This is a genomic window from Pseudomonas sp. RC10-4-2, from assembly GCF_050433085.1.
GTDB classification, from domain to species: domain Bacteria; phylum Pseudomonadota; class Gammaproteobacteria; order Pseudomonadales; family Pseudomonadaceae; genus Pseudomonas; species Pseudomonas aeruginosa.
Genome location: NZ_JBNPXX010000011.1, coordinates 1 through 54,133 on the forward strand (window position 1 = coordinate 1; position 54,133 = coordinate 54,133).

Sequence of the window (54,133 nt, forward strand, 5' to 3'; positions counted from 1 at the left end):
GACTTCGTGCTCGGGGCCTGGGGAGCTCTTCACCCCCCGGCTACCGCCCGTCGGCTGGATGTCCACCTGCCGCTGCGGCAGGTGCAGGCGCAGCGCGCCGCCATGCTCGGGCAACCAGGCATCGTTGAGGTAGAGAACCGCGGAGACGGTGCGTGCGTCGTCGTCGCGGAAACGATCGACATGCTTCTGGTAATAGGCGCCCGGCGGGTACAGCGCGAAGTGGCACTCGAAATCCTCGAGGCCGAGGAACAGCGAGGCGTTGAGCGCCTGGCGCAAGCTGTCCATCACCCCCAGGTATTCGTCGCAGGCCACGGATTCTCCGGGCTCCAGCCATTGCGTGAGGTCGCCGCGGATGCCTTCGCGGATCACCTGGCCGTCGCCGCGGCCGATCGCCGCCGGGGTCAGGTCGCCCGCGACCGCACGGATGCGGCACTCTTCGGCCAGTCTGGTGGTCAGACGCTCAGGCATGAAGATGCTCTGGTGCGACCAGCCCTGGTCGACCAGTTCATCGACGATGCGATGCAGGAGTGGATGATTGACGTTGATGTGCATTGTCCATTGTAGCGTGCCGCCCCGGTGTCTCGACAAGCGGTCCGCCGCATGTCGACAATAGCGCCCCATGGACGGCACCACCCGAACGACGAGGCTTTCGCCGCCAAAGGAGTATCAATGCGCGCTTTGCTCGCCTTCGCTTTACTGCTGGTTGGTCTGCCCGCCCTGGCCGACCCTTATCAACGCCTGTACCAGGCCGCTGGCTGGCCCGACCAGCGCGCGCATTTCAGCGATGCCCTGGACGCGGCGCAGAAGCGCTACCAGGACAAGCTGCCACCCGCGCTCTACCAGACCCTGGTGGACAACAGCAATCGCCGCTTCGCCCCGGCCGAAGTCGACCAGCGCGCCCTCAACGGCCTGCGCGAGAACCTGCCGGACAGCGCCAGCCCGCTGAATTTCTTCGAGTCGCCGCTGGGACGCAAGGTGGTCGCCGCCGAGGTGCTCGCCACCCGCCGCGACCAGTTGCTCCAGCACAGCAACGGCCTGCCGCGGCAGACCGCCAGCGAGCCACGCCGGGCCCTGGTCAAGCGCCTGGCCCAGGTCCTTCCGGCCCGAGAGGCCGGTGCGGAAGTCAGCCTGGCCCTGGCCGGGGTCGCCGCCGACAGCCTCAGCCAGATGCTTCCGGGCCTCCCCGGCCTGCTTGGCGGCGGACAGACCGGCCAGTTGCTGGAAGGCCAGCGCCAGCGCCTGGTACAGCAGATCGGCGCGGACCTGGAGAACACCCTGCTGTATGTCTACCGCGATCTCTCCGACGCGGAACTCACCCAGTACGTGAACTTCGCCGAGTCGCCGGCCGGCCGCAGCTACTACCAGGCGGCCCTGGCCGCGCTGAAAGCCGGCCTGGCGGTGGACCAGGCGGTCGCCCCCTGATCGCCGCGGGGCCTGGAATTCAGGCCCCCAGCGCGTCGCTCAGGAAATCGAAATAGCGCCGCCGCAGCCCCTCGCTTTCGTTCGCCAGGTGATGGCGCGCCTCTTCCAGCAACAGTATCCGCGGCTCGTCGAATTTCTCCCGCAGCACCTTAAGGCCATGGCGCCAGTCCACCGTCTCGTCGGACTCGCCCTGCACCACCAGGGGGCTCAGGGCACGCCGAGGCGCCCGCTCGATGCGCGGCACCCAGCGGGTCAGCGCGCCGACCCAGGCGGTCGGCAGGGTGCGTGGCTGCAACGGATCGTGCTCGCGGAGGAAGTCGAGGAACTGCGGATCGCTGGAGTTCTCCGAGAAGCGCCGCGGGATCGAGTCGACGAAGGGGCTCAGCAGGCGGTAGCTGAGCTTCGACCAGCCCCAGGCGCGCGGGCGCACCAGCGGCGCCAGGAGAATCGTCTCGCCCAGCTCGGGACGTTCGCCGCCGTGCAGCAGGTAGTCCAGCAGGATCGCCCCACCGGTGCTTTGTCCGCAGAGGTGCCAGGGCGCCGCCAGGTCGAGTTCGGCAGCCTGGCCCAGCAGGCCCTTGAACACCGCCTGGTATTCGGCGAAGTCGCGGATGCTGGCCCGCTCGCCTTCGGACAGGCCATGCCCCGGCAGGTCGCAGGCGAGCACCGAGAAGCCCATGCCCAGCGCCCAGTCGACCACGTGCCGATACAGTCCCATGTGGTCGTAATAGCCATGCATCAGCAACAGGCTGCCGCGCGCTTCCGGCAGCAGCCAGGCCTGCACCGCCAGGCGGCGCCCATCGACCGCCATGCTGCCGAGCCGCGCTTGCAGGCGCGGATGGCGGGAGCGCAGGTCCAGGCCGTAGTAGGCCTGGTAGGCGAGGACGGCGGCGTCCGCCTCGGCCGCGGCCAAGGGTCGCAGGTGCTGGCGCAGGTAATCGGGGTTGAAGGCTTCTGACATCGGCGGTTCCGGGCTGCAATCGATTCGTGGCCGGGCCACGGGCGAAACCCAGGGATATTCAGCTGCGCGCGAACACATGGCAAGCTTGGCACCCGTTTTCCGTGTGAATGCCATGACTCCCCGCCGCAAGACGCTCCTCGTCAGCCTGGTCGGCCTGCTCTGGGCCGGCGGCCTGCTCGCCGCCTACTGGTGGTTCGAGATCCGCTACATCCGCCCGTTCAGCGAGCAGACCACCCTGTTCTCCGGCGACAGCCTGCGCCTGCCGGCCGAGCTGGCCGGGCCGGGGCCGATCCGCCTGGTGCATTTCTGGGACCCGGCCTGCCCCTGCAACGTCGGCAACCAGCAGCACCTCGGCGAGCTGATCGAACGCTTCGCCGGCAAGGGCGTGGAGTTCCATGTCCTGCAGAAGCCTGGCAGCCAGGGCCGCCTGCCGGACAACCTGGCCGCCCTGCGCCCCCTCGCCGGTCTGCCCGGTTCCGAGCAGTTGCCGGCCAGCCCGGCCGTGGCGATCTGGGACCGCGACGGCCGCCTGGCCTACTTCGGCCCCTATAGCGAGGGCGCGGTATGCACCTCCAGCAACAGCTTCATCGAACCGATCCTCGAAGCGCTGCTGCAGGGACGTCCGGTGGATGCCACCCATACCCTCGCCGTGGGTTGCTACTGCCCCTGGACCCCGGAAAAAGGCTGACCTGGCTCAACACCGGGCCTTCCGGAGGGGGCGCCGGACGGCGTAGCGGCTACACTGCCCGGGTCGGCCCACGAGGGGCCGTTGCCGAACCAAGGAGTCGCTGCATGTCCCTACGTCCCACCCTCGCCCTGCTCGCCCTCGTCAGCCTGCCGCTGATGGCCGCCCAGAACGACCCTCAGCCCAGCAGCAAGGAACTGATGAAGGAGCACCAGGCGCAGATCCAGAACGACCTGGCCGACGTCGACTACAAGCGCAAGCGCATCGTCGAGGCCAACATGAACCTCACCGACCAGGAAGGCGAGAAGTTCTGGCCGATCTACAACACCTACCGCACCGAGTCGGACAAGCTCAGCAAGGAAACCCTCAAGCTCCTGCTCGACTACGCCCAGGCCTACAACAGCGGCAACGTCAGCGACGACCAGGCGAGCACGCTGATCGAGCGTGTCGACGACCTCCAGGAGGACCGTCTGGAACTGCGCGACAAGTACGTCAAGCGCATCGCCAAGAACGTCTCGCCCAAGCGCGCCATGCGCTTCCTGCAGATCGAGATCCAGCTCGACGCCATCGCCACCCTGGAGATCGGCCGTCAGGTACCGCTGGTCGAGTAACCCTCTTCCCGCTTCGCCAGCCGCGCCCTGTATTGCTCCGGGGGCGCGGCGTGCCAGCGGCGAAAGGCCCGGTAGAACGGCGACAGCTCGGCGAACCCGCAAGCCTTGGCCACCTCGCGGATGGCGCGACCGGCCAACAGCATCTCGCTCGCCCGCTGCCGGCGAACCTCATCGCGAACCTGCCGGAAACTCGCTCCGCCAGCGGCCAGCGCACGCTGCAAGGCGCCGCTGCCAAGGCCCAGCTCCGCCGCGCACTGGCGCAAGCCATAGCCCTCCCCGAGGCGCAGCTCGATCAGGTAGCGCACGCGATTGAGCAAGCGGTTCTCGCTGAGTTCGCGGGTCTGTTCTTCCGCGTGGCGGGTCAGCACGCCATGCATGTCCGGATTGGCGTTGCGCGAAGGACGCCGCAGCAAGGCGGCGGAAAACACCAGGGCATCGTGCGGCCGCGAGAACAGCGGCAGCCTGCCGAACAACCGGCGGTGTTCGCCCAGCCGCGGCGGGGCTCGGTGGCGGAACTCGATGCGCTCGGCGACGAACTCGTCGTCGCTGATCAGCGCCAGCAGCTTGAGGAACAGCAGCATCAGGCATTCGATCTGCTGGCGCAGCGAGGCATAGCCCAGGTAGTTGATGTCGAGGATCAGCCTTGCCGTTTCCCCTTCGACCTCGAGGCGCGCGGCGAAACCGCCGGAGAGAATGTGCTGGAAACGCACGAAGCTGCGCAGCGCCTCCTCCAGGTCGCGCGCGGACAGCAGCAGGTAGCCGACCACATCGAGCAGGCGCGGCTTCATTGCCTCGCCCAGGTGCAGGCCGATGTCGGCATCGCCGGTCACCGCCGCCAGCTCGCTCCAGAACAACGGGGCGTTGTCATGCACCAGGCGGCCGCCCAGGGTCGGCGGCGGCAGCGGGATACGCCGGTAGACGCTGCGGTAGACGCGGGTGGGGTCGAGCCCGAGGGCGTCCAGGGCTTCATACAACAGACGCCGCAACGTGGCGGAATGGGTCAGGGGGCTGGTAGACGGGTCGTCCTGCATGGCGGCTCCTCGCGATTGACCAAAGATTTCCAGGGTCCGAGCCTTCGGTCAATGCCGCGGGCCGGCGGCATCCGCAGAATGCTCGGCACTACAACAAGGAGAAAGGATCGATGAAACGCACCCTGACCGTGATCGCCGTGGCGGTCGCCGCCGCGGCTGCCGGCGGCGCCTGGTACCTCCATGCCAAGCAGCCGCTCCGCAACGGCTCGCTCGCCCTGGCCCACCTGCAGGCGCCGGTCGACGTGCGCTACGACGAGCGCGGGGTTCCGCACCTGTACGCGCAGAACCAGACCGACCTCTACCGCGCCCTCGGCTACGTGCACGCCCAGGACCGCCTGTTCCAGATGGAAATGCTGCGGCGCCTGGCGCGCGGCGAGCTGGCCGAAGTGCTCGGACCCAAGCTGGTGGATACCGACCGTCTGTTCCGCACCCTGCGCATCCGCGACCACGCCGCCGAATACAGCGCCCGCCAGGACAAGCAGTCGCAGCCCTGGAAGGTGCTGGAGGCCTACCTGGACGGGGTCAACCAGTTCCAGGAAAACAACCCGGCGCCGCTCGAATTCGACCTGCTGGGCATACCCAGGCGTCCCTTCACCCCCGAAGACACCCTGAGCATCGCCGGCTACATGGCCTACAGCTTCGCCGCCGCCTTCCGCACCGAGCCGGTGCTGACCTACATCCGCGACGAACTGGGCAGCGACTACCTGCGCATCTTCGATCTCGACTGGCATCCGCAGGGCGTGCTGACGCCCTCCGGCGCACTGGGCGCCGGCGACTGGAAGGACCTTGGCGCCCTCGCCCGTCTCAGCCAGCAGGCCCTGGAGGACGCCGGCCTGCCGCAGTTCGAGGGCAGCAACGCCTGGGTCGTCGCCGGCAGCCGCACCGCCAGCGGCAAGCCCCTGCTGGCCGGCGACCCGCATATCCGCTTCGCCGCGCCGGCGGTATGGTACGAGGCCCAGCTGAGCGCGCCCGGCTTCGAACTCTATGGCCACCACCAGGCGCTCAACCCCTTCGCCTCGCTGGGCCACAACCGCGCGTTCGGCTGGAGCCTGACGATGTTCCAGAACGACGACCTCGACCTGGTCGCCGAGAAGGTCAACCCGGACAACCCCAACCAGGTCTGGTACCAGGGCAAATGGGTCGACCTGCAGAGCGAGGAGCAGGAAATCGCGGTCAAGGGCGCCGCCCCAGTGAAGCTCACCCTGCGCCGCTCGCCCCACGGTCCGATCGTCAACGACGCGCTCGGCGCCAGCTCCGGCAAGACCCCGATCGCCATGTGGTGGGCTTTCCTCGAGACCGAGAACCCGGTGCTCGACGCCTTCTACCAGCTGAATCGCGCCGATACCCTGGCCAAGGCCCGCGCGGCGGCCTCGAAGATCCATTCGCCAGGACTCAACCTGGTCTGGGCCAATGCCGCCGGCGATATCGGCTGGTGGGCCTCGGCGGCCCTGCCGAAGCGGCCGGAGGGAGTGAACCCGAGCTTCATCCTCGACGGCAGCAAGGGCGAGGCGGACAAGTCCGGCTTCTATCCGTTCGCCGACAACCCGCAGGAGGAAAACCCGGCGCGCGGCTACATCGTCTCCGCCAACTTCCAGCCGGTCCCGGCCAATGGCCGGCCGATTCCCGGCTACTACAACCTGGCGGACCGCGGCCAGTGGCTGGATACCCAACTGGCCGACCGCGGCACCAAATGGAACCTGGACAACAGCCGCGCGCTGCAACTCGGCAATCGCACCGGCTACGCGCCGCGCCTGCTCGCACCCTTGCTGCCGGTCCTGCGCGAGGTGGTCGACGACGCCGAAGGCAAGCGCCTGGTCGAGCAACTGGCGGCCTGGAAGGGCGACTACCCGGTCGACTCGACCGCCGCCACGCTGTTCAACCAGTTGCTGTTCCAGATTGCCGAGGGCGCCTTGCACGACGAACTGGGCGATGCCTTCTTCGACAGCCTGATCGCCACCCGCGCCATCGACAGCGCGCTGCCTCGGCTGGCTGCCGACGCCGACTCGCCCTGGTGGGACGACCGCCGCACAGAGCGCCGGGAAACCCGCGCGGATATCGTCAGGACCGCCTGGAACGCCTCCCTCGCGCATCTGCGCGGCACCCTCGGCAACGACCCGTCCGGCTGGCTGTGGGGCAAGGCGCATACCCTGACCCACGAGCACGCCCTGGGCCAGCAAGCGCTGCTCAAGCGCCTTCTCAACGTCGGTCCGTTCGCCGCCCCCGGCACCCACGAGGTACCGAACAATCTGTCGGCGAAGATCGGCCCGGCCCCCTGGGCGGTCACCTACGGTCCATCGACCCGGCGCCTGGTGGACTTCGCCGACCCGACCCACAGCCTCGGCATCAACCCGGTCGGGCAGAGCGGCGTGCCCTTCGACGGCCACTACGACGACCAGGCCGAGGCCTACATCGAGGGCCACTACCTGCCGCAGCACTACGAGGAAAACGAGGTGAAGGCGAACAGCAAGGGCGTGCTGGTGCTGGAACCGAAGCGCTGAGCCGGCCGGCGTGGGGTCGGGCGAGTAGCCGCATGGTGGTTGTCCGCCGGATACAACGGGGTATCGGCGGATAACGCCTCGGGCGTCGCCCTACGGAGCGTAGCCAGGCATTTCCCGCCACCGACGCGCCAATGAAAAAGGCCACCCGCAGGTGGCCTTTTCTTTTCGGCGGAGGGCTCAGGCCGGGGTCGGCGAGCCTTTCTGCCAGTCGGTCGCGGTCTCTTCCATCGCCTGCTGGATCGCCCGGCGACGCCGCTCCTCGGCCTGGCGGGTGAAGTACCAGGCGAAGAAGGTGAACAGCGAAACGCTCAGCAGGATCAGGCTGGCCACCGCGTTGATCTCCGGCTTCACGCCCAGGCGTACCGCCGAGAACACTTCCATCGGCAAGGTGGTCGAGCCGGGTCCGGAGACGAAGCTGGCCAGTACCAGGTCGTCCAGCGACAGGGCGAAGGACATCATGCCGCCCGCCGCCAGCGAGGGCGCGATCATCGGGATGGTGATCAGCAGGAACACCTTCCAGGGCTTGGCGCCCAGGTCCATCGCCGCTTCCTCGATCGACAGGTCGAGTTCACGCAGGCGCGCCGACACCACCACCGCCACGTAGGACGAGCAGAAGCTGGTGTGGGCGATCCAGATGGTCACGATACCCCGCTCCTGCGGCCAGCCGATCAGTTGCGCCATGGCCACGAACAACAGCAGCAGCGACAGGCCGGTGATCACTTCCGGCATCACCAGCGGCGCGGTGACCATGCCGCCGAACAGCGTACGACCGCGGAAGCGCGGGATGCGGGTGAGGACGAAGGCCGCCAGGGTGCCGAGGAGCACCGAGGAGAACGCCGTATAGAAGGCGATCTCCAGGGAGCGTCCGACCGAACTGACCAGTTGGGTGTTGTCCAGCAGGCCGACGTACCACTTCACCGACCAGCCGCCCCACACCGTCACCAGCTTGGAGGCGTTGAACGAATAGATCACCAGGATCAGCATCGGCAGGTAGATGAAGAGCAGGCCGACGATCAGCATGACGTTGGAGAAATTCCAGCGCTTCATACCTTGCCCTCCAGTTCTTTGGCCACGCTTCTGGATGGAGAGCCTGTTGAACGGGATACGGAGCGGGATACGCTGTGCTGGCTCATACCTTGCCCTCCAGTTCTTTGGCCTGGTTCTTGTTGAACAGGATGATCGGGATGATCAGGATCGCCAGCATCACCACCGCCAGGGCGGACGCCACCGGCCAGTCGCGGTTGTTGAAGAACTCCTGCCAGAGCACCTTGCCGATCATCAGGGTCTCGGGGCCGCCGAGCAGTTCCGGGATGACGAACTCGCCCACCGCCGGGATGAACACCAGCATGCAGCCGGCGATGATGCCGTTCTTCGACAGCGGCACGGTGATCTTCCAGAAGCTGGTGAAGTTACGCGCGCCCAGGTCGGAAGCGGCCTCCAGCAGGCTCGGGTCGTGCTTCACCAGGTTGGCGTAGAGCGGCAGGATCATGAACGGCAGGTAGGAATAGACGATGCCGATGTACACCGCGATGTTGGTATTGAGGATGGTCAGCGGCTCGCTGATGAGCCCCAGCCCCATCAGTACGCTGTTGAGCAGGCCGTTGTTGGAAAGGATGCCCATCCAGGCATAGACCCGGATCAGGATCGCCGTCCAGGTCGGCATCATGATCAGCAGCAGCAGGACGGTCTGCGAGGACTGGCTGGAGCGGGCGATGGCGTAGGCCATCGGGTAGCCCACCAGCAGGCAGATCAGGGTACTGATGAAGGCCATCTTCAGCGAGCCGAGGTAGGCATCGATGTAGAGCGGGTCATCGGTCAGCATCAGGTAGTTGCCGAGGTTGAGGAGCACCTGCAACTGCTGGTCCGCGTAGGCGAAGATCTCGGTGTAGGGCGGGATGGCCACGTCCGCTTCCGCCAGGCTGATCTTCAGCACGATGGCGAAGGGCAGCAGGAAGAACAGGAAGAGCCACAGGAACGGCACCCCGATGACCGCATGCCGCCCGGTGGGCATGCGCTTTTTCAGGCTGTTGGCGAATTTCATGACTGCAGTACCACGCCGCTGTCGTCGTACCAGCTGATGTACACCGACTGGTCCCAGGTCGGCCGGGCGACGTGGCGCTCGGCGTTGGCCATGAAGGCCTGGACGATCATCCCGGAGGCCAGCTTGATGTAGTACACCGAGTGGCCGCCAAGGTAGGCGATGTCGTAGACGGTGCCCTGGGCCCAGTTGTGCCCGGCGTGTTCCAGGTTGTCCGGCTTCTGCGCGCTGATCATCACCTTCTCCGGCCGCAGCGCGTAGGTGATGCGCTTGTCCTCGGCGCGGGTGCTGATGCCGTGGCCGATGTAGATCGGGTTCTCCAGCTGCGAGCAGGCGATCACCGCATGGTCCTGCACGTCCTCCACCAGCACGCCGTCGAACAGGTTGACGTTGCCGATGAACTCACAGACCAGGCGGCTCGCCGGGGTCTCGTAGATGTCCATCGGGCTGCCGATCTGCTCGATGCAGCCCAGGTGCATGATGGCGATGCGCTGGGCCATGGTCATGGCCTCTTCCTGGTCGTGGGTCACCATCACGCAGGTCACGCCGACGCGCTCGATGATCTCCACCAGTTCCAGTTGCATCTGCGAGCGCAGCTTCTTGTCCAGCGCGCCCATCGGCTCGTCGAGCAGCAGCAGCTTCGGCCGCTTGGCCAGCGAACGGGCCAGGGCCACCCGCTGGCGCTGGCCGCCGGAGAGCTGGTGCGGCTTGCGCTTGGCGTACTGGGTCATGTGCACCAGCTTGAGCATCTCGGCCACGCGCTCGTCGATCTCGGCCTTGGGCAGGCCGTCCTGCTTGAGGCCGAAGGCGATGTTCTGCGCCACGCTCATGTGCGGGAACAGCGCATAGGACTGGAACATCATGTTGATCGGTCGCTCGTAGGGCGGCAGGTCGGTGATGTCCTGGCCATCGAGGAAGATCCGCCCCTCGGTGGGCCGCTCGAAACCGGCGAGCATGCGCAACAGGGTGGATTTACCCGAGCCGGAGCCGCCGAGCAGGGCGAAGATCTCGCCCTTGTTGATGGTCAGGGACACGGTGTCCACCGCCAGCGTCTCGTCGAACTGCTTGGTTACCCGGTCGATCTTTACCAGCACCTCTTTCGGCTGCTGGTTGCCCTCTAGGGCTTTCTTGTAGGCACCGGAGGCTATCGCCATTACCACAACTCCCAAGTCGTTGAGCCCGGTCACGCTACCGGGCGGAATTTGAACTTATTTGCCGGTCTTGATCCGGGTCCAGGTACGGGTCTGCAGGCGCAGCACCTTGGCCGGCAACACGGCGGAAACGTAGAGCTTGTCGAGCACGGCCTGCGGCGGATACACCTCCTCGCTGTCGCTGACGCTCTTGTCCATCAGCGGGCGGGCCCCCGGTATCGCGTTGGCGTAGCCGACGTAGTCGCTGACCTTGGCGATCACCTCCGGACGCAGCAGGTAGTCGATGAACGCATAGGCGTTATCGGCGGCCTTGGCATCGGCGGGAATCGCCATCAGGTCGAACCACAGGTTGGCGCCTTCCTTGGGAATCACGTACTGGATGTCGATGCCCTTGCCGGCCTCTTCGGCGCGGGCAGCGGCCTGGAAGACGTCCCCGGAATAGCCGAAGGCGACGCAGATGTTGCCGTTGGCCAGGTCGGAGATGTACTTGGAGGAGTGGAAGTAGCTGACGTAGGGGCGAACCTTGGTCAGGACTTCCTCGGCCTTCTTGTAGTCCTTCGGGTCGTGGGTGTTGGGGTCCAGCCCCAGGTAGTTGAGGGCGGCGGGCAGCATCTCGTCGCCGCTGTCCATGAAGGCCACGCCGCACTTGGCGAGCTTCTTCATGTTCTCCGGCTCGAAGAGGATGGCCCAGGAGTCGATCGGCTGGTCGCCGAGGACTTCCTTGACCTTGGCCACGTTGTAGCCGATGCCGTTGGTGCCCCACAGGTAGGGAACTGCGTACTGGTTGCCCGGGTCGCTGACCTCCAGTTGCTTGAGCAGCGCCGGATCGAGGTTCTTCCAGTTCGGCAGCTTGCTCTTGTCCAGCTTCTGGAAGGCACCGGCCTGGATCTGCTTGCCGAGGAAGTTGTTCGACGGCACCACGATGTCGTAACCGGAGTGGCCGGAGACCAGCTTGCCCTCGAGGGTCTCGTTGGAGTCGAAGACGTCGTAGCTGACGTCGATCCCGCTCTCCTTGGTGAAGTCCTTGAGGGTGGTGGGAGCGATGTAATCGGTCCAGTTATAGATGTGCAGGCTCTTCTTCTCCGCCTGCACGGGGCCCGCGATCGCCGTAGCCAGAGCGGCTACCAGCAGTGTCTTGCCAATGGAATGTTGCATGTCCGACTCCTGTTCCGGGCCTTTTCACGGCAGCACCCTGCCTGTTCGACCCGTGTTCTTCAAGTGCCGATGTAAGCCCAGATCACTCGGGTTTCATGACAACCCGACGATTCCGCCGGGAAACATGAGTGAGCTGGGTTCCCTACCGGCGTGTTGGTTTCAGGTTTTCCGGGCCCTCGGCCCCGGTGCGAGCGACACGACCGGCCCCGGCGCGGCAGATTGGCGCAGCGCCCATGGCAGCGTCTTCGTCGTCGATACTGCGTCCGGTCGTCGGGCCCCCAGGAGGAAGCGTCTGGACGAACGGGCAAAAGAGTCGAACCTCTTCGCAGGGGAGCGTGGCCGGAGGAAACCCGGCCGCGTTCCGGTTCTCTCGTGCCGGAGCGCCGGCGGCTTCAGGCGCCGCCGGGCTCCTCGCGGATCACTTGCCGGACTTGATCTTGGTCCAGCTGCGGGTCATCGCCCGCTGGGTCTTGGCCGGCAGGTCGGGGAAGGTATACAGCTTCTTCATGACCTCTTCGCTCGGGTAGATGCCCGGGTCGTTGCGGATCGCCTCGGACACCAGCGGGGTGGCCGCCGCGTTGCCGTTGGGGAACTGAACCACGTCGGTGATCTCGGCCATGATTTCCGGCTTCATCAGGAAGTTGACGAAGGCCAGGGCGCCCTCGGTGTTCTCGGCGTCCTTGGGAATGGCGACCATGTCGAAGAAGCTGCCGGCGCCTTCCTTGGGAATGTTGTACTTGACGGTGACCTTGTTCTTCGCCTCTTCGGCGCGGGATTTGGCCTGGTAGATGTCGCCGGAGTAGCCGATGGCGACGCAGATGTTGCCGTTGGCCAGGTCGGAAATGTACTTCGACGAGTGGAAGTAGGTGACGTAGGGACGGATCTTCAGGAACAGCTCTTCGGCCGCCTTGAGTTCCTTGGGATTGTCGGTGTCCGGCTTGTAGCCGAGATAGTGCAGGGCCGCCGGGAGGATCTCGGTCGGCGAGTCGAGGAAGCTGACGCCGCACTGCTTCAGCTTCTGGATGTTCTCCGGCTTGAATACCAGGTCCCAGGAATCCACCGGCGCGTTGTCGCCGAAGGCCGCCTTGACCTTGTCCGGGTTGTAGCCGATGCCGATGGTGCCCCACATGTAGGGAATCGCATGCTCGTTGCCCGGGTCGCTGACTTCCAGGGTGTGCATCAGGTCCTTGTTCAGGTTCTTCCAGTTCGGCAGCTTGGACTTGTCGAGTTTCTGGTAGACCCCGGCCTTGATCTGCTTGGCGAGGAAGGAGTTGGACGGCACCACCACGTCGTACCCGGACTTGCCCGCCAGCAACTTGGCTTCCAGCACTTCGTTGCTGTCGTAGACGTCGTAGACGACCTTGATCCCGGTTTCCTTGGTGAACTTCTCCAGGGTGTCCGGCGCGATGTAGTCGGACCAGTTGTAGACGTGCAGTACCTTGTTGTCCGCAGCCTGCGCCATACCGGCCACAGAGCCCGCCAAGGTCAGGGCGAGCAGGGTCTTACCGAAACGTTTCATCATGCGGGGTAGCTCCATTTTTGTTGAAGTATCCGGGCGGTGGCGCAACCGATCGCGTCACCACCCGGTGAGCCTGGCCAACGCACTGGCGCAGTCTGGCAAAAGTCCGCTCAGGGACTCAAGCCAAGACGGCGGCGGCGGTCTGATCGAGGCACTTGCGCGCCAGGGTGATCAACTCATCGATCTGCGACGGATCGATCACCAGCGGCGGCGAGATAATCATAGTGTCGCCCACCGCGCGCATGATCAAACCGTTGCGGAAACAATGTTCCCGGCACAGCATCCCGACGCCCTTGTCGGTGAAACGCTCGCGGGTCTTCTTGTTCTTGACCAGCTCCAGGGCGGCGACCATGCCGACCCCGCGCGCTTCGCCCACCAACGGGTGGTCGGCCAGCTCCTGCCAGCGTTTCTGCAAATACGGTGCCGTTTCCGCCTTCACCTTCTCGATGATCTTCTCTTCGCGCAGGATGCGGATGTTCTCCAGGGCCACGGCGGCCGCCACCGGGTGACCGGAATAGGTGAAGCCGTGGTAGAACTCGCCGCCCTGGTTGAGCACTTCGACGATCTCGTCGCGCACCACCACCCCGCCCATGGGGATGTAGCCGGAGGTGAGGCCCTTGGCGATCGGCATCAGGTCCGGGGCGTTGCCGTAGTACTGGCTGCCGAACCACTCGCCGGTACGGCCGAAGCCGCAGATCACTTCGTCGGCGATGAACAGGATGTCGTACTTGGCGAGGATCTCGCGGATCTTCGGCCAGTAGGTGTCCGGCGGGACGATCACGCCGCCGGCGCCCTGGATCGGCTCGGCGATGAAGGCGGCGACGTTTTCCTCGCCCACTTCGAGAATCTTCTTCTCCAGCTGCTCGGCGGCCCAGACGCCGAATTCGTCCGGCGACATGTCGCCGCCCTCGCCGTACCAGTAGGGCTGGGCGATGTGGACGATGCCCGGGATGGGGAAATCACCCTGCTCATGCAACGCCTTCATGCCGCCCAGGCTGACGCCGGCGACGGTGGAGCCGTGGTAGCCGTTCCAGCGGCCGATCACCACTTTCTTCTGCGGCTGGCCCTTGGTCGCCCAATAGTGACGGACCATGCGCAGCACGGTGTCGTTGGCCTCGGAGCCGGAGCCGGTGAAGAACACGTGGTTCATGCCTTCCGGAGCGACGTCGGCGATCGCCTTGGCCAGCTCGACCACCGGCGGGTGGGCGGTCTGGAAGAACAGGTTGTAGAACGGCAACTCGCGCATCTGCCGGGTGGCGGCCTGGACCAGCTCCTCGCGGCCGTAGCCGACGTTGACGCACCAGAGGCCGGCCATCGCATCGAGGATCTTGTTGCCCTCGCTGTCCCAGATATAGACGCCTTCGGCCTTGGTGATGATCCGCGCGCCCTTCTCGTTCAACTGCTTGTAGTCGGTGAACGGCGGCAGATGGTGGTCGCGGCTCAACGCCTGCCACTCACGGGTCTTGGCGTTGGTGATTTGGCTGTTCATGTCACACCTCTTCTATTCAAGACTGTCCGGGAGCGGCGGACCACGCCGGCCGCCCCCGTCAGGATCAAACGGAAAGCAGGAGGAATTCCCGCTCCCAGGAGCTGATTACCCGCTTGAAATTCTCGTGCTCCGCACGCTTCACCGCGACGTAGCCGCTGATGAACTTGCTGCCGAGATACTGCTCGAGGGGCTTGCAGTTCTCCATGCGCTCCAGCGCCGCTTCGATCGTCAGCGGCAGGCGCAGGTTACGGCGTTCATAGCCGCGACCTTTGACCTGGGCGCTCGGCTTGATGCCTTCGACCATGCCGATGTAGCCGCACAGCAGGCTGGCAGCCAGCGCCAGGTAAGGGTTGGCGTCGGCGCCGGCGAGACGGTTCTCGACCCGGCGGTTCTCCGGGCTGGAATCCGGCACGCGCAGGCCGACGGTACGGTTCTCTTCGCCCCACTCGACGTTCACCGGCGCCGAGGTATCGGGCAGGAAGCGGCGGAACGAGTTCACGTTAGGCGCGAACAGCGGCAGCACTTCCGGGATGAACTTCTGCAGGCCGCCGATATGGTGCAGGAACAGCTCGCTCATGGTGCCGTCGGCATTGGAGAAGATGTTCTTGCCGGTCTTCACGTCGACGATGCTCTGGTGCAGGTGCATCGCGCTGCCCGGCTCGCCGGTCATCGGCTTGGCCATGAAGGTCGCGGCGACGTTGTGCTTGAGCGCGGCCTCGCGCATGGTGCGCTTGAACACCAGAATCTGGTCGGCCAGGTCGAGGGCGTCGCCATGACGGAAGTTGATCTCCATCTGCGCGGTGCCTTCCTCGTGGATCAGCGTATCCAGGTCAAGGCCCTGGGCCTCGCACCAGTCGTACATGTCCTCAAACAGCGGGTCGAACTCGTTGGCGGCGTCGATGGAGAACGACTGGCGCCCGGTTTCCTGGCGTCCGGAGCGGCCCACCGGGGCCTGCAGCGGATAGTCGGGGTCGTCGCTGCGCTTGGTCAGGTAGAACTCCATCTCTGGCGCCACGATCGGCCGCCAGCCCTTGTCGGCATACATCTTCAACACGCGCTTGAGGATGTTGCGCGGCGACAGCTCGATGGGATTGCCGAGCTTGTCGAAGGTGTCGTGGATCACCATCGCGGTGGGCTCGATGGCCCAGGGGACGAGGAACACGGCATTCTCGTCCGGGCGGCAGACCATATCGATGTCGGCCGGGTCGAGCAGGTCGTAGTAAATGTCGTCTTCCACGTAGTCGCCGGTGACGGTCTGCAGCAGAACGCTCTCCGGCAGGCGCATGCCCTTTTCCGCGATGAATTTGTTGGTCGGCGAGATCTTGCCGCGGGCGATGCCTGTCAGATCGGAAATCAGGCATTCCACTTCGGTGATCTTGCGTTCCTTCAGCCAGCTGGTCAGCTGGTCTAACTTGGTAGTCATAAAGACCTCAGGGTTGAGAGTCCGGCCCCAACAGCCGGACTCAACGTTGCCCCGCCCTCTTGCTGCAGGCCTTACCGAAAGCCTGGAAGATAGCGAGATAGTTGGGGTTCGTCAGAACCTGCCACTCCGGGTGCCATTGCACACCAAGAGCGAAGGCTTTTGCACCTTCTACGGAGATGGCTTCGACCAACCCGTCAGGCGCCAGTGCTTCTACTCGAAGGCCCGGCGCCAGACGATCAACGCCCTGGCCATGGATGGAATTGACCTGGAACTCGCTCGGCAAGCCGATACCGGCGAGCACTCCGCCCGGCTGCACATGCATGGCATGGCGCGGCGCGTACTGAACCTCGAGCGGCTGGTCGGCCGGCTCGCGGTGGTCCATGAAGGTTCCGACCTCGTGCACCTTCTGGTGCAGGCTGCCGCCGAAAGCCACGTTCATTTCCTGGAAACCGCGGCAGATGCCGAGGACCGGAATGCCGGCGTCGATGGCGGCGCGGACCAGCGGCAGCGTGGTGGCGTCGCGGTCGGAGTCGTGGAGGGTGCCGGGCTCGCTCGCCGGTCCACTATAATGACGGGGCTCGACGTTCGACGGCGAGCCAGTGAAGAGCAAGCCGTCGACGCTGTCCAGCAGGGCTGCCTGGTCGATCGACTCGCCCAGCGCAGGAATGATCAGCGGGAGACCGCCAGCGCCGTTGACGACGGCACGCAGATATTTGTCGCCGGCAATGTGGTAGGGATGAAGACCGATCTGCTTGGTGCAGGCGGTGACGCCGATTAACGGCAGGCGAGACATGAGACACCCGTTGTTTGTAGATGTTATGGGGTTTGACCGAGCTTAGCGTTGTTCATTTTTTTACACAATAGGCCTGTAAAAAATTGAACACGCACTCCTGAACACCCTTCGACGCGAGGTTTTTTTCGGCTTTTCGTCCGGCGAAAATGCCCTGAAAACGGCCTCAACGCCCCACAAGAGGGCGTTTTTGGCGGCTATTGACATCCCACAGGCTTTCGGATTGACTCATAGCCTACCCCCCGCATGATTGAAATTTTTAACAAAAAAGGTGTTGCATCATGTCGGTACCCCAGCGTGCCGTTCAGCTCACTGAACCGAGCGAGTTCCTCAAGGAACATCCCGAGGTCCAGTTCGTCGACCTCCTTATTGCAGACATGAATGGCGTGGTTCGCGGCAAGCGGATCGAACGCAACAGTCTGAACAAAGTCTTCGAAAAAGGTATCAATCTCCCCGCTTCCCTGTTCGCCCTCGATATCACCGGCTCCACCGTAGAGAGTACCGGCCTGGGTCTCGACATCGGCGACGCCGACCGGATCTGCTACCCGATCCCCGGCACCCTCTCCATGGAACCCTGGCAGAAGCGCCCGACCGCGCAGTTGCTGATGACCATGCACGAACTGGAAGGCGAGCCGTTCTTCGCCGACCCCCGCGAAGTCCTGCGCCAGGTGGTGGCCAGGTTCACCGAGATGGAACTGACCATCGTCGCCGCCTTCGAGCTGGAGTTCTACCTGATCGACCAGGAGAACGTGAACGGCCGGCCGCAACCGCCGCGCTCGCCGATCTCCGGCAAACGTCCGCAGTCGGTGCAGGTGTACTCCATCGACGACCTCGACGAATACGTCGAGTGCCTCCAGGACATCATCGACGGCGCCCGCGCCCAGGGCATCCCGGCCGACGCCATCGTCGCCGAATCCGCACCGGCGCAGTTCGAGGTCAACCTCAACCACGTCAACGACGCCCTCAAGGCCTGCGACCATGCGGTGCTGCTCAAGCGCCTGGTCAAGAACATCGCCTACGACCACGAGATGGACACCACCTTCATGGCCAAGCCCTATCCGGGCCAGGCCGGGAACGGACTGCACGTGCATATCTCGCTGCTCGACAAGCACGGCAACAACATCTTCACCAGCGAGGATCCCGAGCAGAACGCCGCATTGCGCCATGCGATCGGCGGTGTGCTCGAGACCCTGCCGGCCTCCATGGCCTTCCTCTGCCCGAACGTCAACTCCTACCGCCGCTTCGGTTCGCAGTTCTACGTGCCGAACGCGCCGAGCTGGGGCCTGGACAACCGCACCGTGGCCCTGCGCGTGCCCACCGGCAGCCCGGACGCGGTGCGCCTGGAGCACCGCGTGGCCGGCGCCGACGCCAACCCCTACCTGCTGCTGGCCTCGGTGCTGGCCGGCGTCCACCACGGCCTGACCAACCAGGTCGAGCCGGGCGCGCCGATCGAAGGCAACTCCTACGAACAGATGGAGCCGAGCCTGCCGAACAACCTGCGCGACGCCCTGCGTGAGCTGGACGAAAGCGAGATCATGGCGAAGTACATCGACCCGAAGTACATCGACATCTTCGTCGCCTGCAAGGAAAGCGAGCTGGAGGAGTTCGAGCACTCGATCTCCGACCTCGAGTACAACTGGTACCTGCATACCGTCTGAGGTAGCGGTATCGGCGCGCCGGCTCCGGGCCGGCGCCGTACGCAGCGAAATCCGGGGCGGTTTCGCAGACACTCAACGCGGGGGCGTCTGTGTCTGGGAAACCGCCCCGGTCCTTTTCTCGGAACCGGGAAATGTGCGCCACGGCACAGCCTGCCGCCACGCCTCCCGCCAGACTCGATGCTGGCCTGCATCAATGCCGCTGCCGCGTGGCTCCGGCACCATCGTCCGCTCCGTTCCGTCCAGCGAGAAGATTCCATGCCCCGCCTTTCCGTCCTGCTGTTCCTCGCCCTCGCGCCCTGGCTGGCCCAGGCCGAGGAGACCCTGCGCGTCTACAACTGGAACGACTACATCGACCCGCAGGTGCTCGAGTCCTTCCAGAAGGACACCGGCATCCGCGTCGAGTACCACACCTTCGCCACCGCCGAGGAACTGGACAAGGCGCTGCGCAGTGGCGAGGCGATCGACGTCGCCGTCCCCTCCCACGACACCCTGCCGGCCCTGCTGAAGGACAACCTGCTGCGGCCGCTGGACTTCACCCAGCTGCCCAACCGCAGCCATCTCGACCGTCAATTGCTGAGCAAACTGGCCGCGGTCGACCCTGACAACCGCCACGCCGTCCCCTATCTATGGGGTGCCGTAGGCCTGGCCATCAACACCCCGCAGGCCGAAGCCGCCTATGGCGGGCCGCTGCCCAACAGCTGGAGCCTGCTGTTCGACGCCAGCCAGAGCCAGCGCCTGAAAAGCTGCGGCATCAGCCTGCTGGACGCGCCGGACGAAACCCTGGCGATCCTCCTCAACTACCAGGGCCGCAACCTCGGTCGTACCGCTCCGAGCCAGGTACGCCGCGCCGCCGAGGCGCTGCACGGACTGCGACCGAACCTGCGCTACGTCGACAGCGAGCGCTACATCGCCGACCTCGAAGGCGGTCGCCTCTGCCTGGCCATGGCCTGGGTCGGCGACGCCCTGCGCGCGGCCAAGGCGGGCCAGCCGGTAAGGTTCGAGGTACCGCAGGAAGGCTCGGTGCTGTTCATCGACAACCTGGTGATTCCGGCCAGCGCCCAGCATCCACGACAGGCGCACCGTTTCATCGACTACCTGATGCAACCGAAGATCGCCGCACAGATCACCGCCGCCACCCTCTACCCCAGCGGCAACGCCGACGCCGCCGGCTTCCTCGATCCCGCCCTGCGCCAGCAACCCGGCCTGTATCCGGACCGCGACACCAGCCGCCGCCTGTTCGCCCTGGAAACGCCGCCGGAAAAACTCCGGCCGGTGGTCGACGAGATCTGGAAGGCCTTCCGCGGCGCCAGCCACTGAGCGGCTTGCCCCGGTCGCGTGAGCTGGCGTCCAATAGCCGCTCACGCCCGGAGACCCGCCACATGCAGCCCACCTCGCCCACCCGCAAGCCCCGCGCCAGCAGCCAGGCCCGGATCGCCGCGATCCTCGACGCCGCCCGCGGCCTGCTCGCCGACGAAGGCATCGGCGGCCTGTCCATCTACAGCGTGGCCGAACGCGCGGAAATGCCACCATCGTCGGTCTACCACTTCTTCCCCAGCGTGCCGGCCCTGCTCCAGGGGCTGACCGGCGAGGTCCACGCTGCCTTCCGCGCGTGCCTCGAACAGCCGGTGGACCATGCAGGCCTGCGCTGCTGGCGCGACCTGTCGCGGATCGTCGAGGAGCGCATGCTGGCGGTCTACGCCCGCGACGCGGCGGCCCGCCAACTGATTCTCGCCAGCCACGGCCTGGCCGAAGTCACCCAGGCCGATCGCCAGCATGACGTGCAACTCGGCCAGGCCATGCGTGCCCTGTTCGAGCGGCATTTCCTGCTGCCACCGCTGCCGACCGATATCGAGATCTTCAGCCTGGCCATGGAGCTAGGCGATCGCGTCTACGCATTGTCGGTACAGCGTCACGGGATCATCGACGCACGCCTGGCGGAAGAAGGCATGCGGGTGTTCGACGCCTACCTGGGGCTCTACCTGCCGCCGATCCTGGAAAAGCGTAGCGAACCATTAGCCGGATTTATATCCGATTTAAATCGATAGAAAATCCATAAAATCCTCTTAAACCGCTTCACAGTCCGATTTTTATCGGATATAAATCCGCCCATCACTCGATCGGGCGCGACACCCCGTTCCCGCCCGCCCGACCCACAACCGGCCGCCGCCAAGCCCGGCAGCCATCCGAGCCAGCACACGAGGTGCTCCATGACCCGCAACGTCACCGTCGCCGCCACCCAGATGGCCTGCTCCTGGGATCGTCCGGCGAACATCGCCCGCGCCGAGAAACTGGTGCGCCAGGCCGCCGCCAGGGGTGCGCAGATCATCCTGATCCAGGAACTGTTCGAGACCCCCTACTTCTGCCAGAAGCCGAACCCGGACTACCTGCAGCTGGCCACCACGGTCGAGGAGAACGCCGCCATCGCCCACTTCCAGGCCCTCGCCCGGGAGTTGCAGGTGGTATTGCCGATCAGCTTCTTCGAACGCGCCGGGCGCGCCCGCTTCAACAGCATCGCGGTCATCGACGCCGATGGCGGCAACCTCGGGGTCTACCGCAAGAGCCACATCCCGGACGGCCCGGGCTACCACGAGAAGTACTACTTCAATCCGGGCGACACCGGCTTCAAGGTCTGGCAGACCCGCTACGCACGGATCGGCGTCGGTATCTGCTGGGACCAGTGGTTCCCCGAATCGGCGCGCAGCATGGCCTTGCTCGGCGCGGAACTCCTGTTCTACCCGACCGCCATCGGTAGCGAACCGCACGACGCCAGCATCAGCTCGCGCGATCACTGGCAGCGCGTGCAGCAAGGCCATGCCGGAGCCAACCTGATGCCGCTGGTGGCTTCCAACCGCATCGGCCGCGAGGAGCAGGATGGCTACGACATCACCTTCTATGGTTCTTCGTTCATCGCCGACCCGTTCGGCGAGAAAGTCGAGGAGCTGAACCGCACCGAGGAAGGTATCCTTGTCCACACCTTCGACCTCGATGCGCTGGAGCGCACCCGCAGCGCCTGGGGCGTGTTCCGCGACCGCCGGCCGAACCTCTACGGTCCGCTGAAGACCCTGGACGGTTCGCTGGAGTCCTGAGGCCTCGGGAAACGATCCGCGCGGGGACGCCCCGCGCATTCCGCGCCGGCGTCCGCCGCGCATAGCAACGATTTCAGGAGCAGCGATGAGCAACCCGACCAGCACCCCACGCGCCGACGGCTTCCGCATGCCCGCCGAATGGGAACCCCACGAGCAGACCTGGATGGTCTGGCCGGAACGCCCGGACAACTGGCGCAACGGCGGCAAGCCGGCCCAGGCGGCCTTCGCCGCGGTGGCCAAGGCCATCGCGCGCTTCGAGCCGGTCACCGTCTGCGCCAGCGCCGGGCAGTACGAGAACGCGCGCGCACGCCTCGACGACGGCAACATCCGCGTCGTGGAAATCAGCAGCGACGATGCCTGGGTCCGCGACACCGGCCCGACCTTCGTCATCGACGACAAGGGCGATGTACGCGGCGTCGACTGGGGCTTCAACGCCTGGGGCGGCTTCGAAGGCGGCCTGTACTTCCCCTGGCAGCGCGACGACCAGGTGGCACGCAAGATCCTCGAGATCGAACGGCGCGCCCGCTACCGCACCGACGACTTCGTCCTCGAGGGCGGCTCGATCCACGTCGACGGCGAAGGCACGCTGATCACCACCGAGGAATGCCTGCTCAACCACAACCGCAACCCGCACCTGAGCCAGGCGGAGATCGAGCGGACCCTGCGCGACTACCTTGCGGTGGAGAGCATCATCTGGCTGCCGAACGGCCTCTACAACGACGAGACCGACGGCCACGTCGACAACTTCTGCTGCTACGTGCGTCCCGGCGAGGTGCTGCTGGCCTGGACCGACGACCAGGACGACCCGAACTACCTGCGCTGCCAGGCCGCCCTCCGCGTGCTGGAAGAAAGCCGCGACGCCAAGGGACGCAAGCTGGTGGTACACAAGATGCCGATCCCCGGCCCGCTGTACGCGACCCAGGAAGAGTGCGACGGCGTGGATATCGTCGAGGGCAGCCAGCCGCGCGATCCCTCCATTCGCCTGGCCGGCTCCTACGTGAACTTCCTGATCGTCAACGGCGGCATCATCGCGCCGAGCTTCGACGATCCCAAGGACGCCGAGGCCAGGGCGATCCTCCAGCGCGTGTTCCCCGAGCACGAGGTGGTGATGGTCCCGGGGCGCGAGATCCTCCTCGGCGGCGGCAACATCCATTGCATCACCCAGCAGCAACCGGCGCCGCGCAAGGCCTGACGGGCATCCCGCAGGGCGGATGGCCAGCCGCGGCGCTGTTCGCCCTGGCCGGCCCGGCACGCCGAGTGGCGCCGTGAATGAAAAAAGCCCGCGTCCTCCTGGAGGCCGCGGGCTTTTTCCTGTCCGGCCGGAGCTTACAGCAGCGGCAGGGTGTAGCTGACGATCAGGCGGTTCTCGTCCTGGTCGCGCTGGTTGTTGCTCGAACCGGCAGCCGGCAGGCCGCTGCGGAAGGAGGCGTTCTTCCAGGTGAAGCCCAGGCCCTTGAAGGTGCCGTCCGGGATCACGTAGGCCAGGGAGATATCGCGTTCCCACTCGCTCTGGTCGCCGCGGGCGGTCTTGATCTTGTCGCCGCTCAGGTAAATGGTGTTGAAGGTCAGGCCCGGCACGCCGACGGTGGCGAAGTCGTAGCCGTAGCGGACCTGCCAGGTGCGCTCGCCGGCACGCTGGAACTTGCCGATCTGCACGTCGGTGATCAGGTACGCGGTAGAACCTTCGCCATCGCCACGGTTCAGGAACGGGAAGTCACTGTCGCCGTTGAGGATCTGGTAGCCGGCGCCGATGCTGTGGCCGCTGACGGTATAGGTGAAGAGGCCGCTGAAGGCGCGGTTGTCGACTTCGCCCTTGGTCACGCCGCTGCCGTAGTAGCCGCTGCTGACGTAGCCGTCGGCACGGCCGGAACGGCTGCCGTTCTTGCCGTCGGAGCTGCTGTCGAAGGCGCGCAGGTCGGTCTTCAGGACGCCCGGGCCAATCTGCCAGTTGTGGATCAGGCCGAGGAAGTGCTGCTTGTAGAAGTCGTCCAGGTTGCCGTAGTAGTACTGCAGGGTCAGGTCCTTGTTGACCTTGTAGTCGCCACCCGCGTAGTAGAACTTGTTGCTGTCGCGCGAACTGGCGCTGCTGCCGTTGGCGCCGGCGATGCTCAGGCTGCGGTTGTCGGTGGAGTTACGGCCCTTGGAGTGCTCCAGTTGGCCGGCAACCAGGGTGAAGTCCTTGAGGTCGGTCGAGGTGACCTGGCCGCCCTCGAAGGTGACCGGCAGCAGGCGGCCGTCGTTGTAGGTGACCACCGGCAGCTTCGGCTGCAGGGTGCCGTAGCGGAACTCGGTGTTGGACACCTTGGCCTTGGCGGTCAGGCCCAGGCTGGCGAAGTCGTGCACCGGCTCGCCGTTGCTTTCCAGCGGGAACACGGTGCCCGGCTGGCGGTCCAGGCCGCTCTTGCCGGCACGGCCGCCGCCGTCCAGGCGCACGCCGAGCAGGCCCAGCGCGTCGACGCCGAAGCCGACGGTGCCCTGGGTGAAGCCCGACTGGTAATTCAGGATGAAGCCCTGGCCCCACTCTTCCTGCTTGCTCGGCGAGGCGGTGCCATTGCGGTTGTCGGTATTGATGTAGAAGTTGCGCAGGGTCAGCGATGCCTTGCTGTCCTCGATGAAACCGGCGGCGACCGCCTGTTGCGCCAGGGCACCGAGGGTACCGGCAGTGATGGCCAGGGCCAGTCGTGACTTGTTGATCTTGCGACTCTTCATTGGTCTTTTCCCCATTGGTATTGCTAATTGTCTTCCGGTCGGGGGAAGTGGAACGCGTGGGCCCGACCGGTCGTTGAAACACTGAGCGCCGTACCATCCCGGAAGATGGCGCGCGCGAAACTCGGCATTCGATGGATCAGGAAACGGCGCAACCCGCGACGATGGAACGACGGGGCAGGCAAGCAGGCAGGGAGGCAGCGAACGGAAGCGTGTGCATGGGCGTACTCGTGTCTTGTTATTGTGCGGCGGGTGTCTCGACCCACCGCCAGTGAAGGCAATTTGTAAGCCAATCTTTCCATCGGGCTCCGCCTTCGCGTCCTCTCGGGCTTCCTGCCCTTCTCCCGGCTGACGGGCCGAAGGGTGTCGGCAGAAAACCGCCTATTACAGCTTCCTTTCTGGCGAGTTACCGCCACGTTTCAGAAATCGTTATTTCCCGCGCTTTATAGCGCGTGGGTAATAAACAGTAAAATATCCGCAATAAACCTAAAAAGAATTAATTATTCATATTTAATAGCTTTAAGGAATATTGTACCGCAGCCGCGACCTGCCGGTCGCCTCCCCAAAGAGGTATTCCGTGGCGCCGTCGACAAAACGGAAACGTTTGCCCAGTGGTCAGCCCACGACGATGCAGTCCTTGCCCTGGCGCTTGGCCGAGTACATCGCGGCGTCGGCCCGGCTGTAGAGGGCACCGAGTCCCTCGTCATCGGCCTGGAGGACCGTCAGGCCCTGGCTGACGGTGATCCCGAAGCTGTGCTCGCCCTCCTGGAAGCGCAGGCGTTGCACCTCGCGCTGCAGGCGTTCGCCGATCTGTCGCGCGGTCTGCTCGTCGCAGCCGGGCAGCAGCACGGCGAACTCCTCGCCGCCGATCCGCCCGAACAGGTCGCCACGGCGCAGCGCGGCACTGCCGCTCTGGGCGATACGCTGGAGGACCTGGTCGCCGACCTGGTGGCCGAAGCGGTCGTTGATCTTCTTGAAGTCATCGACGTCCAGCAGCAGGAACGCCAACGGTATCCCCTCGCGGCGACACTCCTTGAAGGCCGCCTCGGCACTGTCGAAGAAATAGCGACGGTTGCTGCTCTGGGTCAGCACGTCGGTGGTGGCCAGCCGTTGCAGCTCGCTCTCCATGTGCTTCTTGTCGGTGATGTCCTCGGCGATGCCCACCACCATCAGCGGCAGTCCCGCCTCGCCCTGGCGGCTGACGAAGCACTTGTCGTTGAGCCAGCGGACCTCGCCGTCGCCACGCACGATGCGGTATTCGCGTTGTTCCACGGCGCCACGTTCGAGCACCTGCAGCAGGCTGCTGTCGGCGTAGTCGAGGTCGTCCGGGTAGATGCTGTTGCGCCATTCCTCGTAGTCCGCCAGCAGCAGCGCCGCGGAACGGCCGAAGATTTTCTCGTAGGCGGGACTGACGTAGACCATTCGCCGGTTCTGCCAGTCGTAGGCCCAGAGCACCGAGTTGACGCTGGCCAGCAAGGCGCTGAAGAGTTGCTCGCGCTCCTTCAGCCGGGCCACTTCGGCACGGCTGTGCAGCAAGGCCAGCGCGGCCTCCTGCGGGTCTTCGGGAATGCCGGTTAGGTCGTCCATGGATCGTCGCTCTGCTCGCGGAACGGGTTCGACCGCCAACTTAGCGCAGGGGTCGCGGCGATACAGAAATGCCCGCCGAACGGCAGGGAAAGGCTCCAGCCAGTGCGCTTGATCACAATTGCCGAGCGATGCCGTTCGTATTCGCCGGAGCCTGCACGCCCAGTTGTTTCTGCGCCTCGAACAGCGAGCGCAGGAACAGGGTCAGGGTCGGTCGTTCTTCGTGTCCCTGACGGGTAATGCAATGGAATTCCGAGTCGTAGGCCAGTTGCCGTGGCCGGATCGCCCGCATGCGCCCTTCGGCGACCCAGGTGGCGGCATAGTGCGTCGGCAGGTAGCCGATGTAGGTGCCGCTGAAGACCAGGGTAGCGATGGCCTCCATGGTGTAGGCGTCGGTCCCCTGGTTGAAGCGCAGGTCGTGCGGGCGATGGTTTTCCGCCATGTAGCCGCGGCCGACATAGTCGGCGGCGCAGATCTCGTCCAGTGTCGGCTCGTCGTCCGCCCGGGCGAAGAAGGGGTGCGCGCTGCCGCAATAGAGGTTCTGCTCCTCGCGGAACAGGGGTTGGTAGTAGAGCCCGGACAACCGGTGGTGAAAGGCCCCCACCGCCAGTTGCAGGCGCTCTTCCAGCACCGCGTGCTCGAGTTCGTCGGGACGCCGCGTGTGCAGCTTGAGCAGCACCTCCGGGGCGCGCTGGCGAAACAGCCGGATGGCCAGCGGCAACGGCAGGCAATGCTGGCCGATGACGCCATCGACGCAGCCCAGGTGCAACGCCTCGCGATCGCGCCCGCCGAGGCCGCGGACCTGCTCGCGGAAACGGGCGATGTCGCTGAACAGGCCGAGCGCGGCGTCGTAGAGCTCCTGCCCCTCCTCGGTCAACTGGAAACCGCCGTTGCCGCGCCGGCACAGGGAATAGCCCAGGCGCACCTCCAAGTCGCGCACCAGCACGCTCAGGCGCGACAGGCTGGTGTTCAGGCGCGCCTGGGCGGCAGTGAAGCCGCCGGCCTCGACGATGGCGCAGAAGGTGCGCAGCATGCGCAGGTCGATGTCGTTGAGGTTGCCCAGCATTCCCGCCCCCATGGCGTTCGGTCCGCCTTCGTTATAGCGCCAAAGCCAGGCCGGCGGAACGCCGTCAGGCGCTTCGCGCGGCCGACTCGGCAAGCAGGCAGAGCAGTTCGAACATCATGGTCGCCCCCACCAGCGCCGTGGCGCCGCCGACATCGAACGGCGGCGAGACTTCCACCACGTCGGCGCCGACCAGGTCCAGCCCGCGCAGGCCGCGGACCAGTTGCTGGGCCTGGAGGCTGGTCATGCCGCCGATCTCCGGGGTGCCGGTGCCAGGCGCGAAGGCCGGGTCGAGCACGTCGACGTCGAAACTCACATAGGTCGGCCCGTCGCCCACCACCCGCCGGGCTTCGGCCAGGGTCGCCTCGACGCCCAGTTCGACGAACTCTTCCATGTGGATCACGCGGATGCCGCACTCGCGGGCGAAAGCGTCGTCGTCCGGCGAATACACCGAGCCGCGAATGCCGATCTGCACCGTGCGCAGCGGGTCGAGCAGACCTTCCTCGATGGCCCTGCGGAATGGCGTGCCGTGGGTGTAGGGGTTGTCGCCGAAGTAGCGGTCGTTGGTATCGGAATGCGCATCGAAATGCACCATGCCCAGCGGCCGCTCGCGACCCAGGGCGCGAAAGATCGGCAGGGTCACCAGGTGGTCGCCACCGACCGACAGCGGCAGGGTACCGGCGGCATGGACCTGGCGATAGAAGCCTTCGATGCGGCGCAGCGAATCGAGCAGGTCGATGGGATTCACCGGCGCATCACCGAGGTCGCCGACCCGCACCAGGTCGTAGGGCGCGATGCGGCTGACGTGATGCACCTTGCGCATCAGGCTGGACAGGTTGCGCACCTCGCGCGGGCCATGGCGGGCACCGGCGCGGTTGGTGGTGCCGCCATCCCAGGGCACGCCGATCAGGCCGACCTGCAGCGCCGCCGGGTCGGTGAACGCCGGCAGGCGCATGAAGGTCGGGATGCCGGCGAAGCGTGGAATCTCGGCGGCGTCGAGGGGCTGCGGATGGTCGTTCGACATGGGGCGTCTCCGTGTGGCGGGAAGAAAGCGCCGGGCGCCGCCCGGCGCGGTGGGTTCATTCCGGCTGGGCTCGCAGGCTGGCGGCAGGACGGGTAGCCAGGCTGACCGCGACGAAGGTCGCCAGGCTGGCCAGCAGGCCGTAGACGATTGGCGAGTTGGCGAGCAGGCCGTCGCGGGCCATGCAGGCGATCACCGCCAGGCAACCGGCGACGATGCTGGCGATCGCCCCCTGCGGACTGGCCCGGCGCCACAGCAGCGCGCCGACGATCGGCACCAGCAGGCCGCCGACCAGCAGGTTGTAGGCGATGCTCAGGGCCGCGATGACATCGTTGACCAGGCACGCCAGGACCAGCATCGCCACGCCCATCAGCAGGGTGATGCAACGGCTCAGACGGATGTCGCTGGTGGTACCGGGGCGCAGGAAGCGCGCGTAGATGTCTTCCTGCAGCACGGTGGCCGCTGCCAGCAGGCACCCGCTGGCGGTGGACATGATCGCCGACAGCGCGGCCGCCACCACCAGGCCGCGCAGGCCCGGCGCCAGTACCTCGCGGGTGATCTCGGCGTAGGCGTTCTCCGGCACCGCCAGGTCCGGCAGGAGGACCCGCGCCGCCGCGCCGATCAGCGCGCAGGCGGCGCCGTAGAGCATGCAGTAGACGCCGGCGCCAAGCCCGGCGTAGCGCACCACCGTCTCGCTGCGCGCGGTGAACACCCGCTGCCAGATGTCCTGGCCGATCAGCGCGCCGAAGAAGTACAGGAGGAAGTAGGTGAGGATGGTATCCAGGCCGATGTGGCCGAGGACGAAGAAGCCCGCCGGCAGCACCTCCTGCATGCGCGCCAGGCCACCGGCGCCGTCGATCGACAACGGCAGCAGGACCAGGAAGATACCGACGGTCTTGATCACGAACTGGATGATGTCGGTCAGCGTAAGGGACCACATGCCGCCGATCACCGAATAGACGATGACGATCCCGCCACCGCAGAGGATCGCCGGGATCCGCGGGATGCCGAATACCACCTCGGTGACCGAGCCGATGGCGATGGTCGCGGTGACCGCCACCATCAGGTCGTAGGCGACCATGACCACCCCGCCGATCAGGCGCGAGGAGGCCTGGTAGCGCTGCTCCAGCACCTGGGTCACGGTGAACACCCGCAGGCGCGCGATCTGCCGCGAGAACACCAGGCTGAGGACGATGATCCCCAGGCCGAGCATGAACACCAGCCACAAGCCGGACAGGCCGAACTGGTAGCCGAGCTTGACCGTACCAATGGTCGACGCGCCGCCGAGCACCACCGCGGCCATGGTTCCCAGGTAGAGGCCGGGGCCGAGGCGGCGTCCGGCGACGAGGAAATCGCTCTGGCTCTTCGCCTTGCGCATTCCGTACCAGCCCAGGCCCAGCATGGCCAGGGCGTAGACCAGCATGATCAGGTAATCCAGCAACATCGCCCGCGCTCCTTTTCTTGTTGTTCTGCGTGACGCCCGGCGTGGCGCCTGGGCACGCCGAAGATAGGCCGGGCGCCGCCCGGGCTGAATCCCGGATCGGGCAAGTCGACTTGCGGAGGAAGAGAAGTATCGGCGGGGCGTCGCACTGGCGACGCCGAAACGCAACGCGCCGGCAGGAGCCGGCGCGTTGCAGAGGCGGCTGACGCACCCGCGAGGGCGCGCCAGGCGTCAGGCGGGACGCAGCGAGTAGGTCTTCAGTTGCGCGGCGAACTCCTTCAGCGACTGGATACCGCTGGCTTCCGCCTCATGCACCCAGTCCTTGATCGCCGCCAGCATGTCGTGGCCGTTGGCGCTGGTCTTGGCCCAGATCTGCTGCAACGCCAGGCGCTTCTCGTAGATCACCTTCAGCGCCTGGCTGTGGGCGAGCATCGAGTCGATGCGCACGTGGTGGCGGTCCTGCAGCAGGCTGGTCTCGCGCGACAGCAGGCGCTTGGCGCGGCGGAACAGGTGGCGCACCGACTCGTCGGCCTTGGCCACTTCCTGCTTGACCAGCGGCGCGATCACCAGCTTGCGGTACTGCGCCATGATCTGGAAGCGGTTGTTGAGGATCGCCATGGCGGTGTCCATGTCCAGGCTGTGCTTGCCCTCGACCCGATGGGCGATCGGCGCGACCCGGGCGACCCTGGCCAGGCGCAGGAAGCTGAACAGCTTGATCCAGGCCCAGCCCAGGTCGAATTCCCACTTCTTCACCGACAGCTTGGCCGAGTTCGGGTAGGTGTGGTGGTTGTTGTGCAGCTCTTCGCCGCCGATGAGGATGCCCCAGGGCACCAGGTTGGTGGCGGCGTCGCGGCATTCGAAGTTGCGATAGCCGACCGCGTGGCCGAGGCCGTTGACCACGCCGGCGGCCCAGAACGGAATCCATACCATCTGCACGGCCCAGACGGTCAGGCCAAGGGCGCCGAACAGGGCCAGGTCGATGAGCGCCATCAGCACCACGCCGCCGATCGGGAAGCGCGAGTAGAGATTGCGCTCGATCCAGTCGTCCGGGCAGTTCTTGCCGTAGATGCGCAGGGTGTCCTGGTTCTTCGCCTCGGCCTTGTACAGCTCCGCGCCTGCGCGCAGGACGGTGAACAGGCCCTTGTGCACCGGGCTGTGCGGATCCTCGACGGTCTCGCACTTGGCATGGTGCTTACGGTGGATCGCGGTCCATTCGCGCGTGTTCATCCCTGTGGTCAACCACAACCAGAAACGGAAGAAGTGCTGCAGCGCGGGGTGCAGGTCGAGTGCACGGTGGGCGGAATAGCGATGCAGGTAGACGGTCACGCTGACGATGGTGATATGCGTCAGCACCAGGGTAACTGCCACCAGTTGCCACGGCGACAGGTCGAGAAAACCGTTGAACCACATAGGCGGTACTGAACCTCGGGGGGACTTGGGAGTGATGAGGGCCTTGTCTGACAAAACCTGGGGGCATTATCACCAAGCGGCTGGGGATTACCATCCGTTCTTTTAGATATGAACAGGGCCGGATGGCCATCATTTATACTGCCCGGCCAATAATTGCCCACTGAAAATCCCATGAGCCCCCGCCTGAGTGCCCTTCGCCTGAGCCTGGCTTATCTCGCAATCGCCATCGCCTGGGCGTTCCTGAGCGATCATTTGTTACAAAACCAGGTCCAGGACCACGACCAACTGGTGTTCTGGATGACCGCCAAGCGGCTGTTCTTCTTCGCCGCAACCGGCCTGCTCCTGTACCTCTACCTGGTACGCCAGTTCCGCCGCAAGGCCCAGGCCTACGACGAACTGCACGGCAGCGAGCAGCGCCTGAACCGCGCCCTGGAAGCGGTGCGCGACGGACTCTGGGACTGGGACCTGGTGACCGACCGGATGTTCGTCTCGCCGGGCTACGCCGCGCTGATCGGCCTCGCTCCGGAGGAACTCGGCGACCCCATCGAGACCTGGAAGAAGCGCCTGCACCCCGAAGAGTACGCCACCGTGCTGGAGGCCCACCGCAACCACCTGCAGGGCCTGACCGACAATCTCGACCACATCTACCGCCTGCGCCACAAGGACGGCGACTACCGCTGGATCCACTCGCGCGGCCGGGTCCTCCGCGACGCCCTGGGCAAGCCGCTGCACTACACTGGCGTGGCCCGCGACATCACCCTGCAACGGCTCAAGGAAGACCACCTGCGCCAGGCCGCGGCGGTATTCGACAGCACCCGCGAGGGCGTTCTGGTCACCGATGCCCAGGCGGTGATCGTGCACGTCAACCCTTCCTTCGAGCGCATCACCGGCTACCGCTCCGAAGACGTGCTCGGCAAGACCCCGGCGATCCTCCGCTCCGGCCGCCAGGACCAGGCGTTCTACCAGCGCCTGTGGCTGGCCCTGCGCGAGCAGGACGTCTGGAGCGGAGAAATCTGGAACCGGCGCAAGAGCGGCGAGATCTACCCGCAGTGGCTGCACATCCGCGTGGTGCGCAACGACCAGGGCCAGCTGACCCACTACGTCGGGGTGTTCTCCGACCTGAGCAGCATCAAGCGCTCGGAGAACGAGCTGGACTTCCTCGCCCACCACGACTCGCTGACCGGCCTGCCCAACCGCGTGCTGCTGCGCGAGCGCATCGAGCAGGCGCTGGAGAACGGCAAGGACCGGACGGTGGCCGGGGCCCTGCTGCTGATCGACCTCGACCACTTCAAGCACATCAACGACAGCCTCGGCCATACAACTGGCGACATGCTCCTCAAGGAGGTCAGCAAGCGCCTGCAACACCAGCTCGACGAGCGCTGCCTGCTGTCGCGACTGGGCGGCGACGAATTCGCCATCCTCGTCGAGAACGACGACCCGGAAGCCGTCGCGCGACTCTCGCAGCGCATCCTCGACGGTTTCAACGCGCCGTTCGACATCCACTGCCAGCCGATCTATATCAGCGCAAGCCTCGGTGTCAGCCTCTACCCGGAAGACGCCAGCGACGTCGACCACCTGATGCAACACGCCGACGCCGCGCTGTTCCAGGCCAAGGACAGCGGGCGTAACGCCTACGCCTTCTACACCCGCGTGCTGACCGCCCGGGCCCGCGCCCATGTCCAGGTGGAATCGGCCCTGCGCCATGCGCTGGATCACGACGAACTGCGCGTCCACTACCAGCCGGTGCACGACCTGGCCAGCGGGCGGATCGTCGGCGTCGAGTCGCTGGTGCGCTGGCAGCATCCCGAGCGCGGCCTGGTGCCGCCAGGCGAGTTCGTCCCGGTGGCGGAGGAATGCGGGCTGATCGCCGCGCTGGACAACTGGGTGCTCAAGCGTGCCTGCCGGCAGATGCGCGAGTGGCAACAGCGCGGCGTCGAGCTGGAGTTCGTCGCGGTCAACGTCTCCAGCCGGCTGTTCAACCGCGGCGGCCTGGAGGAAAGGATCGCCAATGCCCTGGAAGAGTCCGGACTGGAGCCCCGCTACCTGGAGCTGGAAGTCACCGAAAGCGCGGTGATGGAGGACTTCGAGCAGTCCCTCAACCTGCTCTGCCGCCTGCGTATCCTCGGCGTGAACCTGGCCATCGACGACTTCGGCACCGGCTATTCCTCGCTGATGCGCCTCAAGCGGCTGCCGGTGCACAAGCTGAAGATCGACCAGGGCTTCGTCGCCGGCCTGCCCGGCGCGGTGGACGACGCCGCGATCGCCCGGGCGATCGTTGCCCTGGCGCAAAGCATGGGGCTGCGGGTGGTTGCCGAGGGCATCGAGCATCAGGACCAGGCGCTGTTCCTGCGCGAACATGGCTGCGACTTCGGCCAAGGCTACTGGTACGGACGGCCGCAACCGGCGGAAGCGCTGCGCTTCGACCTGCCGCCCGTGGCGCTGCCGGAAGACTGAGCCTGGCGGCGAAGCCGGGCCGCTTCGCCGTCTTATAACCACTTTACCTATAAAGATTCTTAAACAATATTTTTAAGAATATTGCCCACTGCTTACTATGCGCCTCACGCCGCCTCCACTTCGTCGAGCAACGCGGCACCTCGAGCCACAGGAGCAGAGACCCATGAGCGCAACCCTCAGAAGCCTGGATGGCCAGGACGAAGCCACCATCCTGCGTGAAATCCAGAGTGCCCTGCGCGGCCTGCGCTTCGGCGCCGTCGAGATCACCGTGCACAACGGCCAGGTGGTGCAGATCGAGCGCAAGGAAAAATTCCGTCTGCAGCAACCGGCCGTCAAGCAGGCCTGAAGCACACGACCCGACTGGACCACCGGAGGCGTCTCGCCATGAACATCCGTTCGATACCCCATCCGCACCGGTACTGCAGCTGTCGGCCGCGAATGCGCGCCTGACGCCCCGTGTTCCCGTCGTTCCGCCAACACCCCATTAGAACAATCGAAACAGCACACACCTAGGAGCTGCACATGTCCCTTCGTCGTTTCGCCCTGGCCGCACTCGCCAGCGCCCTGGTCTCCGGCCCGGTTGCCGCAGCCACGCAACTGCTGAACGTTTCCTACGACCCGACCCGCGAGCTGTACCAGGCCTACAACGCGGCCTTCATCAAGCACTGGAAGGCCCAGGGCGGCGAGGACCTGACCGTCCAGCAGTCCCACGGCGGCTCCGGCAAGCAGGCCCGCGCGGTGATCGACGGGCTCAAGGCCGACGTGGTGACCCTGGCCCTGGCCGGCGACATCGACGAACTGCACAAGCTCGGCAAGCTGCTGCCGGCCGACTGGCAGGCACGCCTGCCGGACAACAGCACCCCCTACACCTCGACCATCGTGTTCCTGGTGCGCAAGGGCAACCCCAAGGGAATCAAGGACTGGGGCGACCTGACCAAGGAAGGCGTGGAAGTCATCACGCCGAACCCGAAGACCTCCGGCGGCGCGCGCTGGAACTTCCTCGCCGCCTGGGCCTGGGCGAAGAAGCAGTACGGCAGCGACGAGAAGGCCAAGGACTACGTGCAGGCGCTGTACAAGCACGTACCGGTACTCGACACCGGCGCCCGCGGCTCGACCATCACCTTCGTCAACAACCAGATCGGCGACGTGCTGCTGGCCTGGGAGAACGAGGCGTTCCTGGCGAAGAAGGAACAGGGCGGGGAAAACTTCGAGATCGTCGTGCCCTCCATCTCCATCCTCGCCGAACCGCCGGTCGCGGTGGTCGACAAGGTGGTCGAGAAGAAAGGCACCCGCAAGGTCGCCGAGGCCTACCTGCAATACCTGTACAGCGAGGAAGGCCAGCGCATCGCCGCGCAGAACTTCTACCGGCCGCGCAACCAGAAGGTCGCCGCCGAGTTCGCCACGCAGTTCCCGAAACTGAACCTGGTCACCGTCGACTCCGATTTCGGCGGCTGGAAGACGGCCCAGCCGAAGTTCTTCAACGACGGGGGCATCTTCGACCAGATCTACCAGGCGCAATGATCGCGACGGCAGACCCGTCGCCCGAACCACGGCCCCTCTCCCAGACCCTCTCCCGGACGGGCGAGGGGGCTAGCAGGCCCGGTCCCGTACCGGGCCCACTGCCGGAAGGAACCGGCACCGGGAGAGCCACCAAGCGTTCCAACGCAGAGTAAGGACAGAACATGTCACGACGCATTTCCCCGGTCATACCCGGCTTCGGGCTGACCCTGGGATACACCCTGGTGTACCTCAGCCTGCTGGTCCTGATCCCGCTGGGGGCCATGTTCCTCAAGACCACCCAGCTAAGCTGGGAGCAATTCTGGGCCATCATCAGCGCGCCGCGGGTGCTCGCCGCGCTCAAGCTGAGCTTCGGCACCGCGCTCGCCGCCGCCGTGCTCAACGGCTTGATCGGTACGCTGCTGGCCTGGGTCCTGGTGCGCTACGAATTCCCCGGACGGAAGATCATCGATGCCATGATCGACCTGCCCTTCGCCCTACCCACCGCCGTCGCCGGTATCGCCCTCACCGCGCTCTATGCGCCGGCCGGCCTGGTCGGCCAGTTCGCCAGCGACCTCGGCTTCAAGATCGCCTATACCCCCCTGGGGATCACCCTGGCGCTGACTTTCGTGACCCTGCCGTTCGTGGTCCGCACGGTGCAGCCGGTGCTCGCCGACATTCCCAAGGAAGTCGAGGAAGCCGCCGCCTGCCTCGGCGCCAGGCCGCTGCAGGTGTTCCGCCATATCCTCGTGCCGGCGCTGCTGCCGGCCTGGCTGACCGGTTTCGCCCTGGCCTTCGCCCGGGGCGTCGGCGAATACGGCTCGGTGATCTTCATCGCCGGCAACATGCCGATGAAGACCGAGATCCTGCCGCTGCTGATCATGGTCAAACTGGACCAGTACGACTACACCGGCGCCACCGCCATCGGCGTGCTGATGCTGGTGGTGTCCTTCATCCTGCTGCTGCTGATCAACCTGCTGCAGCGCCGCATCGAAACCCCGTAAGGAGGGCGCCATGTCCAGTGCAAGCATTTCCGCTGCCACCGCCAGCGCCTCCCGCCGCGGCAACGCCGGCGGCCGCCAGGCCCTGATCGTCCTGGCCTGGCTGGTCTTCGCCCTGTTCCTCCTGCTGCCGCTCTACGTGGTCCTGAGCGAGGCGCTGAAGCAGGGTTTCGGCACCTTCTTCGAGGCGATCCTCGAACCCGACGCGCTGGCCGCGCTGAAGCTGACCCTGATCGCGGTGGCCATCTCGGTGCCGCTCAACCTGCTGTTCGGTGTCGCCGCCGCCTGGTGCGTGAGCAAGTTCGAGTTTCGCGGCAAGAGCATCCTGGTGACCCTGATCGACCTGCCGTTCTCGGTCTCGCCGGTGATCGCCGGCCTGATCTACGTGCTGTTGTTCGGCGCCCAGGGCTACTTCGGCGAATGGCTGAGCGACCACGACATCCAGATCGTCTTCGCGGTGCCCGGAATCGTCCTGGCGACCCTCTTCGTCACCGTGCCCTTCGTCGCCCGCGAACTGATCCCGCTGATGCAGGAGCAGGGCACCCAGGAGGAGGAAGCCGCCCGCCTGCTCGGCGCCAACGGCTGGCAGATGTTCTGGCACGTGACCCTGCCGAACATCAAGTGGGGCCTGATCTACGGCGTGGTGCTCTGCACCGCGCGGGCGATGGGCGAGTTCGGCGCGGTGTCGGTGGTTTCCGGGCATATCCGCGGTGTCACCAACACCCTGCCGCTGCACGTCGAGATCCTCTACAACGAATACAACCATGTCGCCGCCTTCAGCGTCGCCAGCCTGTTGCTGCTGATGGCGCTGGTCATCCTTCTGCTCAAGCAGTGGAGCGAATCCCGCATGTCCCGACTGAAAAGCAATGCTGACGAGGAATGAACCATGAGCATCGAAATCCGTAACGTCAGCAAGAACTTCAACGCCTTCAAGGCCCTGGACAACATCAACCTGGATATCCAGAGCGGCGAGCTGGTGGCCCTGCTCGGCCCCTCCGGGTGCGGCAAGACCACCCTGCTGCGGATCATCGCCGGGCTGGAAACCCCGGACGCCGGCAACATCGTGTTCCATGGCGAGGACGTCTCGCAGCACGACGTGCGCGACCGCAACGTCGGCTTCGTCTTCCAGCACTACGCGCTGTTCCGCCACATGACGGTGTTCGACAACGTCGCCTTCGGCCTGCGCATGAAGCCCAAGGGCGAGCGGCCGGGCGAGTCCGCGATCAAGGCCAAGGTCCACGAGCTGCTCAACATGGTGCAGCTCGACTGGCTCGCCGACCGCTATCCAGAGCAACTCTCCGGCGGCCAGCGGCAGCGTATCGCCCTGGCCCGCGCGCTGGCGGTGGAGCCGAAGATCCTGCTCCTCGACGAACCCTTCGGCGCCCTCGACGCCAAGGTACGCAAGGAGCTGCGCCGCTGGCTGGCGCGCCTGCACGAGGAGATCAACCTGACCTCGGTGTTCGTCACCCACGACCAGGAAGAAGCGATGGAAGTGGCCGACCGCATCGTGGTGATGAACAAGGGCGTGATCGAGCAGATCGGCTCGCCCGGCGAGGTCTACGAGAACCCGGCCAGCGATTTCGTCTACCACTTCCTCGGCGACTCCAACCGCCTGCAACTGGGCAACGACCAGCACCTGCTGTTCCGCCCCCACGAAGTGTCGCTGTCGCGTTCCGAGGTGGCCGAGCACCGCGCCGCCGAGGTCCGCGACATCCGTCCGCTGGGGGCGATCACCCGGGTAACGCTAAAGGTCGACGGCCAGGACGAACTGATCGAAGCCGAAGTGGTGAAGGACCACGACAGCCTGGCCGGCCTGGCCCGCGGCGAGACCCTCTACTTCAAGCCGAAGGCCTTCCAGCCGGTGGCCAATCTCTGATCCCGCGGCGGGTTCAGCCCGCCGTGCGCTCCGCCAGGCCGCGCAGTCCCGCGCGGCCCTTCGACGACACCTGCAACGCCCGCGAGCCGTCCTGCGGCCGCAACCAGCCCTGGCGCAGACAGGCCTCCAGCAACGCCGCCCCCAGCGCGCCGCCGAGGTGCGGCTTGCGTTCGCTCCAGTCGGGGCAGGCGCAGGCGAACTGCCGACGGCGGCGGCGGACCTCCGCCAGGTCGATTCCCAACCTGGCCAGCCCGGCCTCGCCGGTCGCGCTCAGGCGCAGCGTCCTGCCCTCCTGCTCGATCCAGCCGGCATCCAGCATCCGTGCGAACACACCGACCGCGAGTTCGCCGGCCAGGTGGTCGTAGCAGGTCCGCGCCTCGCGCAACGCCGACGGCGTGCCGTGGCTCGGCGGCAGGCTACGCCGCTGCGGCTGCAGGGCCAGGGAGGCGCTGGCCAGCGCTTCCACCGCCTGTCCCACTTCCGGCCCGGCCAGGCGATAGAAGCGATTGCGCCCGCGCGCCTCCAGGCTCAGCACGCCGCCCTCGACCAGCCGTCCCAGGTGGCCGCTGGCGGAGGACGGCGAGACGCCCGCCAGCAGCGCCAGCTCGCTGGCCGGACGGGCGCTGCCATCCATCAGTGCCCAGATCATCTGCGCGCGGCCGGGATCGGCGAGCAGCGCCGCCAGCGAACTGAAGCCGGGATTGAATTGCATGCTTCACCTCCGGATGAAACATTGCCTGTCGACGACGAGAGATACTGGCCGCCATCGCCCGTTCGCGCCAGCCCGAGACAAGGAAGAACCCGCATGTCCGTCGACCTCCACGCCCTGATCCCACTGATCGCCCTCACCTTCCTTCTCGCCGGCTTCGTCAAGGGCGTGGTCGGCCTGGGCCTGCCGACGGTCTCGGTGGGCCTGCTCGGCCTGGCCATGCCGCCGATGCAGGCGGCGGCGCTGCTGATCGTACCGTCGATGGTGACCAACCTCTGGCAGCTCGCCTGCGGCCCGCGCTTCCTCGGCTTGATGAAGCGCCTGGCCGGCCTGCTGCTCGGGGTGATCGTGGGCACCCTGCTGGTCGGCGCATGGCTCGGCGGCGACGCACCAAGGCAGGCCACCGGCGTGCTCGGCCTGGCCCTGGCGGCCTACGCGCTGCTCGGCCTGGCCGCGATCCCGCTGCACCTGCCGGCACGCCACGAGCCCTGGGCCGGCCCGCTGGTCGGGCTGGCGACCGGCGCGCTGACCGCGGTCACCGGGGTTTTCGTGATTCCCGCGGTGCCCTACCTGGGAGCCCTAGGATTGCAGCGCGACGAACTGGTCCAGGCCCTCGGCCTGTCGTTCAGCGCCTCGACCCTGGCCCTGGCGGTCACTCTCGGCGTGCATGGCGACCTGCTCGAACCGCAGATGCTCGGCGCCTCGCTGCTGACCCTGGTCCCGGCGCTGGGCGGGATGCTCCTCGGCCAGTGGCTGCGCCAGCGGATCAGCGCGACGCTGTTCAGGCGCTGCTTCTTCGTCGGTCTCCTGCTGCTCGGCGCCGACCTCGCCTGGCGCGGTTTCCACTGACGCCAGGGACGCGTTGCGCACCCGCCAGGGCGGGCCTGCGGCCTTCGCGGGACTTCCGACGAACGGCACAAGTCGCTATCATCCGCCGCCGCGCGACCCCCACCGGGCGCGCGGCACCGGGCGGAACACGCCCGTCCGGCACGGAACGCCACCTATCGCAAGGAGCACACGATGAAGACCCGTCTTTCCCTTTCCGCCCTGGCCCTCGCCTGCGCCACCCTGGCCGGCTGCCAGAACCTGCCCCAGGGGGACCTCATGCAGCACGGCATGATGGCGGTGAAGGCTGCAACCCTGAGCGACGCCGAGGTCCGCCAGGTCGCCGACCAGGCCTGCGCCGAGTCCGACCAGCAAAACCGCATCGCCCCGGCCAACAGCAAGTACGGCCAGCGCCTGGACAAGATCGCCAAGGCCCTGGGCGACCAGATCGACGGCGTGCCGGTGAACTACAAGGTCTACCTCACCGAGGAGGTCAACGCCTGGGCCATGGCCAACGGCTGCATCCGCGTCTACAGCGGGCTGATGGAGCTGATGAGCGACAACGAGATCGAAGGCGTGCTCGGCCACGAGATGGGCCACGTCGCCCTCGGCCACACCCGCAAGGCCGCCCAGACCGCCTACGCGGCCGCCGCGGTGCGCGGCGCCGCCGGCGCCTCGAAGAGCGGCGCGCTGGCCGCCCTGTCCGGCTCCCAGCTGGGCGAACTCACCGAATCGCTGGTCAACGCGCAGTTCTCCCAGTCCCAGGAATCCGACGCCGACGATTTCTCCTACGAGCTACTGAAGAAGCGCGGAGTGAACACCCAGGGCCTGGTCACCGCCTTCGAGAAGCTGGCCAAGCTGGGCGGCGGCGACAGCAGCATGTTCGATTCGCACCCGGGCTCCCAGGCCCGCGCCGATCACATCCGCCAGCGCATCGCTGCGGATCGCAAGTAACGCTCCCACCCCGGTCTCCCGCGCTCGCGGGAGACCGCCTCACGCCGCCCGCTTGTGCTCGCGAATGCAGGTCGGGCCGGCGCGCTCCTCGACCTCGCGCTGCACGTCGCCGCGCAGCCCCAGCAGAAAGGCCAGTTCCGCCAGCACGAAGAGCGGACCGACGATCAACCCGCTGAGATCGTCGACGAAGGCCGGCTTGCGCCCTTCGTAGTAATGACCGACGAACTGGATGATCCAGCCGACCACGAACAGGCCGACGCCCCAGCCCAGCCAGGCCGCGGTAGTCCCCGCCGCCAATTGCGCAGCGCCCCACACCGTCAGCGCCAGCAGCGCCGTCATGGCCACGCCGAAGCGCAGGTCCAGGCGCAGGTAGAACAGCGCCGCGGCGAGCGCCAGCAGCAGCGCCGGAGACAGGCCGAACCCCAGCGCCGGCCGCGCCAGCAACACGGCGATGGAGAGGACGATCATCGGAATGCCGATGAAATGGCTGAAGATGTTGCGCCGGTCGCGGTGGTAGGCGGCGTATTGCGCAAGGTGATCGACTAGGGTTTTCATTGTTGTGGTCTCACGCCAGGGTTCTCGCATCATCGCGCCGCCCCGGTTTTCCACTCTGTCAGCTAGACGACAAACATGAACGAGCGTACCGACTACCGTTCGCAACTCCAGGCCGGCCGCTGGTTCCAGGGTTTGCCGGAGGCCTTGCAGACGCACCTGCTGGCACTCGCCCAACCGCGCCAGTTGCCGCCGGGCCAGCGCCTGTTCGCCCGCGGCGACGCGCCCTGCGGACTGTACTGCGTGGTCGAGGGCGCGATCCGTATCAGCGCGGTCAGCGAGAACGGCAAGGAGGCGCTGCTGATCCTGGTGGAAGCGCCGCACTGGTTCGGCGAGATCGCCCTGTTCGACGGCCAGGCGCGCACCCACGACGCCTACGCCGAAGGCCACACCCAGCTACTCCAGGTGCCGCAGGCGGCGCTGCTCGAACTGCTTCGCCGCGAGCCGCACTACTGGCGCGACGTGGCCCTGCTGATGAGCCACAAGCTGCGCCTGGCATTCATCGCCCTGGAAGAGATGGCCCTGCTGCCGGCCGCACAACGCCTGGCGCGGCGCCTGCTGATGCTCGCCGAGGGCTACGACAACAGCCGCAGCCGGCAGGTCCTGCACCTGCCGCAGGAGCAGTTGGCATTGATGCTGTCGCTGTCGCGGCAGACCACCAACCAGATCCTCAAGGACCTCGAAGCCCAGGGCATCCTCCAGCTCAGCTACGGCGGCATCGAGATTCTCGACCTCGCCGGCCTGCGCGCGGCCACCCACGGCTGAGCGCGAATCACACTTTCGAACGCTTGCAGGCGCGCCATGGCCGGCTACCGTGTGCAGGGCACCTGCCCTCGGTGCGGATATCCATAACGACAACAACAGGATCTCCCCATGCTCCGTCCCGCGCTTCCCGCTGTCCTCTGTCTTTACTGCCTGCTGCTGGTGCTGCCGGCGCGCGCCGCCCTCGACGACCAGCAACGCGCCCTGCAACAACTGCAGGTCCAGGCCTGTCGCGCGGTGGGCAGCCTGTTGTTGCTGCGCGGCGAGGGTTTCCAGGAACAGCACGCGGCGCAACTGGAGAAGGACCTCGCCAGCCTCGACCGCGCGCTCGCCGCCGCCCCCGAGGGGGTGCTCCTGCGGCAAGACGAAAAGACGCTGGTGGCGCACATCCGTGAAGGCGCGGCCTACGGCCCCCGCGAAGAGGACCTGCCCTGGCGCTACCCGCAGCAACTGAGCCGCGCCCTGCGTGACTTCCTCAACCTGGTGGAACGCCAGGTGCCACCGCCCCCGCCAGGCCAGCCCCTGCCGCTCTGGCAGTTGCCGGTGCGGGTCGAGTACCTGTCCCTGCAATACCTGGCGCGCGCCTACCTGGGCGGGCTGGAGACTGCCCGCGAGCAGCCCCGGGACTATCTCGGCCAGGACGAGAGCGTGCTGGTCCCGCTGATCGACCGGCGCATCGCCCTGCTGGTGGCGCAAAGCGCCAACCCGGCGGGACTGAAGAAACTGGAAAACCGCTGGGAGTACCTGAGCCAGGCCCTGCGCGACCTGAACAGCAAGAGCAGCGCGCTGGTCAGCGCTTCCGGCAGGCCCTGGGCGCCGATCATCGTCGACCGCCACGCGCGTGCCCTGAGCGAAAGCCTGATGCGCTTGAGTGCGGAGTGAGGCCACGCGCCGCACGGGGCGGATAACCTCGCGACTCGCAACGTTGCGCCAGCGTCCGCCCCGACTCCCTGGCCAGCGCATTTTTTCGAATCCGCCCTGCGGATTTTGATTTGCCGCCACGCCCTGGCGCAGGCGCAATGGTGCTCCCGAAAGGAGATCGCCATGCCCACTGCCAACCCACCCGGCCGCACCCTCTGGCTGATGGCCGCCATCGTCCTGGTCGGCCTCAACCTGCGGCCCTCCATGGCCGCCGTCGGCCCACTGCTGAACGCCATGCGCGGCGAGATCGCGCTCAGCTTCGGCGACGTCTCGCTGCTGACCGCCCTGCCGGTGCTGACCCTCGGCCTCGGCATGTTCTTCGGCCTGGGCATCGCCCGCCGCGTCGGCGAGTGGCGTTCGGTGGCCCTCGCCCTGCTGCTGATCGGCGCCGCCAGCGCCCTGCGCCTGGGCAGCCGAGGCCTGCCCGACCTGCTCGGCAGCGCCATGCTCGCCGGTCTCGGCATCGCCCTGATCCAGGCGCTGATGCCGGCCCTGATCAAGGCCCGTTTCGGCGCGCGCACGCCGCTCTGCATGGGGCTCTACGTCACCGCCATCATGGCTGGCGCGGCGCTGTCCGCCAGCGCCGCGCCGACCCTGGCGGAGCACGCCGGCTGGCGGCTCGGCCTCGGTGCCTGGGCGGCGCTCGCCGCGCTCGCGCTGCTGGCCTGGTGGCTGCAACCCGGCACCCGCCTGCTCCTGCCCGACGCGCAGCCGGGCAGGAGCCTCCTGCGCTATCCACGGACCTGGCTGCTGGTCCTGTTCTTCGGCCTCGGCACGGCCTGCTACACCTGCGTGCTGGCCTGGCTCGCGCCCTATTACCTGGAGCAGGGCTGGAGCGCCCAGGAATCCGGGCTGCTGCTCGGTTTCCTGACGGCCATGGAGGTGCTCTCCGGGTTGCTCGCGCCGGCCCTGGCCAGCCGCTCGCGGGATCGCCGCCCGGTGCTGGTCGGGCTAACGGCGCTGATGCTGGCCGGCTTCCTCGGCCTCGCCTGGGCGCCGGCCAGCCTGCCGCTGCTCTGGGCGCTGTGTCTCGGACTGGGCATCGGCGGGCTGTTCCCCATGGGCTTGATCGTCTGCCTCGACCACTTCGACGCGCCGCAACGCGCCGGTCAACTGGCTGCCCTGGTACAAGGCGCCGGCTACCTGATCGCCGGGGTCTCGCCATGGATCGCCGGGCTGCTGCGCGACAGCCTCGGCAGCTTCACCGGCGCCTGGCTCGGGCTGGCCACGGTGGCGGCGCTGCTGCTGGGACTGGGCCTGCGCTTCGACCCGCGGCGCTATGCGGCACTGTTCGCCGAGCGGCAGGCGCGAGGCGTCGGCGCCGAAAGCTTGCGCTGAGGAAAGGGACGGGTTCTGATGGCGCTCCCGACGCCGTCAGGACGCCCCGATGCTGATCGCCAACGGCCTGCGCAAGGTCGACATGCAGGACCTGCTGGTCTTCCTACAGGTCCACCAACGACAGAACCTCGTCGAGGTCGCCGAACACCTGAACCTCAGTCCGTCGACGGTCAGCTACTGCCTGAAGAAGCTGCGCCAGGCCTTCGACGACGAGCTGTTCATCGCCACCCGCGGCGGCATGCAGCCGACCCACAAGAGTCGCGCCATGCTGCCCCACGTGGAGGAAATGCTCGCCCGCATCAACGCCTGTCACGCCGCCCAGGGCAGCTTCGACCCGCGTGGCGAGCCGCGGACCTTTACCCTCTGCGCGCCGGAATACGTCGAGCTGCTGATCCTTCCGGCACTCCTGCGACGGCTCGCCGCCAACGGCCCGAGGATCGGCCTGGACATCCGCCGCCTGGGTCCCGAACTGCCCACCGAAGCATTGCTCGACGGCCAGGTCGACCTGGTCTTCGACTTCGGTCCCGAGTACCACCGACCGGCACCGGAGCTACAGGCGCTCGCCCTGTTCAGCGACGAGCTGCTCTGCGTACAGGATCGTGCCCAGCCGCGCCACGAGCGCCTGGAACTGGACGAGTTCTGCCGGCGCCGCTTCGTCTTCCCGACCCCGCTCGACGCCAGCAACGCCAACCTGGTGGACACGTGGCTGCGACGCCAGGGCCGCAGCCGCGAGGTCGCCGCGCGCGCCAACAGCTACGTCGCCGCCCTGCAACTGCTGTCGGGCAGCGACTTCGTGCTGATGCTGCCACGGCGTATCCATGCACTGCTCGACGATGGCCGCCATCACGCCTGCCTCGCACCGCCCGGGCTGCCGCCGTTCGCCCTGCACCTGTCATGGAGCCGCGCCGCCGACCAGGACCCGGCGAACCTCTGGCTGCGCGAGCAGGTACTGATCGTCTGCGCCGAGCTGGGTTTGCTCTAGCCTGCGTCATCCTGCACTTCGAGGCTCGCCGCCAGGGAGCGCCAGAGCACTTCGGCGAATACCTGCTGGATGCCGCCGGCCAGGTAGTCGAACATCTGCTGCGCTTCCCGCCACTGGCTGCACACCAGCCAGAGATCCGGCTCGAGGGCGTCCCTGCGCACCTGGTACTCCAGGCAACCCGGCGCCTCCAGCCCCGGTTCGACCAGTTGTTGCAGGCGCAGGCCAAGCCGTTCCGACTGACCGTTGCGCGCGCGAATACGGATGACCTGGCTGGCGCTCATGACGGACGCTCCTCCGGGCGAACGAGCGACGCCTCAGTGGGCGCCGCGCTCCAGTGGCTTGAGGATCGGGTCGCCCTCCTTGAGCAACTCCCAGACCAGCAACTTGGCCGGCTTCATCGGATCGGGATTGCGTGCCAGCAGGTGCGGCACGTTCGCCGGCTCGTACCAGCTCTGGCCCACCGTGTAGGTCTCCACCGGGCCGCCTTCCAGTTGCGTCTGCACGGTGCCTTCGAGCACGTAGACGAACACCGAGCCGGGATGCACATGGGGCGCGGAGACCTGGCCGGGCTTGAACGACACCGTCAGCATCAACCCACGATGGCCGGGAATCTCGGCCAGGGCCTGGTCGTGCAGGGTTTCCACCTTCTCCGCAACATGGGCGCTGGCCAGCGTCGGCAGCGCGGCGAGCAGCAGGCAGGCGATTGATCGATTGGCCTTCATCGCCGTCCACCTCATTCCGGTTGCATGCCCATGCCGACGCCGAAGCGGTTCCAGGCGTTGATGGCCGAGACCGCCAGGGTCAGTTCGGCGATCTCCTTGTTGTCGAAGTGCTCGCGCAGTTCGTCGAGCAGGCCGTGCGGCAACGCCCCCTGGCTGAGGCGGGCGAGTTGCTCGGTCCAGGCCAGGGCAGCGCGCTCGCGCGGGGTGAAGTAGGGGGTTTCCCGCCAGACGCAGAGCGCTTGCAGACGCTGCTCGGTCTCGCCGGCCTTGCGCGCGTCGTTGGCATGCATGTTCACGCAGTAGGCGCAACCGTTGATCTGCGAAGTGCGCAGGTAGACCAGTTCGATCAACGGGCGCTCCAGGCCGGCCTTGGCCAGGGCCTTTTCCAGGCCGAGCATGGCGGCATAGGCGTCGGGGGAGGCTTTGGCCCATTCGAGGCGGGTGGTCATGGCGAATCTCCTTGGCTGATTGGCAGCCGCGAGAGTGGAAAGCGGCGCGGCATGGGGTAACACTAAGCCTGCCTTTGGCTTCCACGAAGAGCCAATTACCAGAAATACCAGGTAGCCAATTTCGCCATGGAACTGCAACTGATCCTCGACGGCCGCCACGACCTGGTCGGCCAGCTCTATCGCCAGCTGCGCGACGCGATCCTCCATGGTCGCCTGGCCACCGGCGATCGCCTGCCAGCCACGCGCTACCTCGCCGAACGCCTGGAAGTGTCGCGCAAGACCGTCAGCGAAGCCTACGAGCGCCTCGCCAGCGAGGGCTTCCTCGAAGGCCGGGTCGGCAGCGGCACCTTCGTCGCCCGCGGGCCCGCCGGGGAAGCGCCGCCGCAGCGCGCCGACGGTCCGTTGCGGCCGGCCGCGCGCTGGGCACGCATCGAACCGCAGTCCGGTCTGATGGACCAGCGAGCACCGCTCCGCTACAGCTTCGCCGGCGGCACGACCGACAAGCGCCGCTTTCCCTTCGATACCTGGCGTACCTGCGTGCTCCAGGCGCTACGCCTGCAACAGCGCTCGCCGGCGTTCTACAAGGAAACCGAAGGCGACCCCGAGCTGCGCCTGGCGATCTCCCGCTACCTGGCGATCAACCGCGCCGTGCAGTGCGACTGGAACGCCCTGATGGTCACCCAGGGCGCCCAGCAGGGACTCGACCTGCTGGCCCGGGTGATGCTCGACCCCGGCGACCTGGCGGTGGTCGAGGAACCCGGTTATCCGCCGGCCCGCGCCAGCCTGCTGGCCACCGGCGCCGAGGTGCGCGGAGTGCCGGTGGACGCCGAGGGGCTGCGCGTCGACCTGCTGCCGGACAACGCCAAGCTGGTCTACGTCACCCCGTCGCACCAGTTCCCGCTGGGCATGCCGATGAGCCTGGAGCGGCGCCTGCAGTTGCTGGACTGGGCGCAGCGCCACCGGGCGCTGATCATCGAGGACGACTACGACAGCGAGTACCGCTTCGACGGGCGTTCGCTGGAGTCGCTGCGCAGCCTCGACCGGAACGGCCAGGTGGCCTACCTCGGGACCTTTTCCAAGACCCTCTTCCCCGAGCTGCGCCTCGGCTACCTGCTGCCGCCGGCAAGCCTGCGCGAAGCGGTGCTGGCGGCGCGCAAGCTGGTCGACCGGCACAGCGAGACCTTGCAGCAACGCGCCCTCGCGCTGTTCATCCAGCGCGGCGACTTCGCCCGCCATACGCGCCGCCTGCAACGCGAATACGCCCAGCGTCGCGGGCGCCTGCTGGAACGCCTGCACGGCGACCTGAGCCCCTGGCTCGAAGCGCTGCCGGCGGTGGCCGGGATCCACCTCGCGGCGCGCTGTCGCGAACCGCTGGATGTGCTGCGCATCGCCCGTCATTTGCGCCAGCAAGGCCTGGAGGTCGGCACCCTGCCGCCCTTCTACGCGGAAACCCCGGCACAGGCCGGCTTCCTCTTCGGCTTCGGCTGCATCGAACGGGACGACATCGACCCGGCGTTGGACCTGTTGCGCGCCGAGCTGCGGCGCTAGGCGCGCTTCCGCCCATCCACGGCCGGCAACTCGGCGGCGCGCAGGTAGGTGCCGATCTCCCCGGCCAGAGGCTCGATTGCAACCGCGTCCCATGCCCAGCGGCGCATGACGCGTCGCGTTATCCGCCCTACGGGAGGCGCCGCCCCTTGCAAAAGCCCAGCGAGGACGGCTCAGGGCTGCAGCAGTTTCGCCAGTCGTTCGCCGTCCATGCCGAGCATGCGGGCAGCCTTGCTCTCGGCCAGTTGCTCCGCGTCGTCCTCGGGCAGGCTGGCGGCCTGGGTCGCCAGGCTGAGGATCAGCTCTTCGCGGGAAAGCACGCCACCGAACTGGTACGCCGCAGCGATCAGCCGGCGCAGCTCCAGCGGCAGCCGCCAACGCGCCCGCAGGGCCGAGCCGAAGCTGGCGCCGAAACGCCCCAGCAGCTCGTCGAGCCGCGCCTCGTCCAGCGCGCCGCCGCCATCGCACCAATCCTGCAATGTCCGCAGCAGCGCCAGGTCGCCCAGGCGATGCAGCAGCCCTGCGGTATAGCAGCGCTCGACGTCCGCGCCGAGGGCGTCGGCCAGTTCCCAGGCGATGTCCGCGCAACGTTGCGAAAGATCCCAGAAGTGCATGGCGCGCTCGGCCAGCAGCGGCTCGCCGAGCTGGATGGCCCGCTGCAGACTGAAACCGAGCACCAGGTTCAGGCTGTGCCCGAGTCCCAGCCGCCGCAGGGCCTGGCCCAGGGTCTGGCAGGCCGGACCGACGTGCCGGGCGGCGCTGTTGGCGGCGGCGATCAGGCCAGCGGTGATCTGCGGATCGCGGCCGAACTCATCCTCCAACACGCGCAGCGGATGCTCCTCGGCGCTCAGGCAACGATCGCTGGCGGCACGCACGTCGGCCAGCAACGGCGCCCCCTCCGCGGAGTCGCGCGCGCGTTCGAGGAAAGCCTCCAGGTTCTCGCCCGCGTCCCGCTCCGGCAGCGGACAGGCGACCACTTCGTCGCCCTTCAGCAACAACCCTCGCAGGCGTTGCATCAGGTTCTCGGCCTGGAACGGCTTCACCAGGTAGGCGGTCGGCGCCAGTGCCACGGCGGCGCGCACGCTGGCCTGGTCGGCGCGGTCGCTGATCAGGATGAACGGCTGCTCGGCGACCGAGCGGCGCAGGCGCGCTTCGCGCAGCAGCTCGAAGCCATCCACCTGCGGCAGGTTCAGCTCGGCCAGGATCAACGCGAAGCGCCGGCGCCGGCAATGCGCCAGCGCTTCTCCGCCATCGCCGCAGAGGACCAGCCGGGCATCGCAACGCACGCCGAGGACCAGTTGGCCAAGCAAGTCGCGACTCCAGGGGTCCGGGTCGGCAATCAGGATGACGGGGGCCTTTTTCGCGGCACTCATGGCGTTCCTCTTCGAACCTGGCGAACCGAGCGGGACGCACCAGGCATGACAGGCGGGCACGACACGGCCCGCGGGCACACAAGGGTATGACGGACGAACACGGCGCGCCTCTAGGACCTGTCCTAATCGCCACGAACGGAACGACCGGAGGAATGCGGGAGGATTCGTATGCGCCAGGCGCCCAAGGGTAACAGGCGAAAACCGTTCGTCGGGCGTTTCGCGGAAAACCCTGGCAGAAAAAAGAGGCTTCCGTTTCCGTGAAGCCTCGGAAAGAAAGGCCCGCGCGGACGCGCGGGCCTCGGGGGTATCGCTTTGCCGGTGCAGCTTAAGCGAGTTCGTCGAAGCACTCGGCCAGGATGGCCAGGCCCTTCTCCAGTTGCGCGTCGGGGATGGTGACGGGCATGAGGAAGCGGATGACGTTGTAGTAGGTGCCGCAGGAGAGCAGGATCAGGCCCTTCTCGCGCGCACGGACGACGATCTTGCTGACCAGCTCGGCGGCCGGCTTGTGGGTATCGCCGCCCTCGAACAGCTCGATGGCCACCATCGAACCCAGGCCACGAACGTCGCCGATCACCTTGTGCTTGGCCTGGATCTCGCGCAGGCCGGCCTTGAGGCGCTCGCCGACGGCTTGCGAACGTTCCAACAGCTTCTCTTCCTCGAACACCTTCAGCACGGCCAGTGCCGCGGCGCAGGCGATCGGGCTGCCGGCATAGGTGCCGCCCAGGCCGCCGGGCGCAATGGCGTCCATGATCTCGGCCTTGCCGGCCACGCCGGAGATCGGGAAGCCGCCGCCAACCGACTTGGCGAAGGTGGTCAGGTCAGGAACGATGCCCAGTTGCTCGGTAGCGAAGAAGGTGCCGGTACGGCCGGCGCCGGTCTGCACTTCGTCGGCGATCAGCAGGATGCCGTGCTGGTCGCACAGGGCGCGCAGGCGCTGCATGAAGGACTTGGAGTTGACGTAGAAGCCACCCTCGCCCTGCACCGGCTCGATGATGATCGCGGCGATGTCCTGGGGCTGGGCATCGTTCTTGAAGATGCGCTCGATGCTGGCGATGGAGTCGTCCTCGCTCACGCCGTGCAGCTCGCAGGGCGCCAGGGCGCGGAAGATGCCGCCCGGCATCAGGCCCATGCCGGCGGAGTACGGGACCACCTTGCCGGTCAGGCCCAGGGTCATCATGGTGCGGCCGTGGTACGCGCCGGTGAAGGCGATCACGCCAGCGCGGCCGGTGGCGGCGCGGGCGATCTTGACGGCGTTCTCCACGGCTTCGGAGCCGGAGGTGACCAGCAGGGTCTTCTTCGGGAAGTCGCCCGGCACGCGCTTGGCGATTTCCTCGGCCAGCTCGATGTAGGGTTCGTAGGCCAGCACCTGGAAGCAGGTGTGGGACAGCTTGCCCAGTTGCTCCTGGACCGCGGCGATCACCTTCGGATGCAGGTGGCCGGTGTTCAGCACGGCGATGCCGCCGGCGAAGTCGATGTACTCGCGGCCTTCCACGTCCCAGACGGTGGAGTTCTCGGCGCGCTCGGCGACGACCGGGTGGATCTGGCCCACGCCGCGGGGTACCGCGGCCTGGCGACGCTTCAGCAGGGATTCGTTGGTCTTGCTCATGGCTTCCTCAGTGGCCGCTCATCGGGTCGGCCGGGTCAAAGGATGAAGGCGGGAAGGAAGCTCCCCAAGGCAGCATGCGATGATCGACTGCCTCGGGACTTGCAGGCCCGCCAGGGCTCGGAGCCGCTTCGCGATCGGCGACCGCGTCTCCCGGTTCGTCCGGTGCCACCACCGGCAACGTCGACACCGGACGGCGCAGCTCTTGCCTGCCGTCCGGCCCCTCCGGATGCGTTCCTCGCCGGGCTCAGATACCGCCCAGGCAGAGGTACTTGATCTCGAGGTAGTCCTCGATCCCGTACTTGGAACCTTCGCGGCCCAGGCCCGAGGCCTTGATGCCGCCGAACGGCGCCACTTCGTTGGAGATCAGGCCGGTGTTGATGCCGACCATGCCGTACTCCAGTTGCTCGGCGACGCGGAACACGCGGGCCAGGTCGCGGGCGTAGAAGTAGGACGCCAGGCCGAACTCGGTGTCGTTGGACATGGCGATGACCTCGGCCTCGTCCTTGAAGCGGAACACCGGCGCCAGCGGGCCGAAGGTCTCGTCCTTGGACACCAGGGCGTTCTTCGGCACGTCGACCAGGATGGTCGGCTCGAAGAAGGTGCCGCCGAGGGCGTGCGGCTTGCCGCCGGAAACCACCTTGGCGCCCTTGGAGACCGCGTCGGCGATGTGTTCCTCGACCTTGGCCACGGCCTTGGCGTCGATCAGCGGACCGGTGGTCACGCCGGCTTCCAGGCCGTTGCCGATGTTCAGCTTGGCCACGGCGGCCTTCAGCTTGTCGACGAAGGCGTCGTACACGCCGTCCTGCACGTACAGGCGGTTGGCGCAGACGCAGGTCTGGCCGTTATTGCGGTACTTGGAAATCAGCGCGCCCTCGACGGCGGCGTCCAGGTCGGCGTCGTCGAACACGATGAACGGCGCGTTGCCGCCCAGCTCCAGGGACACCTTCTTGATGTCCTGGGCGCACTCGGCCATCAGTTGGCGGCCGATTTCGGTGGAACCGGTGAAGGTCAGCTTGCGCACGATCGGGTTGCTGGTCAGCTCGCCGCCGACTTCGCCGGCGCTACCGGTGACCACGCTGAACACGCCCTTCGGAATGCCGGCGCGCTCTGCCAGTTCGGCCAGGGCCAGGGCGGAATACGGGGTCTGCGAAGCAGGCTTGAGCACCATGGTGCAGCCGGCGGCCAGGGCCGGGCCGGCCTTGCGGGTGATCATCGCCGAGGGGAAGTTCCACGGCGTGATGGCCGCGGTCACGCCGATCGGCTGCTTGATCACGATGATGCGCTTGTCCGGCTGGTGGCCGGGAATGGTGTCGCCGTAGATGCGCTTGGCTTCTTCGCCGAACCATTCGAGGAAGGAGGCGGCGTAGGCGATCTCGCCCTTGGCCTCGGCCAGCGGCTTGCCCTGCTCGATGGTCATCAGGCGGGCCAGGTCGTCCTGGTTCTCGATCATCAGGTCGAACCAGCGGCGCAGCTTGTTGGCGCGCTCCTTGGCGGTCAGCGCACGCCAGGCCGGCAGGGCCTTGTCGGCAGCCTCGATGGCGCGGCGGGTCTCGGCGGCGCCCATCTTCGGCACGCTGCCGATGATCTCGCCGGTGGCCGGGTTGTTCACCTTGATGGTCTGGCCGTTGTCGGCATCCACCCAGGCGCCATCGACGTAGGCTTGTTGACGGAACAGCTTGGCATCTTTGAGTTGCATGACCTGTCTCCTTCGAGGAATGCCGTGAGCAGCGGGTCTACCTCGACTACCCCGCGTGCCTGGTTGTCTGGTTCGGTTGTAACCGGAAAGTGTTGCCTGCTGGTTATTCGAAAGGGCCAGCGCCCCGGTGTTCCATTTCCTGCGCCCTGTGCCAGCGGCGTCGCCGTTACCGGCCGGCCACCATGCGCAACGGGCGGACGCGGACGAACGCGACCGCCGGCAGGCGTCGGGGAGGATACGAAAGGCTCGTGCGGAAAAGGGATCGCGGACGAAACGCCACGCCGGCACCACGGCGGCCCGGCAGCGCGAAAGGCCGGACGAGCGACGGGCAGGTCAGAAAGAGGTCATTCCAGGGGCACGCGGCCGGCTGAACTGATGCCAATTCCCCGGTCTCCTGTTGTTGTGGCTTTGGGGGCGTTTGAAATCTCAAACGAATCCTAGGGCCACCACTGACAAAGGGCAATACCCGTTCGATAAAATCAACGAAAGTCGGAAAATTCTGCTGCTTTTCTGAGCACATCCTCGACGGACGGTCGTTTTCGTTCGAAATCACGAACGTACGCACATGGAATGGACTCCCGCCGACGAGATGCGTATGATTGCGGCCTGCCGCGCGAGCCGCGGCGTTGCATCCGTAGCTCAGCTGGATAGAGTACTGCCCTCCGAAGGCAGGGGTCGTGGGTTCGAATCCCGCCGGATGCGCCATACAGATCAAGCGCTTACCAAAAGTCATTAGCCACAAGCCACCTCTCATGGGTGCATGGTGGGTGCAGTAAGCCTAAAGGAAAGCCCCGTCCTGAATCGCTCAGGCGGGGCTTTTTTATGCCGGCCAGCTCAAATGTCTGTCGTCATTTCCAGCAGGGCAACCGGGTGGCCTGCGTCGCTCCCGGTAAGTTCGATCCCCTGGCGATTGGTCAGGCAAGGTGGGATTTCCTCACTTCCCCCATTGGTGGTTGTGAGATAGCGCCGCGTTAGCCCATGGCTCAGTTCGGAGCCATCGCTGGTCGCGCCAAGGGGCGCACTTGAAATGCGCCCCTTCCCGGTAACGCGATCAACGTTAGTCCACCGTTAGCCAACGTTGCTCCAACGTTAATGCCCGAGGCCGTAACTCAGCGGGGTCGCCGTCTCCACAAAATTGCGGCCACGGTCGCGCGATCATCTCCTGAAAAATCAGGGCATGTTCACTACGAATATTTTGTAGTGGCGGCTTCAGCCGGTGGCTGGAGTGAGAGTTTTACGAGACTCTCGTAATACCCCGAATCTGGGGGATTTTGTGCGTCCGAAATTCGGACGCACAAAACACCGACTGACGACGAATTTCGTCCGCAGTCAAAAGGACGTTTTGCGTACTTTTGAAGCCGGGTTTTCAAATGCGGGATATTCCCGTATTTGCGCTTGAACGCAGCGAGCCTTTGTCTGCAATGCAGGAGATCCAAAACCGGCGATTTGCCGGTTTTGAGGTCAGACTATCCGACTTCAAGCCGGCCACCCGCATTTGAACGGCGGTTCGCCCCCATTGGGGGAATACCGGCTGAGGGAGAGGTCACGCATACGGTGGAAAGGTGAGCTTGTACCGGCTGGGCTTGGTGAACGTTTGGACAATCAGACTACGCGTGCTGAAGCGTTGTTTGGATAGGGGCAGAGGCAGAAAATACTCCGACCATTCAGCCTCACAATCCAAAAGCCATTGTGCAACTTTTTGGTGGATAAAGCTGTGGATAGAACGCTAGGGAACAAACACCCAAAGGGCTCCGAGAGAATGCGCAACTTTTTGCAAGCGGTGTGCAAAAAGTTGCGCAATTTTCAGTGTTCTTCCCATGAGAATCGCCAGCGAATTTTTGGCTTCCCCCAATAACGCCTTGATGGAAAAGAGTTTTCAAGACTAGTGGCACGGTTCTTGTCTAGCACCGATGCCCCCGGCATATCGCCTGGGCACTTTCAACGACAAGGAACGTATCCATGGCAACCCCCGCCTACATGTCCATCACCGGCACCAAGCAGGGCCTGATCACCGCCGGCGCCTTCACCGAGGACTCGGTCGGCAACACCTACCAGGAAGGCCACGAGGACCAGGTGATGGTCCAGGGCTTCAACCACGAAGTGATCATCCCGCGCGACCCGCAGTCCGG

Annotated in this window: 48 protein-coding genes and 1 tRNA gene; 24 read left to right on the forward strand and 25 right to left on the reverse strand. The window is 66.4% G+C overall.

Annotation, left to right across the window (positions count from 1 at the left end; all coding sequences use genetic code 11):
- A partial coding sequence (locus tag FHW81_RS30240) for a 2OG-Fe(II) oxygenase (RefSeq protein ID WP_429481493.1) occupies positions 1–621 on the reverse strand: 621 nt, incomplete at its 3' end.
- A 48-nt stretch (positions 622–669) separates the two neighbouring features.
- Here FHW81_RS30240 and FHW81_RS30245 point away from each other — a divergent pair.
- Positions 670–1,422, forward strand: coding sequence for a hypothetical protein (locus tag FHW81_RS30245; protein WP_003084320.1), 753 nt, complete (start codon positions 670–672; stop codon positions 1,420–1,422).
- Positions 1,423–1,441: 19 nt separating this feature from the next.
- Here FHW81_RS30245 and FHW81_RS30250 read toward each other — a convergent pair whose 3' ends face one another.
- Positions 1,442–2,383, reverse strand: coding sequence for an alpha/beta hydrolase (locus tag FHW81_RS30250; protein ID WP_003084318.1), 942 nt, complete (start codon positions 2,381–2,383; stop codon positions 1,442–1,444).
- A gap of 76 nt (positions 2,384–2,459) precedes the next feature.
- Between FHW81_RS30250 and FHW81_RS30255 the strand changes: the two genes are divergently transcribed.
- Together FHW81_RS30255 and FHW81_RS30260 are read left to right on the forward strand one after the other, a co-directional pair.
- The gene (locus FHW81_RS30255) at positions 2,460–3,071 is read left to right on the forward strand and encodes a DUF6436 domain-containing protein (protein ID WP_021263265.1); all 612 of its coding nucleotides are present in this window, start codon (positions 2,460–2,462) and stop codon (positions 3,069–3,071) included.
- A 104-nt stretch (positions 3,072–3,175) separates the two neighbouring features.
- Positions 3,176–3,679, forward strand: a complete 504-nt coding sequence (locus FHW81_RS30260) for a hypothetical protein (protein ID WP_003084314.1) — start codon at positions 3,176–3,178, stop codon at positions 3,677–3,679.
- Here the strand turns inward: FHW81_RS30260 and FHW81_RS30265 are convergent.
- Positions 3,658–4,710 carry an AraC family transcriptional regulator gene (locus FHW81_RS30265; protein WP_080911321.1) on the reverse strand — a complete coding sequence of 351 codons (1,053 nt, stop codon included), beginning with the start codon at positions 4,708–4,710 and terminating at the stop codon, positions 3,658–3,660. The two genes, FHW81_RS30260 and FHW81_RS30265, sit on opposite strands and share 22 nt — an antisense overlap.
- A gap of 110 nt (positions 4,711–4,820) precedes the next feature.
- Between FHW81_RS30265 and hacB the strand changes: the two genes are divergently transcribed.
- Positions 4,821–7,208, forward strand: a complete 2,388-nt coding sequence (gene hacB / locus FHW81_RS30270) for an N-acylhomoserine lactone acylase HacB (protein WP_080911320.1) — start codon at positions 4,821–4,823, stop codon at positions 7,206–7,208.
- A gap of 177 nt (positions 7,209–7,385) precedes the next feature.
- Here the strand turns inward: hacB and FHW81_RS30275 are convergent, their stop codons facing one another.
- From FHW81_RS30275 to FHW81_RS30310, 8 genes are all read right to left on the reverse strand, one after another.
- On the reverse strand, positions 7,386–8,255 hold the full coding sequence (locus FHW81_RS30275; RefSeq protein ID WP_003084307.1) for an ABC transporter permease subunit: 870 nt from the start codon (positions 8,253–8,255) through the stop codon (positions 7,386–7,388).
- 82 nt (positions 8,256–8,337) lie between these two features.
- Positions 8,338–9,219: an ABC transporter permease subunit gene (locus FHW81_RS30280; RefSeq protein ID WP_003121722.1), complete on the reverse strand. Its 882-nt coding sequence runs from the start codon at positions 9,217–9,219 to the stop codon at positions 8,338–8,340.
- A 26-nt stretch (positions 9,220–9,245) separates the two neighbouring features.
- Positions 9,246–10,400 carry an ABC transporter ATP-binding protein gene (locus tag FHW81_RS30285; RefSeq protein ID WP_080911319.1) on the reverse strand — a complete coding sequence of 385 codons (1,155 nt, stop codon included), beginning with the start codon at positions 10,398–10,400 and terminating at the stop codon, positions 9,246–9,248.
- Positions 10,401–10,454: 54 nt separating this feature from the next.
- Positions 10,455–11,552 carry a spermidine-binding protein SpuE gene (gene spuE / locus FHW81_RS30290; RefSeq protein WP_003084301.1) on the reverse strand — a complete coding sequence of 366 codons (1,098 nt, stop codon included), beginning with the start codon at positions 11,550–11,552 and terminating at the stop codon, positions 10,455–10,457.
- A gap of 418 nt (positions 11,553–11,970) precedes the next feature.
- The gene (gene spuD, locus FHW81_RS30295; RefSeq protein WP_003084299.1) at positions 11,971–13,074 is read right to left on the reverse strand and encodes a putrescine-binding protein SpuD; all 1,104 of its coding nucleotides are present in this window, start codon (positions 13,072–13,074) and stop codon (positions 11,971–11,973) included.
- A gap of 115 nt (positions 13,075–13,189) precedes the next feature.
- Positions 13,190–14,560: a putrescine--pyruvate aminotransferase gene (spuC, locus tag FHW81_RS30300; protein ID WP_003084297.1), complete on the reverse strand. Its 1,371-nt coding sequence runs from the start codon at positions 14,558–14,560 to the stop codon at positions 13,190–13,192.
- Between the two features lie 64 nt (positions 14,561–14,624).
- Positions 14,625–15,983, reverse strand: a complete 1,359-nt coding sequence (locus FHW81_RS30305; RefSeq protein WP_003084290.1) for a glutamine synthetase family protein — start codon at positions 15,981–15,983, stop codon at positions 14,625–14,627.
- Between the two features lie 40 nt (positions 15,984–16,023).
- The gene (locus tag FHW81_RS30310) at positions 16,024–16,776 is read right to left on the reverse strand and encodes a gamma-glutamyl-gamma-aminobutyrate hydrolase family protein (RefSeq protein WP_003112938.1); all 753 of its coding nucleotides are present in this window, start codon (positions 16,774–16,776) and stop codon (positions 16,024–16,026) included.
- A 278-nt stretch (positions 16,777–17,054) separates the two neighbouring features.
- Between FHW81_RS30310 and FHW81_RS30315 the strand changes: the two genes are divergently transcribed.
- The 5 genes from FHW81_RS30315 (at position 17,055) to aguA (ending at position 22,709) form a co-directional block, all read left to right on the forward strand.
- On the forward strand, positions 17,055–18,431 hold the full coding sequence (locus FHW81_RS30315) for a glutamine synthetase family protein (protein ID WP_023098344.1): 1,377 nt from the start codon (positions 17,055–17,057) through the stop codon (positions 18,429–18,431).
- Between the two features lie 255 nt (positions 18,432–18,686).
- Positions 18,687–19,748, forward strand: coding sequence for a polyamine ABC transporter substrate-binding protein (locus FHW81_RS30320; protein ID WP_023126885.1), 1,062 nt, complete (start codon positions 18,687–18,689; stop codon positions 19,746–19,748).
- 62 nt (positions 19,749–19,810) lie between these two features.
- Positions 19,811–20,476 (forward strand): TetR/AcrR family transcriptional regulator, encoded by a 666-nt coding sequence (locus tag FHW81_RS30325; RefSeq protein ID WP_019725716.1) that lies wholly within the window; start codon positions 19,811–19,813, stop codon positions 20,474–20,476.
- Between the two features lie 162 nt (positions 20,477–20,638).
- A complete protein-coding gene (gene aguB / locus FHW81_RS30330; RefSeq protein WP_003111119.1) occupies positions 20,639–21,517 on the forward strand; it encodes an N-carbamoylputrescine amidase in 879 nt (292 codons plus the stop codon).
- Between the two features lie 85 nt (positions 21,518–21,602).
- Positions 21,603–22,709 (forward strand): agmatine deiminase, encoded by a 1,107-nt coding sequence (gene aguA / locus FHW81_RS30335; protein ID WP_003118139.1) that lies wholly within the window; start codon positions 21,603–21,605, stop codon positions 22,707–22,709.
- 134 nt (positions 22,710–22,843) lie between these two features.
- Here aguA and FHW81_RS30340 read toward each other — a convergent pair whose 3' ends face one another.
- The 6 genes from FHW81_RS30340 to desA form a co-directional block, all read right to left on the reverse strand.
- On the reverse strand, positions 22,844–24,226 hold the full coding sequence (locus FHW81_RS30340; RefSeq protein ID WP_003084265.1) for an OprD family porin: 1,383 nt from the start codon (positions 24,224–24,226) through the stop codon (positions 22,844–22,846).
- A gap of 612 nt (positions 24,227–24,838) precedes the next feature.
- Positions 24,839–25,810 carry a GGDEF domain-containing protein gene (locus tag FHW81_RS30345; RefSeq protein ID WP_003104500.1) on the reverse strand — a complete coding sequence of 324 codons (972 nt, stop codon included), beginning with the start codon at positions 25,808–25,810 and terminating at the stop codon, positions 24,839–24,841.
- Positions 25,811–25,922: 112 nt separating this feature from the next.
- Positions 25,923–26,885 carry a LysR family transcriptional regulator gene (locus tag FHW81_RS30350; RefSeq protein WP_003118724.1) on the reverse strand — a complete coding sequence of 321 codons (963 nt, stop codon included), beginning with the start codon at positions 26,883–26,885 and terminating at the stop codon, positions 25,923–25,925.
- Between the two features lie 52 nt (positions 26,886–26,937).
- Positions 26,938–27,894 carry an agmatinase gene (speB, locus tag FHW81_RS30355; protein WP_003104498.1) on the reverse strand — a complete coding sequence of 319 codons (957 nt, stop codon included), beginning with the start codon at positions 27,892–27,894 and terminating at the stop codon, positions 26,938–26,940.
- 55 nt (positions 27,895–27,949) lie between these two features.
- Entirely contained in the window at positions 27,950–29,335 is a 1,386-nt protein-coding gene (locus FHW81_RS30360) for a sodium:solute symporter (protein ID WP_019681209.1), read from the reverse strand.
- 228 nt (positions 29,336–29,563) lie between these two features.
- On the reverse strand, positions 29,564–30,742 hold the full coding sequence (gene desA, locus FHW81_RS30365) for a delta-9 fatty acid desaturase DesA (protein WP_003104496.1): 1,179 nt from the start codon (positions 30,740–30,742) through the stop codon (positions 29,564–29,566).
- Positions 30,743–30,913: 171 nt separating this feature from the next.
- Here desA and FHW81_RS30370 point away from each other — a divergent pair, with 171 nt between their 5' ends.
- From FHW81_RS30370 to FHW81_RS30395, 6 genes are all read left to right on the forward strand, one after another.
- Positions 30,914–33,196 (forward strand): putative bifunctional diguanylate cyclase/phosphodiesterase, encoded by a 2,283-nt coding sequence (locus FHW81_RS30370; protein WP_003118721.1) that lies wholly within the window; start codon positions 30,914–30,916, stop codon positions 33,194–33,196.
- Between the two features lie 163 nt (positions 33,197–33,359).
- Complete coding sequence (gene oscA, locus FHW81_RS30375; protein WP_003084246.1) at positions 33,360–33,542, forward strand: sulfur starvation response protein OscA; 183 nt, start codon at positions 33,360–33,362, stop codon at positions 33,540–33,542.
- A 176-nt stretch (positions 33,543–33,718) separates the two neighbouring features.
- A complete protein-coding gene (locus FHW81_RS30380; RefSeq protein ID WP_003084243.1) occupies positions 33,719–34,717 on the forward strand; it encodes a sulfate ABC transporter substrate-binding protein in 999 nt (332 codons plus the stop codon).
- Positions 34,718–34,878: 161 nt separating this feature from the next.
- Positions 34,879–35,697, forward strand: a complete 819-nt coding sequence (gene cysT, locus FHW81_RS30385) for a sulfate ABC transporter permease subunit CysT (protein WP_003084241.1) — start codon at positions 34,879–34,881, stop codon at positions 35,695–35,697.
- 10 nt (positions 35,698–35,707) lie between these two features.
- Positions 35,708–36,577, forward strand: coding sequence for a sulfate ABC transporter permease subunit CysW (gene cysW / locus FHW81_RS30390; protein ID WP_077447439.1), 870 nt, complete (start codon positions 35,708–35,710; stop codon positions 36,575–36,577).
- 3 nt (positions 36,578–36,580) lie between these two features.
- Entirely contained in the window at positions 36,581–37,570 is a 990-nt protein-coding gene (locus FHW81_RS30395) for a sulfate/molybdate ABC transporter ATP-binding protein (protein WP_003118719.1), read from the forward strand.
- Between the two features lie 13 nt (positions 37,571–37,583).
- Here the strand turns inward: FHW81_RS30395 and FHW81_RS30400 are convergent, their stop codons facing one another.
- Positions 37,584–38,282, reverse strand: a complete 699-nt coding sequence (locus tag FHW81_RS30400) for an ArsR/SmtB family transcription factor (RefSeq protein WP_003104488.1) — start codon at positions 38,280–38,282, stop codon at positions 37,584–37,586.
- 93 nt (positions 38,283–38,375) lie between these two features.
- Between FHW81_RS30400 and FHW81_RS30405 the strand changes: the two genes are divergently transcribed.
- Positions 38,376–39,128 carry a sulfite exporter TauE/SafE family protein gene (locus tag FHW81_RS30405; RefSeq protein ID WP_003118717.1) on the forward strand — a complete coding sequence of 251 codons (753 nt, stop codon included), beginning with the start codon at positions 38,376–38,378 and terminating at the stop codon, positions 39,126–39,128.
- A gap of 171 nt (positions 39,129–39,299) precedes the next feature.
- Positions 39,300–40,058 (forward strand): M48 family metallopeptidase, encoded by a 759-nt coding sequence (locus FHW81_RS30410; protein ID WP_003084230.1) that lies wholly within the window; start codon positions 39,300–39,302, stop codon positions 40,056–40,058.
- Between the two features lie 39 nt (positions 40,059–40,097).
- Here FHW81_RS30410 and FHW81_RS30415 read toward each other — a convergent pair whose 3' ends face one another.
- The gene (locus FHW81_RS30415; protein WP_003107722.1) at positions 40,098–40,613 is read right to left on the reverse strand and encodes a DUF962 domain-containing protein; all 516 of its coding nucleotides are present in this window, start codon (positions 40,611–40,613) and stop codon (positions 40,098–40,100) included.
- A gap of 75 nt (positions 40,614–40,688) precedes the next feature.
- Between FHW81_RS30415 and FHW81_RS30420 the strand changes: the two genes are divergently transcribed.
- From FHW81_RS30420 to FHW81_RS30435, 4 genes are all read left to right on the forward strand, one after another.
- Positions 40,689–41,375, forward strand: a complete 687-nt coding sequence (locus FHW81_RS30420) for a Crp/Fnr family transcriptional regulator (protein WP_003107720.1) — start codon at positions 40,689–40,691, stop codon at positions 41,373–41,375.
- Between the two features lie 108 nt (positions 41,376–41,483).
- A complete protein-coding gene (locus tag FHW81_RS30425) occupies positions 41,484–42,254 on the forward strand; it encodes a hypothetical protein (protein ID WP_080911318.1) in 771 nt (256 codons plus the stop codon).
- Between the two features lie 162 nt (positions 42,255–42,416).
- Positions 42,417–43,631, forward strand: coding sequence for a CynX/NimT family MFS transporter (locus tag FHW81_RS30430; protein ID WP_080911317.1), 1,215 nt, complete (start codon positions 42,417–42,419; stop codon positions 43,629–43,631).
- A gap of 49 nt (positions 43,632–43,680) precedes the next feature.
- Positions 43,681–44,613 (forward strand): LysR family transcriptional regulator, encoded by a 933-nt coding sequence (locus FHW81_RS30435; protein WP_003106255.1) that lies wholly within the window; start codon positions 43,681–43,683, stop codon positions 44,611–44,613.
- Here the strand turns inward: FHW81_RS30435 and FHW81_RS30440 are convergent.
- Genes FHW81_RS30440 through FHW81_RS30450 form a run of 3 tightly spaced genes read right to left on the reverse strand, consistent with a single transcriptional unit; the run spans position 44,610 to position 45,784 of the window.
- Positions 44,610–44,894, reverse strand: coding sequence for an antibiotic biosynthesis monooxygenase family protein (locus tag FHW81_RS30440; RefSeq protein ID WP_003106257.1), 285 nt, complete (start codon positions 44,892–44,894; stop codon positions 44,610–44,612). The genes FHW81_RS30435 and FHW81_RS30440 overlap by 4 nt on opposite strands.
- Before the next feature lie 33 nt (positions 44,895–44,927).
- Positions 44,928–45,335, reverse strand: a complete 408-nt coding sequence (locus FHW81_RS30445) for a cupin domain-containing protein (protein ID WP_003118713.1) — start codon at positions 45,333–45,335, stop codon at positions 44,928–44,930.
- 11 nt (positions 45,336–45,346) lie between these two features.
- Entirely contained in the window at positions 45,347–45,784 is a 438-nt protein-coding gene (locus FHW81_RS30450) for a carboxymuconolactone decarboxylase family protein (protein ID WP_080911316.1), read from the reverse strand.
- Between the two features lie 126 nt (positions 45,785–45,910).
- On the opposite strand from FHW81_RS30450, the gene FHW81_RS30455 reads away from it, so the two are divergent.
- Positions 45,911–47,332 carry a PLP-dependent aminotransferase family protein gene (locus tag FHW81_RS30455; RefSeq protein WP_003106262.1) on the forward strand — a complete coding sequence of 474 codons (1,422 nt, stop codon included), beginning with the start codon at positions 45,911–45,913 and terminating at the stop codon, positions 47,330–47,332.
- Positions 47,333–47,502: 170 nt separating this feature from the next.
- On the opposite strand, the gene FHW81_RS30460 is transcribed toward FHW81_RS30455, so the two are convergent.
- The 3 genes from FHW81_RS30460 to gabD form a co-directional block, all read right to left on the reverse strand.
- Positions 47,503–48,702, reverse strand: a complete 1,200-nt coding sequence (locus tag FHW81_RS30460; RefSeq protein WP_023091462.1) for an HDOD domain-containing protein — start codon at positions 48,700–48,702, stop codon at positions 47,503–47,505.
- Positions 48,703–49,027: 325 nt separating this feature from the next.
- The gene (gabT, locus tag FHW81_RS30465) at positions 49,028–50,308 is read right to left on the reverse strand and encodes a 4-aminobutyrate--2-oxoglutarate transaminase (RefSeq protein WP_003106268.1); all 1,281 of its coding nucleotides are present in this window, start codon (positions 50,306–50,308) and stop codon (positions 49,028–49,030) included.
- Positions 50,309–50,552: 244 nt separating this feature from the next.
- Positions 50,553–52,004 carry an NADP-dependent succinate-semialdehyde dehydrogenase gene (gene gabD, locus FHW81_RS30470; protein ID WP_003106269.1) on the reverse strand — a complete coding sequence of 484 codons (1,452 nt, stop codon included), beginning with the start codon at positions 52,002–52,004 and terminating at the stop codon, positions 50,553–50,555.
- A gap of 628 nt (positions 52,005–52,632) precedes the next feature.
- On the opposite strand from gabD, the gene FHW81_RS30475 reads away from it, so the two are divergent.
- Positions 52,633–52,709, forward strand: a tRNA-Arg gene (locus FHW81_RS30475).
- A gap of 1,254 nt (positions 52,710–53,963) precedes the next feature.
- Positions 53,964–54,133 (forward strand): type VI secretion system tube protein TssD (gene tssD, locus FHW81_RS30480; RefSeq protein ID WP_003115670.1); only part of this gene is annotated, 170 nt, incomplete at its 3' end.

Excerpts from the sequence above, each read along its gene's own strand:
- FHW81_RS30380 (WP_003084243.1), top strand. The coding sequence starts at position 33,719 with ATGTCCCTTCGTCGTTTCGCCCTGGCCGCACTCGCCAGCGCCCTGGTC.
- cysT (WP_003084241.1), top strand. The coding sequence starts at position 34,879 with ATGTCACGACGCATTTCCCCGGTCATACCCGGCTTCGGGCTGACCCTG.
- FHW81_RS30395 (WP_003118719.1), top strand. The coding sequence starts at position 36,581 with ATGAGCATCGAAATCCGTAACGTCAGCAAGAACTTCAACGCCTTCAAG.
- aguA (WP_003118139.1), top strand. The coding sequence starts at position 21,603 with ATGAGCAACCCGACCAGCACCCCACGCGCCGACGGCTTCCGCATGCCC.
- desA (WP_003104496.1), bottom strand. The coding sequence starts at position 30,742 with ATGTGGTTCAACGGTTTTCTCGACCTGTCGCCGTGGCAACTGGTGGCA.
- FHW81_RS30410 (WP_003084230.1), top strand. The coding sequence starts at position 39,300 with ATGAAGACCCGTCTTTCCCTTTCCGCCCTGGCCCTCGCCTGCGCCACC.
- FHW81_RS30275 (WP_003084307.1), bottom strand. The coding sequence starts at position 8,255 with ATGAAGCGCTGGAATTTCTCCAACGTCATGCTGATCGTCGGCCTGCTC.
- oscA (WP_003084246.1), top strand. The coding sequence starts at position 33,360 with ATGAGCGCAACCCTCAGAAGCCTGGATGGCCAGGACGAAGCCACCATC.
- FHW81_RS30425 (WP_080911318.1), top strand. The coding sequence starts at position 41,484 with ATGCTCCGTCCCGCGCTTCCCGCTGTCCTCTGTCTTTACTGCCTGCTG.
- spuC (WP_003084297.1), bottom strand. The coding sequence starts at position 14,560 with ATGAACAGCCAAATCACCAACGCCAAGACCCGTGAGTGGCAGGCGTTG.
- FHW81_RS30325 (WP_019725716.1), top strand. The coding sequence starts at position 19,811 with ATGCAGCCCACCTCGCCCACCCGCAAGCCCCGCGCCAGCAGCCAGGCC.
- FHW81_RS30245 (WP_003084320.1), top strand. The coding sequence starts at position 670 with ATGCGCGCTTTGCTCGCCTTCGCTTTACTGCTGGTTGGTCTGCCCGCC.
- FHW81_RS30460 (WP_023091462.1), bottom strand. The coding sequence starts at position 48,702 with ATGAGTGCCGCGAAAAAGGCCCCCGTCATCCTGATTGCCGACCCGGAC.
- FHW81_RS30400 (WP_003104488.1), bottom strand. The coding sequence starts at position 38,282 with ATGCAATTCAATCCCGGCTTCAGTTCGCTGGCGGCGCTGCTCGCCGAT.
- FHW81_RS30430 (WP_080911317.1), top strand. The coding sequence starts at position 42,417 with ATGCCCACTGCCAACCCACCCGGCCGCACCCTCTGGCTGATGGCCGCC.
- hacB (WP_080911320.1), top strand. The coding sequence starts at position 4,821 with ATGAAACGCACCCTGACCGTGATCGCCGTGGCGGTCGCCGCCGCGGCT.
- FHW81_RS30415 (WP_003107722.1), bottom strand. The coding sequence starts at position 40,613 with ATGAAAACCCTAGTCGATCACCTTGCGCAATACGCCGCCTACCACCGC.
- FHW81_RS30265 (WP_080911321.1), bottom strand. The coding sequence starts at position 4,710 with ATGCAGGACGACCCGTCTACCAGCCCCCTGACCCATTCCGCCACGTTG.
- FHW81_RS30340 (WP_003084265.1), bottom strand. The coding sequence starts at position 24,226 with ATGAAGAGTCGCAAGATCAACAAGTCACGACTGGCCCTGGCCATCACT.
- FHW81_RS30450 (WP_080911316.1), bottom strand. The coding sequence starts at position 45,784 with ATGACCACCCGCCTCGAATGGGCCAAAGCCTCCCCCGACGCCTATGCC.
- FHW81_RS30315 (WP_023098344.1), top strand. The coding sequence starts at position 17,055 with ATGTCGGTACCCCAGCGTGCCGTTCAGCTCACTGAACCGAGCGAGTTC.
- speB (WP_003104498.1), bottom strand. The coding sequence starts at position 27,894 with ATGTCGAACGACCATCCGCAGCCCCTCGACGCCGCCGAGATTCCACGC.
- FHW81_RS30445 (WP_003118713.1), bottom strand. The coding sequence starts at position 45,335 with ATGAAGGCCAATCGATCAATCGCCTGCCTGCTGCTCGCCGCGCTGCCG.
- FHW81_RS30420 (WP_003107720.1), top strand. The coding sequence starts at position 40,689 with ATGAACGAGCGTACCGACTACCGTTCGCAACTCCAGGCCGGCCGCTGG.
- FHW81_RS30350 (WP_003118724.1), bottom strand. The coding sequence starts at position 26,885 with ATGGGGGCGGGAATGCTGGGCAACCTCAACGACATCGACCTGCGCATG.
- FHW81_RS30250 (WP_003084318.1), bottom strand. The coding sequence starts at position 2,383 with ATGTCAGAAGCCTTCAACCCCGATTACCTGCGCCAGCACCTGCGACCC.
- FHW81_RS30360 (WP_019681209.1), bottom strand. The coding sequence starts at position 29,335 with ATGTTGCTGGATTACCTGATCATGCTGGTCTACGCCCTGGCCATGCTG.
- gabD (WP_003106269.1), bottom strand. The coding sequence starts at position 52,004 with ATGCAACTCAAAGATGCCAAGCTGTTCCGTCAACAAGCCTACGTCGAT.
- FHW81_RS30310 (WP_003112938.1), bottom strand. The coding sequence starts at position 16,776 with ATGTCTCGCCTGCCGTTAATCGGCGTCACCGCCTGCACCAAGCAGATC.
- spuE (WP_003084301.1), bottom strand. The coding sequence starts at position 11,552 with ATGCAACATTCCATTGGCAAGACACTGCTGGTAGCCGCTCTGGCTACG.
- aguB (WP_003111119.1), top strand. The coding sequence starts at position 20,639 with ATGACCCGCAACGTCACCGTCGCCGCCACCCAGATGGCCTGCTCCTGG.
- FHW81_RS30455 (WP_003106262.1), top strand. The coding sequence starts at position 45,911 with ATGGAACTGCAACTGATCCTCGACGGCCGCCACGACCTGGTCGGCCAG.
- FHW81_RS30255 (WP_021263265.1), top strand. The coding sequence starts at position 2,460 with ATGGCAAGCTTGGCACCCGTTTTCCGTGTGAATGCCATGACTCCCCGC.
- spuD (WP_003084299.1), bottom strand. The coding sequence starts at position 13,074 with ATGATGAAACGTTTCGGTAAGACCCTGCTCGCCCTGACCTTGGCGGGC.
- FHW81_RS30305 (WP_003084290.1), bottom strand. The coding sequence starts at position 15,983 with ATGACTACCAAGTTAGACCAGCTGACCAGCTGGCTGAAGGAACGCAAG.
- cysW (WP_077447439.1), top strand. The coding sequence starts at position 35,708 with ATGTCCAGTGCAAGCATTTCCGCTGCCACCGCCAGCGCCTCCCGCCGC.
- FHW81_RS30435 (WP_003106255.1), top strand. The coding sequence starts at position 43,681 with ATGCTGATCGCCAACGGCCTGCGCAAGGTCGACATGCAGGACCTGCTG.
- FHW81_RS30440 (WP_003106257.1), bottom strand. The coding sequence starts at position 44,894 with ATGAGCGCCAGCCAGGTCATCCGTATTCGCGCGCGCAACGGTCAGTCG.
- FHW81_RS30320 (WP_023126885.1), top strand. The coding sequence starts at position 18,687 with ATGCCCCGCCTTTCCGTCCTGCTGTTCCTCGCCCTCGCGCCCTGGCTG.
- FHW81_RS30370 (WP_003118721.1), top strand. The coding sequence starts at position 30,914 with ATGAGCCCCCGCCTGAGTGCCCTTCGCCTGAGCCTGGCTTATCTCGCA.
- gabT (WP_003106268.1), bottom strand. The coding sequence starts at position 50,308 with ATGAGCAAGACCAACGAATCCCTGCTGAAGCGTCGCCAGGCCGCGGTA.
- FHW81_RS30405 (WP_003118717.1), top strand. The coding sequence starts at position 38,376 with ATGTCCGTCGACCTCCACGCCCTGATCCCACTGATCGCCCTCACCTTC.
- FHW81_RS30345 (WP_003104500.1), bottom strand. The coding sequence starts at position 25,810 with ATGGACGACCTAACCGGCATTCCCGAAGACCCGCAGGAGGCCGCGCTG.
- FHW81_RS30280 (WP_003121722.1), bottom strand. The coding sequence starts at position 9,219 with ATGCCCACCGGGCGGCATGCGGTCATCGGGGTGCCGTTCCTGTGGCTC.
- FHW81_RS30260 (WP_003084314.1), top strand. The coding sequence starts at position 3,176 with ATGTCCCTACGTCCCACCCTCGCCCTGCTCGCCCTCGTCAGCCTGCCG.
- FHW81_RS30285 (WP_080911319.1), bottom strand. The coding sequence starts at position 10,400 with ATGGCGATAGCCTCCGGTGCCTACAAGAAAGCCCTAGAGGGCAACCAG.